Annotated in this window: 57 protein-coding genes, 1 pseudogene and 1 riboswitch (1 of these 59 only partly in view); of the genes and pseudogenes, 27 read left to right on the top strand and 31 right to left on the bottom strand. The window is 71.5% G+C overall.

The annotated features are described in order from the left end of the window. A protein-coding gene (locus ACFV6V_RS25265; protein ID WP_385569052.1) for an EamA family transporter crosses the window boundary here: on the bottom strand, positions 1-500 show its 5' portion. It extends 367 nt beyond the left edge of the window; 500 of the gene's 867 nt are visible here — the first part of the coding sequence; its start codon is at positions 498-500; the stop codon falls past the left edge of the window. Positions 501-594: 94 nt separating this feature from the next. Here ACFV6V_RS25265 and ACFV6V_RS25260 point away from each other — a divergent pair, with 94 nt between their 5' ends. After that, complete coding sequence (locus tag ACFV6V_RS25260; protein ID WP_385569050.1) at positions 595-1,167, top strand: helix-turn-helix domain-containing protein; 573 nt, start codon at positions 595-597, stop codon at positions 1,165-1,167. A gap of 18 nt (positions 1,168-1,185) precedes the next feature. On the opposite strand, the gene ACFV6V_RS25255 is transcribed toward ACFV6V_RS25260, so the two are convergent. Then, on the bottom strand, positions 1,186-1,593 hold the full coding sequence (locus tag ACFV6V_RS25255; RefSeq protein ID WP_385569047.1) for a CoA-binding protein: 408 nt from the start codon (positions 1,591-1,593) through the stop codon (positions 1,186-1,188). Between the two features lie 77 nt (positions 1,594-1,670). Between ACFV6V_RS25255 and ACFV6V_RS25250 the strand changes: the two genes are divergently transcribed. The 3 genes from ACFV6V_RS25250 (at position 1,671) to ACFV6V_RS25240 (ending at position 6,805) form a co-directional block, all read left to right on the top strand. Then, a complete protein-coding gene (locus ACFV6V_RS25250; protein ID WP_385569045.1) occupies positions 1,671-2,297 on the top strand; it encodes a YigZ family protein in 627 nt (208 codons plus the stop codon). Positions 2,298-2,423: 126 nt separating this feature from the next. Beyond that, positions 2,424-3,590 (top strand): exonuclease SbcCD subunit D, encoded by a 1,167-nt coding sequence (locus ACFV6V_RS25245; protein WP_385569042.1) that lies wholly within the window; start codon positions 2,424-2,426, stop codon positions 3,588-3,590. Further along, positions 3,587-6,805: an AAA family ATPase gene (locus ACFV6V_RS25240; RefSeq protein WP_385569040.1), complete on the top strand. Its 3,219-nt coding sequence runs from the start codon at positions 3,587-3,589 to the stop codon at positions 6,803-6,805. The genes ACFV6V_RS25245 and ACFV6V_RS25240 overlap by 4 nt, the downstream gene beginning before the upstream one ends. Here ACFV6V_RS25240 and ACFV6V_RS25235 read toward each other — a convergent pair. Then, positions 6,750-7,241 (bottom strand): Lrp/AsnC family transcriptional regulator, encoded by a 492-nt coding sequence (locus tag ACFV6V_RS25235; protein ID WP_385569038.1) that lies wholly within the window; start codon positions 7,239-7,241, stop codon positions 6,750-6,752. The two genes, ACFV6V_RS25240 and ACFV6V_RS25235, sit on opposite strands and share 56 nt — an antisense overlap. A gap of 94 nt (positions 7,242-7,335) precedes the next feature. Between ACFV6V_RS25235 and ACFV6V_RS25230 the strand changes: the two genes are divergently transcribed. After that, positions 7,336-7,830 (top strand): rhodanese-like domain-containing protein, encoded by a 495-nt coding sequence (locus ACFV6V_RS25230; RefSeq protein ID WP_385569035.1) that lies wholly within the window; start codon positions 7,336-7,338, stop codon positions 7,828-7,830. A gap of 62 nt (positions 7,831-7,892) precedes the next feature. Here ACFV6V_RS25230 and ACFV6V_RS25225 read toward each other — a convergent pair whose 3' ends face one another. Next, positions 7,893-9,671: a DUF885 domain-containing protein gene (locus tag ACFV6V_RS25225; protein ID WP_385569033.1), complete on the bottom strand. Its 1,779-nt coding sequence runs from the start codon at positions 9,669-9,671 to the stop codon at positions 7,893-7,895. A gap of 85 nt (positions 9,672-9,756) precedes the next feature. Then, positions 9,757-10,239, bottom strand: coding sequence for an Lrp/AsnC family transcriptional regulator (locus tag ACFV6V_RS25220; protein WP_361284452.1), 483 nt, complete (start codon positions 10,237-10,239; stop codon positions 9,757-9,759). A gap of 59 nt (positions 10,240-10,298) precedes the next feature. Between ACFV6V_RS25220 and ACFV6V_RS25215 the strand changes: the two genes are divergently transcribed. Then, on the top strand, positions 10,299-11,561 hold the full coding sequence (locus ACFV6V_RS25215; RefSeq protein ID WP_385569030.1) for a trans-sulfuration enzyme family protein: 1,263 nt from the start codon (positions 10,299-10,301) through the stop codon (positions 11,559-11,561). On the opposite strand, the gene ACFV6V_RS25210 is transcribed toward ACFV6V_RS25215, so the two are convergent. Beyond that, positions 11,446-12,930 (bottom strand): GNAT family N-acetyltransferase, encoded by a 1,485-nt coding sequence (locus tag ACFV6V_RS25210; RefSeq protein ID WP_385569027.1) that lies wholly within the window; start codon positions 12,928-12,930, stop codon positions 11,446-11,448. The genes ACFV6V_RS25215 and ACFV6V_RS25210 overlap by 116 nt on opposite strands. Positions 12,931-13,296: 366 nt before the next feature. Beyond that, positions 13,297-14,127 (bottom strand): alpha/beta fold hydrolase, encoded by an 831-nt coding sequence (locus ACFV6V_RS25205; RefSeq protein ID WP_385569023.1) that lies wholly within the window; start codon positions 14,125-14,127, stop codon positions 13,297-13,299. A gap of 169 nt (positions 14,128-14,296) precedes the next feature. On the opposite strand from ACFV6V_RS25205, the gene sigJ reads away from it, so the two are divergent. Next, a complete protein-coding gene (sigJ, locus tag ACFV6V_RS25200; RefSeq protein ID WP_385569076.1) occupies positions 14,297-15,106 on the top strand; it encodes an RNA polymerase sigma factor SigJ in 810 nt (269 codons plus the stop codon). 171 nt (positions 15,107-15,277) lie between these two features. Further along, positions 15,278-15,994 carry a GntR family transcriptional regulator gene (locus ACFV6V_RS25195; RefSeq protein ID WP_385569021.1) on the top strand — a complete coding sequence of 239 codons (717 nt, stop codon included), beginning with the start codon at positions 15,278-15,280 and terminating at the stop codon, positions 15,992-15,994. Between the two features lie 21 nt (positions 15,995-16,015). On the opposite strand, the gene ACFV6V_RS25190 is transcribed toward ACFV6V_RS25195, so the two are convergent. Then, positions 16,016-17,182 (bottom strand): ROK family transcriptional regulator, encoded by a 1,167-nt coding sequence (locus ACFV6V_RS25190; protein WP_385569018.1) that lies wholly within the window; start codon positions 17,180-17,182, stop codon positions 16,016-16,018. 102 nt (positions 17,183-17,284) lie between these two features. Between ACFV6V_RS25190 and ACFV6V_RS25185 the strand changes: the two genes are divergently transcribed. Next, positions 17,285-17,725, top strand: a complete 441-nt coding sequence (locus ACFV6V_RS25185; protein WP_385569015.1) for a hypothetical protein — start codon at positions 17,285-17,287, stop codon at positions 17,723-17,725. A 7-nt stretch (positions 17,726-17,732) separates the two neighbouring features. Here the strand turns inward: ACFV6V_RS25185 and ACFV6V_RS25180 are convergent, their stop codons facing one another. The 4 genes from ACFV6V_RS25180 to ACFV6V_RS25165 form a co-directional block, all read right to left on the bottom strand. Beyond that, complete coding sequence (locus tag ACFV6V_RS25180; RefSeq protein ID WP_385569012.1) at positions 17,733-19,139, bottom strand: pyridoxal phosphate-dependent decarboxylase family protein; 1,407 nt, start codon at positions 19,137-19,139, stop codon at positions 17,733-17,735. Between the two features lie 101 nt (positions 19,140-19,240). Further along, the gene (gene mug, locus ACFV6V_RS25175; protein ID WP_385569073.1) at positions 19,241-19,810 is read right to left on the bottom strand and encodes a G/U mismatch-specific DNA glycosylase; all 570 of its coding nucleotides are present in this window, start codon (positions 19,808-19,810) and stop codon (positions 19,241-19,243) included. Beyond that, positions 19,807-21,240, bottom strand: coding sequence for an adenylosuccinate lyase (gene purB, locus ACFV6V_RS25170; RefSeq protein WP_385569010.1), 1,434 nt, complete (start codon positions 21,238-21,240; stop codon positions 19,807-19,809). The genes mug and purB overlap by 4 nt, the downstream gene beginning before the upstream one ends. Positions 21,241-21,299: 59 nt before the next feature. Next, positions 21,300-22,136, bottom strand: a complete 837-nt coding sequence (locus tag ACFV6V_RS25165) for an SGNH/GDSL hydrolase family protein (RefSeq protein ID WP_385569008.1) — start codon at positions 22,134-22,136, stop codon at positions 21,300-21,302. Positions 22,137-22,242: 106 nt separating this feature from the next. Between ACFV6V_RS25165 and ACFV6V_RS25160 the strand changes: the two genes are divergently transcribed. Further along, positions 22,243-22,500 carry a holin gene (locus tag ACFV6V_RS25160; protein ID WP_385569006.1) on the top strand — a complete coding sequence of 86 codons (258 nt, stop codon included), beginning with the start codon at positions 22,243-22,245 and terminating at the stop codon, positions 22,498-22,500. On the opposite strand, the gene ACFV6V_RS25155 is transcribed toward ACFV6V_RS25160, so the two are convergent. Further along, positions 22,488-23,510: a hemolysin family protein gene (locus ACFV6V_RS25155; protein ID WP_385569003.1), complete on the bottom strand. Its 1,023-nt coding sequence runs from the start codon at positions 23,508-23,510 to the stop codon at positions 22,488-22,490. The genes ACFV6V_RS25160 and ACFV6V_RS25155 overlap by 13 nt on opposite strands. Further along, positions 23,507-24,898 carry a hemolysin family protein gene (locus ACFV6V_RS25150; protein ID WP_385569001.1) on the bottom strand — a complete coding sequence of 464 codons (1,392 nt, stop codon included), beginning with the start codon at positions 24,896-24,898 and terminating at the stop codon, positions 23,507-23,509. Before ACFV6V_RS25150 ends, ACFV6V_RS25155 begins: the two co-directional genes overlap by 4 nt. A 224-nt stretch (positions 24,899-25,122) precedes the next feature. Here ACFV6V_RS25150 and ACFV6V_RS25145 point away from each other — a divergent pair, with 224 nt between their 5' ends. The 3 genes from ACFV6V_RS25145 to ACFV6V_RS25135 are packed head-to-tail and all read left to right on the top strand — an operon-like array spanning position 25,123 to position 25,879. Further along, on the top strand, positions 25,123-25,377 hold the full coding sequence (locus ACFV6V_RS25145; RefSeq protein WP_385568999.1) for a toxin-antitoxin system HicB family antitoxin: 255 nt from the start codon (positions 25,123-25,125) through the stop codon (positions 25,375-25,377). Beyond that, complete coding sequence (locus ACFV6V_RS25140; protein WP_385568997.1) at positions 25,374-25,745, top strand: fic family toxin-antitoxin system, toxin component; 372 nt, start codon at positions 25,374-25,376, stop codon at positions 25,743-25,745. Before ACFV6V_RS25145 ends, ACFV6V_RS25140 begins: the two co-directional genes overlap by 4 nt. Next, positions 25,742-25,879 carry a hypothetical protein gene (locus ACFV6V_RS25135; RefSeq protein WP_385568995.1) on the top strand — a complete coding sequence of 46 codons (138 nt, stop codon included), beginning with the start codon at positions 25,742-25,744 and terminating at the stop codon, positions 25,877-25,879. The genes ACFV6V_RS25140 and ACFV6V_RS25135 overlap by 4 nt, the downstream gene beginning before the upstream one ends. Positions 25,880-25,966: 87 nt before the next feature. Here ACFV6V_RS25135 and ACFV6V_RS25130 read toward each other — a convergent pair whose 3' ends face one another. The 5 genes from ACFV6V_RS25130 to bioB all read right to left on the bottom strand — a co-directional run bounded on the left by ACFV6V_RS25130 (position 25,967) and on the right by bioB (position 30,401). Further along, positions 25,967-26,674, bottom strand: a complete 708-nt coding sequence (locus tag ACFV6V_RS25130; protein ID WP_385568992.1) for a class I SAM-dependent methyltransferase — start codon at positions 26,672-26,674, stop codon at positions 25,967-25,969. A 65-nt stretch (positions 26,675-26,739) separates the two neighbouring features. Continuing rightward, positions 26,740-27,093 carry a VOC family protein gene (locus ACFV6V_RS25125; RefSeq protein ID WP_385568990.1) on the bottom strand — a complete coding sequence of 118 codons (354 nt, stop codon included), beginning with the start codon at positions 27,091-27,093 and terminating at the stop codon, positions 26,740-26,742. Positions 27,094-27,097: 4 nt separating this feature from the next. Then, on the bottom strand, positions 27,098-27,814 hold the full coding sequence (bioD, locus tag ACFV6V_RS25120) for a dethiobiotin synthase (protein ID WP_385568987.1): 717 nt from the start codon (positions 27,812-27,814) through the stop codon (positions 27,098-27,100). A 45-nt stretch (positions 27,815-27,859) separates the two neighbouring features. Then, positions 27,860-29,167, bottom strand: coding sequence for an adenosylmethionine--8-amino-7-oxononanoate transaminase (locus ACFV6V_RS25115; RefSeq protein WP_385568985.1), 1,308 nt, complete (start codon positions 29,165-29,167; stop codon positions 27,860-27,862). Then, a complete protein-coding gene (gene bioB, locus ACFV6V_RS25110) occupies positions 29,160-30,401 on the bottom strand; it encodes a biotin synthase BioB (RefSeq protein WP_385568982.1) in 1,242 nt (413 codons plus the stop codon). Before bioB ends, ACFV6V_RS25115 begins: the two co-directional genes overlap by 8 nt. A 157-nt stretch (positions 30,402-30,558) precedes the next feature. On the opposite strand from bioB, the gene ACFV6V_RS25105 reads away from it, so the two are divergent. After that, on the top strand, positions 30,559-31,704 hold the full coding sequence (locus ACFV6V_RS25105; RefSeq protein ID WP_385569070.1) for an 8-amino-7-oxononanoate synthase: 1,146 nt from the start codon (positions 30,559-30,561) through the stop codon (positions 31,702-31,704). A gap of 4 nt (positions 31,705-31,708) precedes the next feature. Here the strand turns inward: ACFV6V_RS25105 and ACFV6V_RS25100 are convergent, their stop codons facing one another. From ACFV6V_RS25100 to ACFV6V_RS25085, 4 genes are all read right to left on the bottom strand, one after another. Continuing rightward, positions 31,709-32,251 (bottom strand): DUF6328 family protein, encoded by a 543-nt coding sequence (locus ACFV6V_RS25100; protein ID WP_385568979.1) that lies wholly within the window; start codon positions 32,249-32,251, stop codon positions 31,709-31,711. 99 nt (positions 32,252-32,350) lie between these two features. Next, positions 32,351-32,827, bottom strand: coding sequence for a C40 family peptidase (locus ACFV6V_RS25095; protein ID WP_385568977.1), 477 nt, complete (start codon positions 32,825-32,827; stop codon positions 32,351-32,353). A gap of 3 nt (positions 32,828-32,830) precedes the next feature. Next, a riboswitch (cyclic di-AMP (ydaO/yuaA leader) is annotated at positions 32,831-33,012 on the bottom strand. A gap of 314 nt (positions 33,013-33,326) precedes the next feature. Then, positions 33,327-33,635: a hypothetical protein gene (locus tag ACFV6V_RS25090; RefSeq protein WP_385568974.1), complete on the bottom strand. Its 309-nt coding sequence runs from the start codon at positions 33,633-33,635 to the stop codon at positions 33,327-33,329. Between the two features lie 7 nt (positions 33,636-33,642). After that, positions 33,643-34,278 carry an ATP-dependent Clp protease proteolytic subunit gene (locus tag ACFV6V_RS25085; protein WP_385568971.1) on the bottom strand — a complete coding sequence of 212 codons (636 nt, stop codon included), beginning with the start codon at positions 34,276-34,278 and terminating at the stop codon, positions 33,643-33,645. Between the two features lie 56 nt (positions 34,279-34,334). On the opposite strand from ACFV6V_RS25085, the gene ACFV6V_RS25080 reads away from it, so the two are divergent. Further along, complete coding sequence (locus ACFV6V_RS25080; protein ID WP_385568968.1) at positions 34,335-34,628, top strand: type II toxin-antitoxin system Phd/YefM family antitoxin; 294 nt, start codon at positions 34,335-34,337, stop codon at positions 34,626-34,628. Positions 34,629-34,717: 89 nt separating this feature from the next. Here ACFV6V_RS25080 and ACFV6V_RS25075 read toward each other — a convergent pair. Continuing rightward, positions 34,718-35,705: pseudogene (locus ACFV6V_RS25075) on the bottom strand (ABC transporter permease). 123 nt (positions 35,706-35,828) lie between these two features. Between ACFV6V_RS25075 and ACFV6V_RS25070 the strand changes: the two are divergent. The 7 genes from ACFV6V_RS25070 to ACFV6V_RS25040 all read left to right on the top strand — a co-directional run bounded on the left by ACFV6V_RS25070 (position 35,829) and on the right by ACFV6V_RS25040 (position 41,157). After that, positions 35,829-36,449, top strand: a complete 621-nt coding sequence (locus tag ACFV6V_RS25070; RefSeq protein ID WP_385568965.1) for a TetR/AcrR family transcriptional regulator — start codon at positions 35,829-35,831, stop codon at positions 36,447-36,449. 141 nt (positions 36,450-36,590) lie between these two features. Further along, the gene (locus ACFV6V_RS25065) at positions 36,591-36,893 is read left to right on the top strand and encodes an urease subunit gamma (protein WP_385568962.1); all 303 of its coding nucleotides are present in this window, start codon (positions 36,591-36,593) and stop codon (positions 36,891-36,893) included. A gap of 15 nt (positions 36,894-36,908) precedes the next feature. Then, positions 36,909-37,220: an urease subunit beta gene (locus ACFV6V_RS25060; RefSeq protein ID WP_385569068.1), complete on the top strand. Its 312-nt coding sequence runs from the start codon at positions 36,909-36,911 to the stop codon at positions 37,218-37,220. After that, complete coding sequence (locus ACFV6V_RS25055) at positions 37,213-38,997, top strand: urease subunit alpha (RefSeq protein WP_385568960.1); 1,785 nt, start codon at positions 37,213-37,215, stop codon at positions 38,995-38,997. The genes ACFV6V_RS25060 and ACFV6V_RS25055 overlap by 8 nt, the downstream gene beginning before the upstream one ends. Before the next feature lie 20 nt (positions 38,998-39,017). Then, positions 39,018-39,707 carry an urease accessory protein UreF gene (locus ACFV6V_RS25050; RefSeq protein ID WP_385568958.1) on the top strand — a complete coding sequence of 230 codons (690 nt, stop codon included), beginning with the start codon at positions 39,018-39,020 and terminating at the stop codon, positions 39,705-39,707. A 20-nt stretch (positions 39,708-39,727) separates the two neighbouring features. Continuing rightward, positions 39,728-40,417, top strand: a complete 690-nt coding sequence (ureG, locus tag ACFV6V_RS25045) for an urease accessory protein UreG (RefSeq protein WP_385568955.1) — start codon at positions 39,728-39,730, stop codon at positions 40,415-40,417. Then, positions 40,414-41,157: an urease accessory protein UreD gene (locus ACFV6V_RS25040; protein ID WP_385568953.1), complete on the top strand. Its 744-nt coding sequence runs from the start codon at positions 40,414-40,416 to the stop codon at positions 41,155-41,157. The genes ureG and ACFV6V_RS25040 overlap by 4 nt, the downstream gene beginning before the upstream one ends. A 27-nt stretch (positions 41,158-41,184) precedes the next feature. Here the strand turns inward: ACFV6V_RS25040 and ACFV6V_RS25035 are convergent, their stop codons facing one another. Continuing rightward, the gene (locus ACFV6V_RS25035; RefSeq protein WP_385568950.1) at positions 41,185-41,904 is read right to left on the bottom strand and encodes a lysophospholipid acyltransferase family protein; all 720 of its coding nucleotides are present in this window, start codon (positions 41,902-41,904) and stop codon (positions 41,185-41,187) included. Positions 41,905-42,236: 332 nt separating this feature from the next. Here ACFV6V_RS25035 and ACFV6V_RS25030 point away from each other — a divergent pair, with 332 nt between their 5' ends. The 3 genes from ACFV6V_RS25030 to ACFV6V_RS25020 all read left to right on the top strand — a co-directional run bounded on the left by ACFV6V_RS25030 (position 42,237) and on the right by ACFV6V_RS25020 (position 47,174). Beyond that, positions 42,237-44,729 carry a YfhO family protein gene (locus tag ACFV6V_RS25030; protein WP_385568948.1) on the top strand — a complete coding sequence of 831 codons (2,493 nt, stop codon included), beginning with the start codon at positions 42,237-42,239 and terminating at the stop codon, positions 44,727-44,729. A gap of 103 nt (positions 44,730-44,832) precedes the next feature. Beyond that, the gene (locus tag ACFV6V_RS25025) at positions 44,833-45,798 is read left to right on the top strand and encodes a glycosyltransferase family 2 protein (RefSeq protein ID WP_385568946.1); all 966 of its coding nucleotides are present in this window, start codon (positions 44,833-44,835) and stop codon (positions 45,796-45,798) included. A 2-nt stretch (positions 45,799-45,800) separates the two neighbouring features. Next, complete coding sequence (locus ACFV6V_RS25020; protein WP_385568943.1) at positions 45,801-47,174, top strand: polysialyltransferase family glycosyltransferase; 1,374 nt, start codon at positions 45,801-45,803, stop codon at positions 47,172-47,174. Between the two features lie 9 nt (positions 47,175-47,183). Here ACFV6V_RS25020 and ACFV6V_RS25015 read toward each other — a convergent pair whose 3' ends face one another. The 5 genes from ACFV6V_RS25015 to ACFV6V_RS24995 all read right to left on the bottom strand — a co-directional run bounded on the left by ACFV6V_RS25015 (position 47,184) and on the right by ACFV6V_RS24995 (position 51,861). Next, positions 47,184-47,342 (bottom strand): hypothetical protein, encoded by a 159-nt coding sequence (locus ACFV6V_RS25015; RefSeq protein WP_385568941.1) that lies wholly within the window; start codon positions 47,340-47,342, stop codon positions 47,184-47,186. 172 nt (positions 47,343-47,514) lie between these two features. Then, positions 47,515-48,486: a cytochrome c oxidase assembly protein gene (locus tag ACFV6V_RS25010; RefSeq protein WP_385568938.1), complete on the bottom strand. Its 972-nt coding sequence runs from the start codon at positions 48,484-48,486 to the stop codon at positions 47,515-47,517. A gap of 137 nt (positions 48,487-48,623) precedes the next feature. Further along, a complete protein-coding gene (locus ACFV6V_RS25005; RefSeq protein ID WP_385568936.1) occupies positions 48,624-49,649 on the bottom strand; it encodes a 6-phosphofructokinase in 1,026 nt (341 codons plus the stop codon). A 199-nt stretch (positions 49,650-49,848) separates the two neighbouring features. Beyond that, the gene (locus tag ACFV6V_RS25000; RefSeq protein ID WP_385568933.1) at positions 49,849-50,577 is read right to left on the bottom strand and encodes a type 1 glutamine amidotransferase; all 729 of its coding nucleotides are present in this window, start codon (positions 50,575-50,577) and stop codon (positions 49,849-49,851) included. A gap of 36 nt (positions 50,578-50,613) precedes the next feature. Beyond that, complete coding sequence (locus tag ACFV6V_RS24995; RefSeq protein ID WP_361284577.1) at positions 50,614-51,861, bottom strand: MurT ligase domain-containing protein; 1,248 nt, start codon at positions 51,859-51,861, stop codon at positions 50,614-50,616. Between the two features lie 138 nt (positions 51,862-51,999). On the opposite strand from ACFV6V_RS24995, the gene def reads away from it, so the two are divergent. Continuing rightward, positions 52,000-52,566 carry a peptide deformylase gene (def, locus tag ACFV6V_RS24990; RefSeq protein WP_385568930.1) on the top strand — a complete coding sequence of 189 codons (567 nt, stop codon included), beginning with the start codon at positions 52,000-52,002 and terminating at the stop codon, positions 52,564-52,566. A 40-nt stretch (positions 52,567-52,606) separates the two neighbouring features. Here the strand turns inward: def and ACFV6V_RS24985 are convergent, their stop codons facing one another. Continuing rightward, the gene (locus ACFV6V_RS24985; protein WP_385568928.1) at positions 52,607-53,263 is read right to left on the bottom strand and encodes a TetR family transcriptional regulator; all 657 of its coding nucleotides are present in this window, start codon (positions 53,261-53,263) and stop codon (positions 52,607-52,609) included. Between the two features lie 188 nt (positions 53,264-53,451). Here ACFV6V_RS24985 and ACFV6V_RS24980 point away from each other — a divergent pair, with 188 nt between their 5' ends. Beyond that, positions 53,452-54,684: an acyl-CoA dehydrogenase family protein gene (locus tag ACFV6V_RS24980; RefSeq protein ID WP_385568925.1), complete on the top strand. Its 1,233-nt coding sequence runs from the start codon at positions 53,452-53,454 to the stop codon at positions 54,682-54,684. Positions 54,685-54,753 lie beyond the last annotated feature (69 nt).

The following is a 54,753-nucleotide window of genomic DNA, read 5'->3' as shown; positions in this document are numbered from 1 at the left end:
GTCGACGCCTCGGAGATCAGCGCCATCACCGAGCCGAAGCCGAAGGCGGCGAGCAGGGTCAGCAGGATCGACTGGCGCTGCACCGGCGCCCCGCGCAGCTCGGGGCCCCCGGCCAGCAGGACGCCCACCACGGCCACGCCGATGCCCGCGAACTGCATGAGACCGGGTCGTTCCCCGAGCAGCAGCCCCACGGACACCGGTACGACGACCCCGAGTGAGCCGAGCGGCGACACCACGCCCATCGGGCCGAGCGCCAGGGCCCGGTAGAAGCTGAGCATCGCGACCGGCCCGACGACACCGGCGGCCACGGCGTACCAGAGCTCCGGCCCAGCCTCGTGAAGACCCCCGGTGGCGAGCACCACCGCACCGAGCACGACCACTGCGATGGCCTGGGAGACCACGACGACGGTGAGGGCCGGGATGCGCCGGGTCAGCAGACCCCCGCCGAAGTCGGCCAGCCCCCACAGGAGACTGGTGGCCAGGGCGAACAGCGCAGTCATGGGGGAGCCTCGCAGTACAGTGTGATGAACGATGGGGTGCAGCTCAGCGTAGTGCAGCCTGTTGAACTCTATCAATTAAAATATTGGACGGAACGTGTCGGACCTCGACCAGCTCACGCAGTCGCTCGCCCGCAACCTCAAGCGCTGGCGTGGTGAGCGGGGCTTCACCCTCGACGCCCTCGCCGCCCGCTCCGGCGTGAGTCGCGGAATGATCATCCAGATCGAGCAGGCACGGACCAACCCGAGCGTCGGCACCACGGTGAAGCTCGCCGACGCTCTCGGGGTCAGCATCACCACCCTCCTCGACTTCGAGCAGGGCCCACAGGTCCGCCTCGTCCCGCCGGAGCAGGCGGTCCGTATGTGGTCGACCCCGGCCGGCAGTTCCACCACCCTGCTGGTGGGTGCGGACGCCAGGGGGCCCCTGGAGATGTGGGCCTGGACGCTCGTGCCCGGCGACGAGAGCGCATCCGACCCGCATCCGGGCGGAACGGTGGAACTGCTGCATGTCACGGCCGGTGAACTCACCCTCGTCATCGACGGCGAGTCCCATGCCGTACCGGCCGGAACCTCGGCCAGCTTCGAGGCCGGCGTGCCGCACACCTATCGCAACGAAGGCTCCGAGACGGTCGAGATGACCATGACGGTGGCCGTGCCGCCCGCCCGCTGAAGCCGGGGCGGGGCGCCGTCAGCCCAGACGCGGGATCTCGATCGCGGGGCAGCGGTCCATCACCATGTCGAGCCCGGCGTCCCGGGCCCTCACGCAGGCCTCCTCGTCGATCACACCGAGCTGGAACCACACGGCCTTCGCGCCCTTGGCGACCGCCTCGTCGGCGACGGCGCCGGCAAGCCCGCTGTTGACGAAGACATCCACGACGTCGACCGGGAAGGGAATCTCCTCGAGCGAGGCGTAACCGGGTTCCCCGTGCACCGTCTCTGCCTTGGGGTGCACCGGCACCACGCGCTTGCCGAACCGCTGGAGCACCCGGGCGACGCCGTAGGCCGCGCGGGACTCGTTGTTCGATAGGCCGACCACCGCCCAGGTGTCTCCGGACTCCGTGAGGATCTTGCGGACCGTGTCTGCGTCTGCGTACATGCCGGGCACAACCGGCGGGCGGGTCCGCCCATTCCCCGGCTTCCCCCGCGTTCCGCGGCGCCGCATAGGCTGGCCGGATGCAGGAGCAGTACCAGACGGTCGCCCGTGAGGGCGTGCACGAGACCGAGATCAACCGATCGCGCTTCATCTGCGCGCTCGCGCCCGCCGCGACCGAGCAGGAGGCCCAGGACTTCGTCGCACGCATCCGCAGGGAGCACCCCACCGCGACCCACAACTGCTACGCCTATGTCATCGGCGCCGACGCCGCCATCCAGAAGGCGAGCGATGACGGCGAGCCAGGTGGCACGGCGGGAGTGCCGATGCTCCAGATGCTGATGCGCCGTGAGGTCCGCTATGCCGTGGCCGTCGTCACGCGGTACTACGGCGGGGTGAAGCTCGGCGCGGGTGGACTGATCCGCGCCTACGGCGGCGCGGTCGGCGAGGCCCTCGACACCCTGGGCACCGTCACCAGCCGGCGCTTCCGGCTCGCCACCGTCACGGTCGACCACCAGCGGGCGGGCAGGCTGGAGAACGACCTCCGGGCGGCCGGTCGTCTGGTACGGGAGGTGCGCTACGGCGAGGCGGTGACCATCGAGATCGGGCTGCCGGCCGCGGATGTGGACACCTTCAGGGCGTGGCTCGCGGACACCACCGCGGGCAGGGCGGAGCTGCTGCTGGGCGGGGAGGCCTACGGCGAGGCGTGAGGCGGCACCGGTGCCTGGCGTCCGGCCTCGCGGGGTCCGTCAGAGCGGTAGCGTGGTCGCTGCTGATCGTGGTGTCCCGTACGAGCGGGCAAAGGGGAACGGAAACATGCAGGTCGGGGCGGGCTCGTGAGGATTCTGCACACATCGGACTGGCACCTCGGGCGGTCCTTCCACCGTGTGGGCCTGCTGGATGCCCAGGCGGCCTTCCTCGACCACCTGGTGGCCACGGTCCGCGAGCGGGACATCGACGCGGTCCTGGTGGCAGGGGACGTGTACGACCGGGCCGTGCCGCCCCTGGCGGCGGTGGAACTCTTCGACGACGTACTGCACCGGCTGGCGGACGCGGGCGTACCCACAGTCATGATCTCCGGGAACCACGACTCCGCACGGCGGCTCGGCGTCGGTGCCGGGCTGATGGAACGGGCCGGTATCCATCTGCGCACCTCTCCCGGCAGCTGCACCACCCCCGTCGTGCTCGCCGACGCACACGGCGAGGTCGCCTTCTACGGACTGCCGTATCTGGAGCCCTCCCTGGTGCGGGACGAGCTGGGGGCACCCGACGCCGGTCACGAGGCCGTGCTCGGCGCCGCGATGCGCCGGGTACGCGAGGACCTCGCCCAGCGCCCCCGAGGCACCCGCAGCGTGGTGCTCGCACACGCCTTCGTGACCGGAGGCCTGCCGAGCGACAGCGAGCGGGACATCACCGTGGGCGGGGTCGCCGCAGTGCCCGCGGGTGTCTTCGACGGCGTCGACTACGCGGCCCTCGGACATCTGCACGGCTGCCAGACCATCAACGAGCGCGTGCGCTACTCCGGTTCACCGCTCGCTTACTCCTTCTCCGAGACCGACCACCGCAAGACCATGTGGCAGGTCGACCTGGGGCCGGACGGCGGTGTCGCCGCCGAACGCGTCGACTGCCCCGTACCCCGCCCGCTCGCCCGGATCAGCGGACGGCTGGAAGAACTCCTCGTGGACCCCGAGCTGACCCGCCACGAGCAGTCCTGGACCGAGGCGACGCTCACCGACCCCGTACGCCCCGCCGACCCCATGGCCAGGCTCACCGAACGCTTCCCCCACGTCCTCAACCTGGTGTTCTCGCCCGATCGGGCCGAGGAGGACCCGCACGGCAGTTACGCACAGCGGCTGCGCGACCGTGACGACCAGCAGATCGCCGAGGACTTCGTCGCCCATGTGCGGGGTGGGGCGGGGCCCGACGAACGGGAACGCGCGGTGCTGCGCGGGGCCTTCGACGACGTACGGGTCGACGCGGCGGTGCGCGAGGTGTCCGGGTGAGGCTGCACCGACTCGCCGTGACCGCCTTCGGGCCCTTCGGCGCCCGGCAGGACGTCGACTTCGACACGCTCAGTGCGGCCGGTCTCTTCCTGCTGCACGGCCCGACCGGCGCGGGTAAGACCTCCGTACTCGACGCCGTCTGCTACGCGCTCTACGGAGCGGTACCGGGCGACCGGCAGAGCCCCGGCACCTCGCTGCGCAGCGACCACGCCGCATCGGGTACGTCCACGGAAGTGTGCCTGGAACTGACGGTGGCCGGGCGCAGGCTGGAGATCACCAGGCGGCCCGCGCAGACCCGCCCCAAGAAGAAGGGCACCGGCTTCACCACCGAGAAAGCCCAGAGCTGGCTGCGGGAATACGACCACGAGCTCGGCGCGTGGAAGGGGCTCAGCCGCTCCCACCAGGAGATCGGCGAGGAGGTCACCCAGCTCGTCGGAATGAGCAGGGAGCAGTTCTGCCAGGTGGTCCTGCTGCCGCAGGGCGACTTCGCACGCTTTCTGCGGGCCGACGCGGAGGCGCGGGGGAAGCTCCTCGGACGGCTCTTCGACACGCGGCGCTTCGCTGCCGTCGAGGAGCGCCTCGCGGCACTGCGGCGCGGGTCCGAGCAGCAGGTGCGCGAGGGTGACGAGCGGCTGCTGGCCATCGCCCACCGGATGGCACAGGCGGCGGGTGACGCGGCGCGCGGCTGGCCGGCCCCGGACGGCCGCCCGGGGGATGCCGGCCTCGCCGCGTCCGTGCTCGACTGGGCCGCCGTGGCCCGGGCAGGCTCGAGGGAGTCCCTCGCCATCGCCGAGTGCGCGCTGACCGCAGCGGAGAGCCGCCAGCACGTGGCAGGGCGCGCGCTGGACGAGGAGCGCGAGCTCGCACGGCTCCAGGACCGGTACGCGCAGACCCGCAGGCGCCTGGCCGAACTGAAGGCCGCGGAGCCGGAGCGGGACCGGGTCAAGGCCCGGCTCGACGGGGCGCGCAAGGCGGAACTCGTCGGCCCGGCCCTGCGGCTGCGGGGTGACGCGGAGCGGGAGCACCGCTCGGCGAACCACACGTGGGAACGCCTGAGGAGCTCGTTGCCCGTCTCACTCGCCGACGCGGGCGGTGAGCGGCTCACCGCGCTGGAGCGCGAACTGCGCCAGGAACTGGGCGGCTTCGACGCGGCGCGCCGCGCCGAAGCCCGCGGCACCGAACTCCGGCGCGAGCGCACCGAGCTGGATCGGCAGTCCCAGGCGGATGAGGAACTCCTGCGCGACGCGGAGACCTGGCTCGCCGGATGGGAAACGCTGCGCGGCGACCTCCAGGCCCGTATCGACACCGCGCGGGACGCGGCGACCCACGCCGAACACCTCGCGGCCCGGCTCGACCGCGCCCGCCGCCGGACGACCGCCGCCCGTGAACGCGACCGCCTCGCCGGCCGCGCCGCCACGCTCGAGGACACCCTCCGCGCCGCCCGCGACCACGCCAACGGCGTGCGCGAATCCTGGCTCGACCTCAAGGAACGCCGCCTGCGCGGCATCGCGGCGGAACTGGCCACCGCGCTGGCCCCGGGAGCCCCCTGCACCGTGTGCGGCTCCCCGGACCACCCGGCTCCGGCTCGCACCGCGGAACAGCCCATCGACCGCGCGCAGGAAGAGGCGGCGTACGACGCGTACACGAGGGCCGACGCGAAGCGCGCCGACACGGAACGCGCACTCGCCGTCGTCCACGAGTCACTGACCAGCGCCCGACGCGCAGCCAGGGAACCGGCGCTGCTCCCCGAGGGGCGGGGAGCCTTCGGCGAGAGCGGCACGGAAACCGCACCCGGTGCGGAGGGCACGCCCGGGCTTCCGGCCACGACAGCCGGGCCCGAGGGCGGCGTGAACGGGCCCGACGGTGGCGCGTACGAGCCCGACGGCGGCGTGCACGGGCCTGGCGACGCCGGGGAAGAGCCCGACGGCCTGAGTGGACCGGACCCCGATGTGGGCGAGTTGGCCGCTGTCGTCGTCCGGCTCGAGCGCGAGCACCGCGAGGCGCATCTGCTCGCGGCGGGTACGCATGAGGCGCGTGAGGCGCTGACCAGAGCCGAGCGTGAGCACGCGGGGAGGCTTGCCGAGCGTCAGGAGACCGGGCGGCGGGCCGCGGCGCGGACATCGCGCCGGGAAGTGCTCGACCGCGAGCTGACGGTGCTGGACGCCGAGGTGGCCCGCGCCACCGGAGGTGCGGGGAGTGTGACCGAGCGGGCTGCGCTGCTTGAGCGGCGGATCGGACTGCTCGGTGCAGCCGCCGAGGCCGCGCGGGTCGTCGAGGACTCCGCGCGGCGGCTGAAGGAAGCCGATGACCGGCTCTCCGACGCCGCCTTCCGCGCCGGATACCGCACGCCGGAAGAGGCCGCATCCGCGCTGCTGGGCGAGGCCGGGCAGCGCGAGCTGCAGCACCGGCTCGATGCCTGGCAGCAGGAGGCGGCGGCGGTCGCCGACCGGCTCGCCGAGGCCGAGGCCCGGGATGCGGCCGAGCGCGCACCTGCGGACCCGGATGCCGCGCAGCGGGTCCACGGTGCGGCCGAACGGCTTCTGCGCGGAGCGGCGTCGGCGCTCGCGTCGGCCCGGGAACGCTGCGCCGAAGTCGACCGGCTCTCCGCACAGGCAGCCACCGAGGTGCGCCGCCTTGGGCCGCTGCGCGAGGAGTACGACCGCCTCGCCCGCCTCGCCGGGCTCACCGCGGGTACGTCCGCCGAGAACGAGCGCAGGATGCGACTGGAGTCGTATGTCCTCGCGGCCCGCCTCGAGCAGGTTGCCGCCGCAGCCAGCGTCCGGCTGCAGCGGATGTCCGCCGGCCGCTACACCCTGGTCCATTCGGACAGCCGGTCGGGCGGCAAACGCGCCGGCCTCGGACTGCATGTGGTCGACGCCTGGACGGGCCGGGAGCGGGACACCGCCACGCTCTCCGGAGGAGAGACGTTCTTCGCCTCGCTCGCCCTCGCGCTCGGGCTCGCCGACGTGGTGACCGACGAGGCCGGCGGCGTACGCCTGGACACGCTCTTCATCGACGAGGGCTTCGGCAGCCTGGACGACCAGACCCTCGACGAGGTGCTCGACGTCCTCGACTCGCTGCGCGAACGCGACCGCAGTGTCGGGATCGTCAGCCATGTCGCCGACCTGCGTCGCCGCGTCCCCGTGCAGCTGGAGGTCGTCAAAGAGCGGCACGGCTCCCGGGTTCGGCTGCGCACGGCGCCGCTGAGGGGCTGACGGGCCGGCTGGGCAGGGGAGACGAGTACACGACGCTGGTGGTCACCGATCCGAGTGTGCCGATCCTCCCGGTGATCTCCTCGAGGTGCCGCATCGACCGGGCGGCGACCTTGAGGACGAAGCAGTCGTCCCCGGTCACATGGTGTGCTTCGAGCACTTCCGGAGTCGTCTCCAGCAGATCGTGGAACGGCTTGTAGTTCCCGTTCGGATAGCGCAGCCGCACGAACGCGAGGATCGGCAGCCCCACGCGTTGGTGCTCGACCACCGCGGCGTAACCGGAGATCACCCCGGCCTCCTCGAGTCTGCGCACCCGCTCGGTCACCGCGCTCGGTGACATCGAGACGGTCCTGGCCAGCTCCGCGAAACTGGCCCGGCCCCGGGTCTGCAGGGCGGCGAGTATGCGCCAGTCGGTGGCGTCCGGTGAATATCCCGTCATAGCCCAGAGATTGCAGGGGATTCCCCGCCCGATCAACCACGGTGCAGGGGAATTCCGCTTCAAAAGGTGCGATACGGCTCATAGATTCCTGGTCATGACGACTACCCCGCTGATCGCGAACCCCGTCCTGCGCGTACCCCCGGCCACTCCGGCCCTGGCCGCCGCCCACTTCCGGGCCGGTCTGGCCTTCCACACCGATGTCTCCGACGTGGCTGCCGCGCTGTCCGCCGACGGTGGCCCCGGATTCGTCCTGCTCGACTCGCGCTCCACGGAGGCGTGGGACCAGGGCCGTATACCCGGTGCGGTGCATCTGCCCACGGCACTCGTCCCCCTGCAGGCCGAGCGGCTGCTGGAGCGGGGAGTGCCCGTGGTGACGTACTGCTGGGGGCCCGGCTGCAACGGCGCCGCGCGCGCGGCGCTGGCGCTTGCCGAACTCGGCTACCAGGTCAAGGAGATGCTCGGCGGCTTCGAGTACTGGGTACGGGAAGGATTCGCCTATGAATCCGTGGCATCCGTCTCGTCCGGCACGAGCCGCCGTGCCCCCGACCCGCTGACCGCGCCGGTGGAGGCCGGGGACTGCGGTTGCTGAGCGGCACAATGGGCCCCGTCGCGCACAGCCGCGCGGCGGGGCCCTTCGTGCCAGGTGCCCGGTCAGAGCCTGGAAAGTTCGTCGACCAGATCGTCAAGTCCCAGCGAGCCCTGGGACAGCGCCGCCATGTGCCAGGCCTTGGCGTCGAACACCTCACCGCGTGCGGCTCGCGCGGCACGGGCGTTCTCACGGCCCTGGAGCCAGGCGCGCTCGCCGAGTTTGTAGCCGATGGCCTGGCCCGGCACGGAGAGGTAGCGGGTCAGCTCGCTCTCCACGAACTCCGCGGGATGGCCGGCATAGTGGCCGAAGAACTCCTGGGCCAGGGCCGGTGTCCAGGGCTCGCCCGGGTGGAAGGGGGAGTCGGCCGGAATGGCGAGTCCCAGGTGCATACCGATGTCGATGATCACCCGGCACGCCCGCATCATCTGCGCGTTCAGATAGCCGAGTCGCCGCTCCGGGTCGGGGAGGAAGCCGAGCTCGTCCATCAGCCGCTCCGCGTACAGGGCCCAACCCTCGACGTTCGCACTGACCCCGCCGACGGTCGCCTGGTAGCGCGAGAGCTGGTCGGCGACGTGTGCCCACTGGGCGAGCTGGAGGTGGTGGCCCGGTACGCCCTCGTGGTACCACGTCGACACCAGGTCGTACACCGGGAAACGGGTCTTGCCCATGGTCGGCAGCCAGGTCTGGCCAGGGCGCGAGAAGTCCTCCGACGGACCGGTGTAGTACGGGGCCGCCGCGCTGCCCATCGGGGCGATGCGGGACTCCACCTTCCGTACCCGCTCGGCCAGTTCGAAGTGGGTGCCGTCGAGTGCCTCGACCGCCTCGTCCATCAGTTTCTGGAGCCACAGCCGGACTTCTTCGACGCCCTCGATGTGCGTGCCGTGCTCGTCGAGGTGGGAGATGGCCTCCCAGGGGTCCGCGCCGGGAAGGATCTTGTCGGCCTCGGTCCTCATCTCGTCGAGCAGCCGACGGAACTCGGACCAGCCGTACGCGTACGCGTCGTCGAGGTCCAGGTCGATGCCCAGGAAGTAGCGGCTCCAGCGGGCGTACCGCTCGCGGCCCACCGTGTCGGGGGCGCCGGCGATCGCCGGAGCGTAGACATCGCGCATCCAGTCGTGCAGTCCGATGAACGCCGCCGTGGCCACCTGGGCGGCGTCGTCCAGCTCGGCGCGCAGATCGTCCGGGCCCCCCGAGACGAACTCCTCGAACCAGCTCCGTCCGCCTCCGGCCGGCGGCTTCGCGGCGCCGGCCGCCGATCCGTCCCGCTCGGCCGCGCCCTGCGTCGCCCTCGTGTCCGGTGCGTCCGCCGTGCCCGACCACTTCGCGAGCTGGCCGATGACCGCCGCGGTGGCCCGTGGCCCCGCGGGCAGGCCGCGCTCAAGACCGAGGGTGAGTGCGGCCCGGTATCCATCGAGCGCCTCCGGTACGGCTCGCAGCCGCTCGGCAACCGCCGCCCAGTCCGCCTTCGACTCGGTCGCCATCACGGTGAAGACGCTGCGTACCGAGTGGACCGGGGAGCGCAGATTGCTGATCGCCCGCAACCCCTCGCCGGCCTCGTGCACCGCCAGTGAGGCCGTGAGCCGTTCCCGCAGCAGCCGGGCGCAGCGCCGCTCCTGATCCGCGGCCGCGCCGGGCAGACCCTCCGCCAGATCGAGCCGGGCCAGGGTCGCGCGAGCGAGCGCGGCCGTGGCCTCCAGGCCGGCCGGGGAGAAATCGGGGAGCCGGCCCGCGCTCTCCGGAACCCCCAGATAGGTTCCGGCGACCGGGTCGAGATCGATGAGGGCGTCTACATAGGCGTCTGCGATCTGGCGGGGCAGTGCGCTGCTCGGTGTCTCTGGCATGCGTTCATCCTGATGCGCGCGGGCGGTGCCGTCACCGCCGTTGGATCTCAGTCGGCTGACAAACGAGCCTGTCCGCACGCGTCGCTCAGGCCTCGATTCCCGGCGGAAGCAGCGGTCCGCAGTCCCACTGCTGGAATATCAACCGGGTCTCCACACGGGCGACTTCGGGTCGCGAGGTGAACTCGTCCAGCACCAGTCGCTGGAGATCGGCCGTGTCAGCAACGGCCACGTGCACCAGATAGTCGTCCGGGCCCGTCAGATGGAAGAGCGCACGTGTCTCGGGCAGCGCCCGGATCCGGTCGACGAAAGGGGCGATCAGTTCGCGCCGGTGCGGGCGTACCTGAACGGAGAGCAGCGCCTCAAGACCGCGGCCGAGTTTGGCCGGATCTATTCGGAGCTGATGGCCGAGGATCACTCCGCTGCGCCGCAGCCGGGCCACCCGGTCCAGACAGGTCGAGGGTGCGACACCCACTTCGGCCGCCACCTCCCGGTAGGTGGTCCGGGCGTCGTTCTGGAGAACGCGCAGTATGTGGAGATCGACCGGGTCCAGTACGACGGATGAAGCCATGGCCCGAACGTAACACGGAGCGATCCCGCTACTCACCGGTAGTTGTTCACTCTTCGCTCATGGATCACGTCGCCTCGAACGTCCCCACCCCGGGCAGCCGGGCACTCGCCACCGAAGCCGTGCACGCCGGCCGCGAAGACCTCGTGTCGCTCGGCCTGCACGCCGCACCCATCGACCTGTCCACCACCTACCCCTCGCACGACGTGGCGGAAGAGGCGGCGCGGATCGACGCCTTCGCGTCGACCGGCGCCCGGCTCGACGGACCGCCCGTCTACGCCCGGCTGGACAATCCCACCACGGCCCGCTTCGAAACGGCACTCGCCCGCCTCGAAGGCGCGGGCGACGCGGTGGCCTTCGCCAGCGGAATGGCCGCGCTGACCGCGGTACTGCTGGTCAGGGCCTCGATGGGGCTGCGTCACGTGGTCGCCGTCCGGCCGCTGTACGGCTGCAGCGACCATCTGCTGGAGGGCGGCCTGCTCGGCACCGAGGTCACCTGGACCGACCCGGCGGGCGTCGCCGCCGCGATCAGGCCGGACACCGGACTGGTCATGGTCGAGACCCCCGCCAACCCCACGCTCGCCGAGACCGACATCAGGGCGCTCGCCCATGCCTGCGGCTCGGTGCCCCTGCTGGTCGACAGCACCTTCGCCACCCCGGTGCTCCAGCGCCCGGTGGAGCAGGGCGCACGGATCGTGCTGCACAGCGCGACCAAGTACCTCGGCGGACACGGCGATGTGATGGGCGGCGTCGTCGCCTGTGACGAGGAGTTCGCCGCCGCACTGCGCCAGGTGCGGTTCGCCACCGGTGGGGTGCTCCACCCGATGGCGGGCTACCTCCTGCTGAGGGGACTCGCCACGCTTCCGGTGCGGATTCGCGCGGCATCGGTGACGGCCGCCGACCTGGCCAGGCGGCTCTCCGCCGACCCGCGTGTCGCCCGGGTGCACTACCCGGCGGTGGGCGGCGCCATGGTCGCCTTCGAGGTCCATGGAGACGCCCGCGAGGTGATCGCCGGTGTCCGGCTGATCACGCCCGCGGTGAGCCTCGGCAGCGTCGACACCCTGATCCAGCACCCGGCCTCCATCAGCCACCGCATCGTGGCCGAGGGAGACCGGCATGCCGCAGGCGTCAGTGACCGGCTGCTGCGGATGTCGGTCGGTCTCGAGGATGTGGAAGACCTCTGGGCCGACCTGTGCGGGGCGCTGAGCGCTACCCCCGCGCGGTCCGGCCGTGCGGGAGCGGCGACTGCGGTTCGCGGCCAAGCGCCCGCGGCAGCTCGTGGGGAGGCCCGGACGGCAGCGGAGCCGAGTCCAGCCGTGCGCTGATCACCAGGGTGCCCTCCTCGATCTGGAAGTCGAGCGGGAAGCCGAGCCCGCGCATGGCGGCGACCATGCCGGTGTTGGACGCCTGTGTCACGGCGTACACGCTCTCGCATCCCGCGTCGACGGCCATCGCGACAAGACGGCCGAGCAGCTCGGAGCCGATACCGCGGCGCTGCCAGTCGTCCTCGACGAGGAGGGCCACCTCCGTCTCGTCGCCGTCCCAGAGCAGATGGCCCAGGGCGACGAGCCGGCCGGACGCCGTCTCGACGGCGAGGCTCCGGCCGAAGCTCGGGCTGAGCAGATGGTTCAGATAGCGGTCCGCGTCGCCGACCGGGCCGTGGTAACGCAGCGCCAGCGTGCGTGCCGAGCAGCGGTCGTGCATCGCACGGGCCGCGGGGACGTCGCCGCGGTCGGCGCGGCGCACGGTGATCTCGCCCGCCTCCGGCAGGGTCAGTACATCCTGGCCGCGCGGGACACGCGGGCCGAGCCGGGCGTCGAGCTCCACGAGGGCGCGGGCACGGGCGAACTCGGTGGGAGTGAACGGCAGATACGGCCGCTCCACCGTGATGGTGCCACCGTTCGGATCACGCAGCCGCAGCACGGTCTCCTCCAGGACGCCTTCGACGGGAACGGGGTCGCCGTTCGGTCGGCCTCCGAGGGTGACCGCGGGCTGGGCGTGGATGGTGCAGCGGCCGAGCAGCTGGCGGAGGGCGAGCGGGAGTTCGGCGGCGTCGAGGGCCGCGCGGGTCGCGAGGCCGAGCAGCCGGGTCGGGATGTCGACCAGGTCATGGGCGTCGGCCCGCTCGATCCAGGTGCTGCTGCCGCCCGCGGCCGCCACCTCGCGGGTGATCTGCTGGGCCGGGAGCGCGGCGGGGGCGCGCAGCAGGAACTCGTCGACCGTGCCGGCGGCCAGCGGATGGGTCTGGAGGGTGAGGATGTCGACCTGGTGACGGGCGAGCGCGGTGCACAGGGCGGCGAGGCTGCCCGGCCGGTCCTTCACCGTGGTCCGCATGCGCCACAGCGCGGTCCCGTCCGGCCGGCCCGGCTCTCCGGCGGTGCCTGTGTCAGAGATGCCCGTGTCATGGGGTGCGTCGGTGCCGGCGGTGCCGGAGGCTGCCGCTCCGGGACCGCCGGTATACGCGGTCGGAGGCGCATGGCCGTGGCGGCGTGCCCACCAGGCGTGGAACACGGCCGTGGCGATGAGCGCGACAGCCGAGACAGCCAGCAGATACGGGCCGTCGGGGCCGTGGGCGACCGTGTTCGCGACGGCGTCGGCCACGGCGACAGCGGTGAAGAGGGCGGCCAGTTCGACCAGGTCCCGCCGCCAGTGGTGCCGGCGGCGGGGATGCTTCGCGGAAGTCGTGTCAGTCATGCCATCACTGTGGCGGAGCGTTGTTGCGTGATCACGAACGCTTTGTGACTGCCTGGTTAAGTATCCGTTTGGGTACCTATTGGGTGTTCTGGCCGGTTTCCGTGCGAGGGTGATCAGGGACTTCGGTGTTCGCGCCCAGCAGCCGAACCGCACTGGTCCGCCGGGCATGTTGAGCACCCCGCGCGGGGAGTTCGGCGAAACCGGGGCACCGGCTCGCCGGCGCCGCAGCCCTCCACGGGGCCGGCCGCCACCGTCAGGTCGACGATGGCGCGGGGCGGCTCACCGGAAGCGGGCGGCCCGGCGGCGAGCGCCGATCAGGTGGTGGCGACGGGCCGGGGGGCCGGGGTGTACCGCCGCCCCGCCGGCTCAGCGACTGCCGTCGAGGATCACCCGGGCCACCAGCGCGGGGTCGTCGTTCATCGGGACATGACCGCAGCCGGGCAGCCGCACCAGACGGGCGCCGGGGATGGCGTGCTTTGCGCGGACGCCCTGGCGGCGCAGCAGCAGGCGGTCGCGGGTGCCCCAGGCCACCGTCACCGGAATTCCGGGTACGTCGTCGGTGAACAGGACCCCGCGACCGGCGCCCAGGGTCCGGTGGAAGCCGGTGGAGCCACGGAGGGCGAGGGTCTCGGCGACCACCGCCTCGGGTGAGCGGCGGCCCGGGCGGGCGTAGATGGTGCTGGTGAGGGCCGCGCGCCCGGGGGCGCTGCGGGCCAGACCGTCGATCATCGGCCGGGGCAGCGCCAGGGCGGCGCGCCGCATCGTCAGCAGCGTCCCGAACGCGTAGCGGCGTTCGGCCTCCGTCCAGAAGCCGGCCGGGGAGAGCGCGGTCACGGAGCGGACGAGCTTCTCGCGGCCCATTGCCAGGGCGAGCAGCCCGCCGAGTGAGTTGCCCGCGACATGCGGCCGCTCCACGCCGAGTGCCTCGCAGAGCCCGCCGAGCACGGGCACCACGGTGGACAGGTCGTACGCCATGCCCGCGGGCAGCGCGGCGGACGTGCCGAAACCGGGCAGGTCGACGGCGATGACATCGCGCTCCGGTGCGAGCAGCGGGATGACGGGCTCCCAGGCCTGCCAGTGGTGGCCGATGCCGTGGAGCAGTAGCAGGGGCTCACCGGACCCCGTGCGCTCATAAGCCACGGTCAGGGACTGGCGCACACCGGCCGAAACCACGTCGAACGAGACCTTCGAGGCCATGCTGCTGCTCCTTGAACTCGGCGGCCGCGCCCGCTGATACGGTTTGTCAGCACAGGATTACCGCTCAGTAGCCTCCAGTTCAAGGGGAAGCGCGCCGCACGTGCCTGCCGAATCCGCCGCTGATGTCTTCGAGACCCACCGCTCCGTGCTGACCGGCGTTGCCTACCGCATGCTCGGCCGGTTCACCGACGCCGAGGACGTGGTCCAGGACGCCTGGCTGCGCTGGTCCGCCGAGGAGCGCGGGGACGTCCGGGAGCCCCGCGGCTATCTCGTCAGGGTCACCACCCGGCTGGCGATCGACCGGCTACGGCAGGCGCAGTCCCGGCGTGAGACCTATGTCGGGCCCTGGCTGCCCGAGCCCGTCGCGACCGAGTCCGGCGCGTTCTCGCCGGACACCGCCGAGCGCGCCGTGCTCGAGGAGTCCGTCTCGCTGGCGGTGCTGATCGTCCTGGAGTCGCTGTCACCGCTGGAGCGCGCGGTGTTCGTGCTGAGGGAGGCGTTCGGATTCCCGTACGCCGACATCGCGGTCACCCTCGAACGCAGCGAGGCGGCGGTGCGACAGCTTGCCGGGCGGGCCCGTCGCCATGTCGGGGAGCGCAAGCCGCGGTACGACGTCGACGCGGCGCAGCGCCGTGAACTCACCGAGCGGTTCCTGGCCGCGGCGGGCGGCGGTGACCTCGACGCCCTGCTCGGACTGCTCGCCCCCGATGTGCGGCTGGTCAGCGACGGCGGCGGCAGGGCCAAGGCGGCACGGCGCGTCATCGACACGGCCGACAAGGTCGGCCGTTTCCTGTCGGCCGTCGCCACGGGGTCAGCGGCCGGGGTGGAGTACCGCTTCATGCAGGTCAACGGGGCGCCCGGGGTGCTGTTGCTCGTGGGCGGTCAGCCGGACACCCTCGTGCAGATCGAGGTCAGGGACGGCCGGATCCAGTGCGTCTACCTGGTGCGCAACCCCGACAAACTCACGAACTTCCTGTAGACGAAGCCCAGGATCCCCAGCCCCCCGTAAAGGGTGACTCCAGGTCGCCTCGGGCCCAAGGATTGGTCTTGACCAGCCGATGGGGCCGCTCTATGGTCGCAGACATAGTGCAGGAACCTTTAATAAACAAGCCACGGAAAACCACCGGGACAGGCAGGCACGGAGGACAAGGTGGGGACCACGCAGCTGGAAGCGGTGCCGGAGCCGAAGTACCGGCACCTCAAGACCGTGATCGGCGAGGCGCTCGACTCCGAGTTCGCCGTCGGCGAGGTCCTGCCCAACGAGCGTGAGCTCGCCGCCCGCTTCGGTGTCGCCCGTGCCACGCTCCGTCAGGCCCTGGAACAGCTCACGCTGGAAGGGCGGTTGCAGCGTCGTCGGGGCGTGGGTACCACCGTGGCGCCACCCCGCATGGGCGTCGACGTCTCCACATCCCCGCAGGACTGGCCCGGTGGGCCGGGGGACGCCTGGGAGCCCGTCGGCTGTCTGCTCTCCCGGCCACCGGCCGCCGTCGCCATGGCGCTCGGCACCGCCAGCGACGACGAAGTCCACACGGTGCGCCGGATGCTGGTCCGTCACGGTCAGCCCGTGGCTGCCGAACTGCTCTATGTGCCCGGTGATTCCTCCGAGTTCGCGTCCACCGTCGACGCCCCCTCAGGCGCCGCCCTGGCCGGTGAGGTGCTGCACGTACTGCGGCAGCTCCCCCTGGACGGGCAGGACCGCGCCGTGGAGCTCGGCTCGGCCCGCGCCGACGACGCCAAGGAGCTGGACCGGCTGCCCGGTGCGCCCGTACTGGTCGTGACCACGCGCTACGTCAGCGCCGACCGCATCGCCGCGGTCTCCGTCGCCACCTATCGCGCGGACACGTGCCGACTCACCTTCGGCGACTGAAACGGAGTGGCGGCGCGCCGGTCAGCGCCGTTCCGTCACCGTCCCCGCCAGGGCGAACAGCGACTCCTCCACATGGTCCAGCGCCACGCGCAGCGCACCCGTCGCCACCGCCGCCTCGCCCAGCACCGACAGGGCCACACGGGGCGGGCGCAGACAGAAGCGTGACAGCTCGTCGCGCAGCGGATCCAGGACACCCTCCAGCCCGGCCGCCCAGCCACCGACCACGACCAACTCGGGGTCCAGCGCCAGCACCAGAGCCGCCACATCGTGCACCAGGCGCTGGATGAACCGGTCCACCGCCGCGCGGGCACGCTCGTCGCCCCGGCGGGCGTCGGCGAAGACCTCCGCGACGGCCTGCTCGTCCAGCGGGGGCAGGGGCTCACCGGTGGTCGACAGCAGGGCCTCCGGAGTGGCCTCGCGACCCAGCAGATGCAGGGCACCGATCTCCCCGGCCGCGCCGCCGAAGCCCCGGTGCAGCCGTCCGCCGATCAGGGAACCGGCGCCGGGGCTCAGCCCGGCGAGGACGAAGACGATGTCGTCGGAGTCCGTGGCCGAGCCCTTCCAGTGCTCGGCGACCGCCGCGGCGTTGGCGTCGTTCTCCACCAGCACGGGACAGCGGAACGACCGCCGCAGCCGCTCGCCCAGCGCCAGCCCCGTCCAGCCGGGCAGTGCGGTGCACAGCCGTACGGTGCCGTCGGCCTCCACGATCCCCGGGGTGCCCACGCCCACGGCGCGCAGCGAGCTGCGGGCGACACCGGAGCGGCGCAGCACCTGGGCGACAAGCGCGCGCACCTGTTCCAGTCGCTCGTCGGCGGACGCGGTCTGAGCCACCTCCCGCGAGCCGGTGCCCGAGATCCCGCCGTCAAGACCGGACAGCAGCACGGCCACCCGGTGCGGGCCGATCTCCACACCGAGGAGATGCCCCGCCTCCGTCCGGAACCGGAACCGCCGAGCCGGGCGGCCCTGCCGCCTGGTCTGGCCCTTCTCGGGTTCCCCGGGCGCGACCTCGGCGACGAGCCCGTCCCCGATCAGTCCCTCGACCACTCCCTCGACCGTGGGGCGCGACAGCCCGGTGGCGCGGGTCAGATCGGTGAGCGTGGCGGTACCGGCGCCCCGCAGCGCATCCAGCACCACCGCGGAGTTGATGCGCCGCAGCAGCGACGGGTCTCCACCGGTCAGCCGCCCCACGGTGGGTCCTTCCTGGTCGTGCGGGTGTCTGGCGGATCGTACTCGCTGCGGGGACGCCTGACGGCACGCCATATGTCAGTGGCGACGGCTTTACTGGAACACATGACCACCCTCGCTCGGCATCTGGCGACCATCGACCTGCTGCGCTCACGGCCCTTCCCCGTGGCGTCCGGCCGGTCGGACGTGGGCGAGAGCGGCCCCGGCTTCCACACGGCCGAGCTGAGCACGAGTGAGGGGTTCTGGGACGACCGCTCCCGGATGGAGATCGTGGCCGCGCAGTTCGAGGCGGAGCGCGAGGCACTGGCGCTGCTGCTGAGCGAACGGTGGGGGGAGCCGCAGGTGTTCGGTCTGTACTCGCTGTTCGTCCGGTCCGTCGAGGACGGTGAGGAGATACCCGAGCCCTGGCAGGTGCTCGGCAACTCGGTGCCGGATGTGCACCTGTGGCGTGTGGACGGGCTGTGGGTGGCGCTCGGCATCTCGAAGTGGGACACGGAGTTGCCGTACCAGCTGCTGGCCGTGGTCACCGAGACGGATCCTCCCTGACCGGGTTCTACGAGGCTGCCGCAGCCGCGCGGCGGATCGCGTCCAGTGCCCGGGCCACGTCGTCATCCGTCGTGGACCAGTTGCACACCGAGATGCGCATCACCCGGCGGCCATTCCAGGTGGAGCCGCTGATCCAGACCGTGCCGTCCGCGAGCACCCGGTCCAGCACCCGGTCCGTGCGCGCGTCGTCGCCGAAGTCGGCACAGACCTGGGTGAACACCACGTCGTTCAGCACTCGCGCCCCCTCGATGGCAGCGATGCCACGGGCGAACACCGAGGCGTGGCGGCACAATCGCTCGACAAGGGCGGCGACCCCGGACCTGCCGAGCGAACGGAGCACGGCCCAGACGGTGAAGGCCCGGCCCCGCCGGGAGAGTTCGGGGACCTTGTCGAAGGGGTCGCCCCGTTCATGCTGGATGAGGTAGTCGCCGCGCTGGCCCATCGCCGCGCGCAGCGCAGGGGCGTCCCGTACCACGGCGAGACCGCAGTCGTAGGGGACGTTCAGGGTCTTGTGGGCGTCCGTGGCCCAGGAGTCGGCCTGCGCGCAGCCCGCGGTCAGCCTGGCGTACTCGGGGGACGCCGCGGCCCAGAGGCCGAAGGCGCCGTCGATGTGCACCCAGGCGCCCGCGGCGCGGGCGGCCTCGACCGTCTCCTCGAACGGGTCGAAGGCTCCGGTGTGGATCTCCCCGGCCTGGAGCGCGACGATCGTCGGTGGCGCCGATCGCGTGCCCTTGCCTGTGCCTGCGCCCAGGGCGTCCAGCAGCGCGGCGGGGATGATGCGTCCCTGGCTGTCCGCCGCCACCGGACGCGGTGCACCGAGCCCGAGATAGCGGAGCGCCAGGTCGATCGTCATATGGCGGCACTCACCGGCGAGCACCCGGACCGCAGGACCGCCGCTGAGCCCGTCGCGGGCGGTGTTCCAGCCCGCCCGTCTCAGCACCGTGTCGCGTGCCGCGGCGAGACAGGTGAAGTTGGCCATGGTGGCGCCGGTGGTGAAGCCGACGGCACTGCCCGGCGGCAGACCCAGGAGGTCCAGGAGCCATCCTTCGGCGATGTCCTCCACCGCCGTGTGCGCAGGGGAGATCAGGCGCAGCACGGCGTTCTGGTCCCATGCGCTCACCAGCCAGTCGGCGGCCAGGGCGGCTGGTTCGCTCCCGCCGATCACGAAGCCGTAGAAACGGCCGCTGGGGAAGGCCGTGAGTCCGGGCTCGCAGGCGGTGGCCAGCAGCTCGATCACGTCCTCGGGCGGGCTCGGACCGTCCGGCAGCTCGGTGCCGAGCGCGCGGACGACCTCCTCGACGGACGCCCGGGCCGGTATCCGCCGCTCGGACAGGCTCGCGAGCCAGCGAACGGCATGGTCGTACGCCCGGCGCAGGGCCGCCTCTCGCGGGTCCGCCGCCCCTCGCGGGTCCATGCTTCGGACTATGGACCTGGCGCGCGGAGCCCGCAACACAGCCGCCGGGCGATCCTCGCGCGGCGCCGCCTGCCCGGTACGAGGCAGCGTGCCCGGGGAACTCAGGCAGCCTGCTGGGCCACCCCGGCGGCCAGGCGCAGCCGCCGGTACTCCTCGGCCATGGACTGCACGGTCCAGTGGGCGTTGAGGCCGCTGGGGTTGGGCAGCGCCCAGATCCGCGTCCCGCCGATCGTCCGCTCCTGTGGGCCGATGCGCGCGCCGCGCTCCCCGAAGGCCGTGCGGTACGCGGTGATCCCGGCGACGGCGAGCCAGCGGGGCCGCAGCCGCTCCACCTTCTCCGTCAGGATCCTGCCTCCCTCACGGAACTCCTCCGCGTCCAGCTCGTCGGCGCGGGCGGTGGCGCGGGCGGCCACATTGGTGATGCCGAGTCCGTACATCAGCAGCTCGCCCTGCTCGTCCGGACGCAACTGCCGCGGGGTGAAGCCCGCGAGGTGCAGCACCGGCCAGAAGCGGTTGCCCGGGCGGGCGAAGTGATGGCCCGTCGCCGCCGTCAGCAGACCGGGGTTGATCCCGCAGAACAGCACGGCGAGGCCGTCCGCGATCACATCGGGTACGAGGCGATCGCGGGCGGCCTCCAGCTCAGCCGGCGTGAACCGGGGCGTCCGATTCAGAGGATCGACCCGGGGGCGTACCCGGCGGCCTCGGGGTGCTGCTTGGTGATCTCCTCGATACGCGAGACCACCGCCGCGACCTGGTCGCCCGCGGCGCCCGTGAAGGACAGCTTGTCCGCCATGAGGGCATCGAGCCCGGCGCGGTCCAGCGGGATGCGCTCATCGGCTGCGAGCTTGTCCAGCAACTCGTTGCGTTCGGCGCCCTGCTCGCGCATCGCCAGCGCCGAGGCCACGGCGTGCTCCTTGATGACCTCGTGGGCGACCTCCCGGCCGACTCCGGCGCGAACGGCGCCCATCAGGACCTTGGTCGTGGCCAGGAAGGGGAGGTAGCGGTCGAGTTCACGCGCGACGACCGCGGGGAAGGCGCCGAACTCGTCCAGCACCGTCAGGAAGGTCTCCAGCAGTCCGTCGAAGGCGAAGAAGGCGTCCGGGAGCGCCACCCGGCGCACCACGGAACAAGAGACATCGCCCTCGTTCCACTGGTCACCCGCCAGCTCGCCGGTCATCGAGGCGTAGCCCCGCAGGATGACCATCAGTCCGTTGACGCGCTCGCAGGAACGGGTGTTCATCTTGTGCGGCATCGCCGAGGAGCCGACCTGGCCGGGCTTGAAGCCCTCGGTGACCAGCTCGTGCCCCGCCATCAGCCGGATGGTCTTCGCGAGCGAGGACGGCGCCGCGGCGAGCTGCACCAGCGCCGTGACCACGTCGTAGTCCAGGGACCGCGGGTAGACCTGGCCGACAGAGGTGAAGGCCTGTGCGAAGCCCAGGTGAGCGGCGATGCGCTGCTCCAGCTCGGCGAGCTTGGCCGCGTCACCGCCGAGCAGATCGAGCATGTCCTGGGCGGTGCCGACCGGTCCCTTGATACCGCGCAGCGGATAGCGGCCCAGCAGCTCTTCCAGCCGCCCGAAGGCGACGAGGAGTTCGTCGGCGGCTGTCGCGAATCGCTTGCCCAGCGTCGTGGCCTGCGCGGCCACATTGTGCGAGCGGCCGGCCATCACCAGCTCCGCGTACTGACCGGACAGCGCGCCGAGACGGGCGAGCACCGCCACCGTGCGGTCGCGGACCAGCTCCAGCGAGAGCCGGATCTGGAGCTGTTCCACGTTCTCGGTCAGATCACGGGAGGTCATGCCCTTGTGCACGTGCTCATGACCGGCGAGGGCGTTGAACTCCTCGATGCGGGCCTTCACATCGTGCCGTGTGACCTTCTCGCGCTCGGCGATGGAGGCCAGATCGACCTGGTCGAGTACACGCTCGTAGTCGGCGAGCGCGGCCTCGGGCACCTCGATCCCGAGGTCCCGCTGGGCACGCAGCACGGCCAGCCAGAGCCGGCGCTCCAGCTTCACCTTCTGCTCGGGGGACCACAGGTCAGCGAGCTCCGCGGAGGCGTAGCGGCCGGCCAGGACATTGGGGATGCGGGGCTTGGCAGTCACGTGTACGGATTCTACTGGCGGTTTGCGCAGGCCAGCGCCCCGCCCCGATTTGTGGCTTGCTACGAGAGCCCTGCGGTCTCCCCGTCGATCGCAGCGGTCTGCGGGGCGGTGCGCTGAGCGATGAGCGGGGCGGTGTACGGAAGCAGCTCAGGCCGCTTGGCCGGCCTGCCGTCGCCGGAGGAACGCCCGGTGAGCCGCCGTCCGATCCAGGGCACCAGATGCTCCCGGGCGAAGCGCAGATCCGCCGCGCGCCGGGAGGACCATCCCGGGGGCGCGGCCGGGGGCAGCGGAGCCCGCCAGTCCTCCTCGGCGGCCAGCCCCAGTGTCTGCCAGACCGCCTCGGCGACCCGCCGGTGGCCCTCGGCGGTCAGATGCAGTCTGTCCACGTCCCACAACCGCTGGTCCCCGAGGACCGGGGCCCCGTACAGGTCCACCACCAGCGCGCCATGCCGGGCGGCGAGCATGTCGATATGCGTGAACAGCTCCTCCATGCGCGGGCGGAAGCGCTCCATGACCGGGCCGTTGCGCCCCGGGCTGCGCATCAGCACCAGTCGGCCGCAGGAGGGTGCCAGCCGCTCCACCGCCTCGTCGAGCAGCCCCCGCACCCGTCCCATGTCGCACTTCGGGCGCAGGGTGTCGTTGAGTCCGCCGACGAGGGTCACCACGTCCGCGTTCATGCCGGCGGCGCGGTCCACCTGCTCATCGACGATCTGGCCGATGAGCTTCCCGCGGACCGCGAGGTTCGCGTACCGGAAGCCGGGGGTGCGGGACGCGAGCCGTGCCGCGAGGAGATCGGCCCAGCCCCGGTACGAGCCGTCGGGCTGCCCGTCGGACATGCCCTCGGTGAAGGAGTCGCCGATCGCGACAAAGCTGGTGTACGTAGCATTCATCTCCATGGCGGGCCGATCATACCGCGCGGTATGCCCTGGGGGTCCGGGGTGTCCGGCTGACGGCCGGGGACCGGTCGTAGTCGGTTGCTCACGGCTCGGTAATGTCCTGTGCATGACGAACCTGCTGAGTGGCGCCTTCTGGGTCGCCACCGCCGAACGCGCCATCCGCACTTTCGCCCAGTCCCTCGCCGCTGTGCTCGTCGCCAAGGCGACGAGCCTCTTCGACGTCGACTGGCCCGCCGCGCTGGCGACGGCCGGTCTGGCCACCCTGCTCTCCGTGCTCACGGCGATAGGCGCCTCGAAAGTGGGCGGGCGCGGCCCCGGCATCACCGAGACCACGGACCGCGCACCTTCGGCTCAGCGGCCCTGACCCGGCGTGCCGACCAGCTCCCGCAGGATGTCCTCCATCGTGGCCAGTCCGGCCAGCTTGCCGTCCTCGTCGAGCACCGCGGCAAGATGGGTCCGGCTGCGGCGCATCGCGGTCAGCACGTCGTCGAGCGGGGTCACGCCACGTACGCGAGCGATCGGCCGCAGTGCCGTGACCGGGAACGGCATATCGCGGGGAGCCTCGTCCAGAGCGTCCTTCACGTGCAGGTAGCCGAGGATCTGGCGCGTGTCGTCCAGGACCGGGAAGCGGGAGAAGCCCGATTCCGCGGACAGCCGCTCCAGCTCCTCGGGCGTGGTGCCGACCTGTGCGTACACCAGCCGCCCGACCGGCATCACGACCTCGCGCACCGGCCGCCGCCCCAGCTCCAGCGCGTCGTGCAGCCGCTCGGCGGCCCGGTCGTCCAGGAGTCCCGCGTCCCCCGAGTCGCGCACCATCCGGGCCAGCTCGTCGTCCGAGAAGGTCGCGGAGACCTCGTCCCTGACCTCGACCCGCAGCAGCTTGAGCAGGGCGTTGGCGAAGGCGTTGATCGTGAAGATCACTGGACGCAGCGCCCGGGCCAGCGCCACCAGCGGCGGACCGAGGACCAGCGCCGTACGGGTCGGCTCGGCGAGCGCGATGTTCTTGGGCACCATCTCGCCGAGCAGCATGTGCAGATACGTCGCCACCGCCAGCGCGATCACGAACGAGATCGGGTACGCCAGCCCGTGCGGCACTCCGACGGCGTCGAAGACCGGCTCCAGCAGGTGCGCGATCGCCGGCTCGGCGACCACACCCAGCACCAGCGTGCACAGGGTGATGCCGAGCTGAGCCGCGGCCAGCAGGGCCGAGACGTGTTCCAGGCCCCAGATGACGCTCAGCGCCCTCCGGTCGCCCTGCTCGGCCTTCGGCTCGATCTGGCTGCGGCGCACCGAGACCAGTGCGAACTCGGCGCCGACGAAGAAGGCGTTGACGACCAGGGTCAGCAAGGCGATGAAGAGCTGGATCGCGGTCATCGCGCGGACCTCCCGTCGGCGTCGTGGTCAGCCGGCCCGTCGGTGTCGTGGTCGGTGTCGGTCCCGGCGTCATCGTCCGCCGGGAGCAGGGGCGCGTGCAGCAGCACGCGTGCCGCCCGCCGTCCGGACGCGTCCACGACATCGAGCCGCCAGCCCGAGTGCTCGATGGTGTCGCCGACAGCCGGTATCCGGCCGAGGGTGCGGGCGATCAGACCGGCCAGCGTTTCGTACGGACCGTCCGGCACCCGCAGCCCGATGGCCTGGAGCTGATCGGTGCGTGCGGCCCCGTCGGCGGACCACAGGGCCCGGCCGTCCGCGTCCTCGCCCGCGCGGGCCAGGTCGGCGGTCTCGTGCGGATCGTGCTCGTCGCGCACCTCGCCGACGACCTCCTCGACGATGTCCTCCAGGGTGACCACCCCGGCCGTGCCGCCGTACTCGTCGATGACCACGGCCATCGTCCGCTTGGCGGACAGCCGGTCCAGGAGCCGGTCTACGGTCAGCGTCTCGGGCACCAGGACCGGCTCCCGCAGCAGCTCGAGCACCGGGTGCCGGTGCCGCTCGTCGGCTGGTACGGCGAGGACGTCCTTGATGTGGGCGATCCCGATGACCGTGTCGAGGCTGTCCCGGTAGACGGGGAAGCGCGAGAGTCCGGTGGCCCGGGTGGCGTTGGCGACGTCCTCGGCGGTCGCCTGCGCTTCGAGGGCGGTGACCTGGACGCGCGGGGTCATCACGTTCTCGGCCGTCAGCTCGGCGAGGTTGAGGGTGCGGACGAACAGCTCGGCGGTGTCCGCCTCCAGCGCGCCCTCCTTGGCGGAGTGCCGGGCCAGGGCGATGAGCTCCTCGGGGGTGCGCGCCGAGGCGAGCTCCTCCGTCGGCTCGAACCCGAACCGGCGCACCATGCGGTTCGCCATGCTGTTCAGATGGCCGATCAGCGGACGGAACGCGGCGGAGAACACCCGCTGCGGGGTGGCGACGACCTTGGCCACCGCGAGCGGAGCGGAGATCGCCCAGTTCTTGGGGACCAGCTCGCCGACGACCATCAGCACGATCGTCGACAGTGTCGTGCCGATGACCAGTGCGAGAGACGAGGCCACGGACTCGGACACGCCGATCGCCTCGAGCGGACCCGTGATCAGCTTGGCGATCGAGGGCTCAGCGAGCATGCCGACGACCAGATTGGTCACGGTGATGCCGAGCTGGGCCCCGGAGAGCTGGAAGGTGAGCCCGCGGACCGCCTTCAGCGCGCTGGCGGCGCCGCGCTCACCCCGCTCGGCGGCGCGCTCGAGTTCGGGGCGCTCGACCGTCGTGAGCGAGAACTCCGCCGCGACGAACGCTCCGCAGGCGAGGCAGAGCAGCACCGCCACCAGGAGCAGGAGCACTTCGGTCATCGGTTCACCTCCGTCCCATGATCGGCCAGCGGGAGGAGGAACGCTCGGTTTCCGAGGTGATGACTACTACTGGGAGGCTCGCCCATGGGCGGACGCTCACACCTTTCGTTCGAAGGCCGTGTGGTGGCACCTATGGTAAAGGACCGGCAAAGCAGTCGGTGACGCCGCCCGGGCCGATCGAGCCGTGCTTGCCGGTGCTAGCGCTACGGCGCTAGCTTGAGGGTGTGGCGAAGACTCAGCTGAACGTACGCGTGGACGAGAGCACCGCCGAGGCCGCCCGGCGGCGGGCCCAGCAGCGGGGCGTGAGCGTGAACCGCTACATCGAGGAGCTCGTCAAGCAGGACGCGGGGGAGGTGGGGCGCACCTTCGTCGAGGCGGCGGCGGACTTCATGCAGCAGTACGAGGCGGTGTTCACCGAGGAGTTCGGGACGCCGGACACTCCGGGCGGTGCGTCGCAGGGGAGCGAGGGCGGGCGTTGACCCTCTCGATCGACCTCGCCTGGCTCCTCATGGTCGCCGAGTACAAGACCCCGGGAGACCCCCAGGTCACCGACTGGGGCGCGCTCGTGGCCGCCGTAAGCCGGCATGAGGCGGAGATATTCGGTACGCCCGTCTACAGCGACCCCCACACACGGGCCGCGTCCCTGCTCCAGCTTCTGCTGCACGTACCGGCTCTGGAACACTCCAACGCCATGTTCGCCTCCGCCGTGGCCTACGGCTATCTCGTCGCCTGCGGACTGAAGGTGGCCACCACGCCCGAGCAGGTGCGGGACCTCGCCCGGCTGGTCAAAAAGGGCAAGGCGGATGTCCGGGCCATCGCCGCTGAACTGCGGCAATGGAGTGATTGACTCTGCTTTCCGTCCCTGACGGAAAGATCACCGGAAGTCATCCGTCCGCACCCTCGCCCGGCCCCACCGCGCCCGCCGACATCGAGGAGCTGTCCCGGCGTGTCGACGAGCCGAACGCGAAGATGGACCAGTAGCCCACGAAGAACCGGCCGACGCGCTGCGGGCCTTCGCGGATCAGTCGGACAGGCCTCAGGGGTGATCCGGGGACGGAGCGGAGCCGCTCAGGGCTCGTTCCGCTCCGGTCCGTCCGGCCCGTCCGCCGCGAAGGGCCGGCGCGCCACTCCGAGCACCGTGAACGACGAGGGGAGCCGTGGCCCCTTCTCGGGGATGTACAGCGATCGGTAGGCGCCGATCTCGAAGCCGGCCTGTTCCATCGCGGCGAGCGGATCCCTGGCGGTGTGGCAGCCGCCGAACAGCAGGGGCCACACCGTGCGGTCGAGTGCCCGCTGCGCCCCGGCCATGACCCGTCCGGGCGCCCGGCCGTGCTCGAAGAAGCGCAGTTCGCCGCCCGGCCGCAGCACCCGCCTGATCTCGCCGAGCGCCCGGGCGACGTCCCGTACCGAGCAGAGCACCAGGGACACCACGGCCCCGTCGAACGCCTCGCTCTTCACCGGCAGGGCCTCGGCGGCGCCCGGCACCACATCGACCGGCACATCGGCGTGCCGCGCCGCGGCCACCGCCAACTGCCGCAGGACACGTTCGGGTTCGATCGCCACGACCTCGGACACGGCCGCCGGGTAGTGCGGGAAGTTCAGCCCGTTGCCGGCGCCGATCTCGATGATCCGGCCGGAAAGGCCGGACAGCAGCTCACCGCGGTACTCCGCGACCCCGGCTCTGGTGTCGGCGGCGACGCTGATCCGGGCGTAGAAACGGGCGAACAGGGGGTGGTGGACGGCATCCCTGGTGACGTTCGGCGCGCGCAACGGCATCGTGGGCCTCCTCGGACGACCGGTACGGAGATTCTCCCCCCGGACGGCCAGGATCAGCCGGTCCGTCACTCACAAAAGCAGAATTCGTTGCCTTCGGGGTCCCGCAGCACCTGGAACGAGCCCTGCTCGTCGCTGACGATGCCGCCGACGAGCGACGCGCCGAGCCGCACGGCTGCGGCGGACGCGTCCGTGATGCCGTCCGCCTCCAGGTCGAGATGCAGCCGGTTCTTGACCTGCTTGCCCTCCGGTACGCGCTGGAACGCCATGCGCACGAACCCGGGCGGGTCGACATACGCCCAGTCCGGCTCGCGCTCCACCGGCTCACCGCCGAGCATCGTGGCCCAGAACCGGGCCAGTGCCGCCGGCTCGGCGCAGTCGAAGACGATCTCGCTGACCCTCGCGGGCACCAAGCCACCCATCCGGTCAGGCTACCGCCGTGGTGAAGGCGTCCGCGTCCCAGGCGCCACCGAGCACCGGCGCGAGCCAGGACGGCGCGCTACGGCGGAAGGCGTCGGGCTCCCGCGCGCCCGCGCCCGCGGGCACGCAGCCGATCAGCGGCGCGCCCGACGTGACGGGCAGGTCGGCGAGGTTGCAGCGTGCGGCGAGGTCGGGTGCGGTGGGCCAGCTGCCGATGACGACTCCCAGCGGTTCCAGCGATCGCGCCCGTAGCGCCTCGGTGGTGAGCTGTGTCGCGTTCAGCGTCCCGAGCCCGGCGGCCGTGACCACGAGCACCGGTGCGCGCAGCAGCCCGGCGGCGTCGGCGAGCGTTCCGCCCGTGTCGTCGAGGCGTACGAGGAGACCGCCCGCCCCCTCGACGAGCACGAGGTCGTGCTCGGTGGCGAGCTTCTCCGCGGCCTCGGCGACCTCCCGCGGTCCCACCGCCGCAAGGCCCGCCCTGCGCGCGGCCGTGTTCGGAGCCAACGGCTCCGGGAACCGGGCGAGTTCCACCGCCGTCACTCCGTGGCCCGCGAGCCGTGCCGCCTCGTGGGCGTCCCCGGGCTCGCCGGACACCAGCCCGGTCTGCGCGGGCTTGAGCACGGCCACCTTGCGGCCCGTGGCCGCGGCCACGGCGGCCACGGCCGCGGTGACCACGGTCTTGCCGATCTCGGTCCCGGTTCCGCTGACGACGATGACACCCATGCCGTTCCTCGCTCTCGTTCTTCCGCTGCCGCAGACGTGGCTGAGTCAGCCCGCGGCCGCCGCCGCGCACACCGCCCGTGCGATCAGGGCCAGATCCTCGTCGCTCGTGACGAACGGCGGCATGGTGTACAGCAGATCGCGGAAGGGACGGATCCAGACGCCCTCGCGGACGGCCGCCCGGGTCGCCGCCTCCATGTCCACCGGGTGGTCGAGCTGGACGACACCGATGGCCCCGAGCACCCGTACATCCCGTACCGCCGGGAGCGACCGCGCCTCCGCGAGCCCCGTGTGCAGACCCGCCTCGATCCGCTTGACCTCCTGAGCCCAGTCCTGGCTCAGAAGCAGATCGATCGACGCGCAGGCGACCGCGGAAGCCAGCGGGTTGCCCATGAAGGTGGGCCCGTGCGCCAGCACCGGGACCTCTCCCCGGGAGATCCCGTCAGCGACCCTGGCGGTGCACAGCGTCGCCGCCATCGACACGTACCCCCCGGTCAGTGCCTTGCCCAGACACATGACATCGGGGGACACCGCTGCGTGCTCCGCCGCGAAGAGCGCGCCGGTGCGTCCGAAGCCCGTCGCGATCTCGTCGAACACGAGCAGTACGTCATGGGCGTCGCAGGCCTCCCTCAGCACCCGGAGATACTCGGGGGAGTGGAACCGCATCCCCCCCGCGCCCTGCACCACCGGCTCCACGATCACCGCCGCCAGCTCATGCGCATGACGTGCGATGAGCCCGCGCAGATGGTCCGCGTACGCCTCCTCGTAGCCGGAGTCACCGGGGGAGCCGTTCGGAGGGGCGTCCGCGAAGACCTGGTGCGGCAGCACCCCCGACCACAGGTGGTGCATCCCGCCGTCCGGGTCGCACACCGCCATCGGCTGCCAGGTGTCGCCGTGGTACCCGCCGCGCCAGGTCAGCATCCGCTGCTTCTCCGGCCGTCCCACCGAACGCCAGTACTGCAAGCACATCTTCACCGCGACCTCGACCGCGACCGAGCCGGAGTCGCACAGGAAGACGTGCCGCAGGGGTTCCGGAGTGATCTCGACCAGTCGGGCGGCGAGCCGGACGGCGGGCTCGTGGGTGAGCCCGCCGAACATCACATGACTCATCCGGTCGAGCTGGCCGCGCGCCGCCTCGTTGAGCACGGGGTGGTTGTAGCCGTGGATCGCTGACCACCAGGAGGACATGCCGTCGACCAGCTCCCGCCGGCCGTGGGCCGGTTCGGCGAGCCGGAGCCGCACCCCGGACGCCGACTCGACGACCAGGGGGTCCGTACGGCCCGGCATCGGGCCGTACGGATGCCAGACATGCGCCCGGTCCAGTTCGACGAGCCGGCGTACCTCGTCGCTACGCATTCGGCGCGAGGTCCGTCCCGGTGCCACGGCGCCGCACCGCCACCAGATCCGGACGCGCGGCAGAGGTCTCGGGTGCGGATGCGGGTGCGGACGCACCGCCACCGCAGGGCCCGCAGCCACCGCCGTGGGACGAACCGCAGCCGCCGTCACCGTGGGACGAACCGCAGACCCCGCCGTCATCGCCGCCGTGCGACGGCCCGCAGCCGCCGCCCGAAGTCGCGACCGCGTCCGCGCGGTGCTCGGGCAGCGTGGTGGTGTCCGCGCCCTCCACCTCGAAGCCCGCGTCCGCGATCATGTCGAGGTCCGCCTGGCCGGCCTGGCCCTCGCTGGTCAGATAGTCGCCCAGGAAAATCGAGTTGGCGAGATGCAGCGCCAGCGGCTGGAGCGAGCGCAGCTGCACCTCGCGGCCACCGGCGAGCCGTACCTCGACGTCCGGGCAGACGAAACGGACCATGGCGAGGATCCGCAGCGCCCGCTGGGGCGTGAGGTTCCACTCCTTGGCGAGCGGCGTCCCCTCGAACGGGATCAGGAAGTTCACCGGCACCGAGTCCGGGTCGAGCTCGCGCAGTGCGAACACCACGTCGACCAGGTCCCCGTCACTCTCGCCCATGCCGGCGATGAGCCCTGAACAGGCCGAAAGCCCTGCGGCATGCGCCTTCTGGACGGTGTCCACGCGGTCCGCGTAGGTGTGCGTGGTGGTGATGTCCCCGTATGTGCCCTCGGAGGTGTTGAGGTTGTGGTTGTACGCGTCCGCGCCCGCTTCGCGCAGTTGCTCCGCCTGTCCGTCGGACAACAACCCCAGACAGGCGCACACCTCGACGCCCTCGTTCTCCGCCTTGATCGCCTCGATCGTCTTCGAGACCCGGTCGACATCGCGGTCGGTCGGCCCCCGGCCACTCGCCACCAGGCACACCCGCTTCGCACCGCCGGCGACACCCGCGGCGGCGGCCTTCGACGCCTCATCGGGCTTCAGCCAGGTGTACTTGAGGATGTCCGCCTTGGAACCGAGGCGCTGCGAGCAGTACGAGCAGTCCTCGGGGCACAGACCGGACTTCAGGTTCACCAGATAGTTCAGCTTCACCCGCCGTCCGAACCACTGGCGGCGCACCTTGCCGGCCGCGGCCACCACATCGAGCAGATCGTCGTCGGAAGTCGCCAGTACGGCGAGGGCTTCTTCGCGGGTCGGCAGCTCACGCCGCAGGCCCTTGTCCACCAGCGTGTTCAGGAGGTCCATGGCGGAGATCCTCGCCTACCGGACACCTCTCGGCCAAGGAGGAACTGGACAACACACGCGGATTGATGTGTGTGCATGGCCACACTCTGACCTTTGCGGCACGACGCTAGGGTCTGTTCGCTGCCTACAAAAGGACCGCACTGCCATGCCTCAGGCCATGCTCAAGGATCCGTTCGAGTGGATCGACGAAGCGGCGCGGTTGCGCGCGGACGCCGGTCTGGTCCGCGCGCTGCGTCCGCGCGCCGCCGACGACGTCCTGCTCGATCTGGCGAGCAACGACTATCTGGGGCTCACCCGCAGGCCGGAGGTCACCGCGGCGGCAGGCGAAGCGGCCCACCGCTGGGGCGCGGGAGCCACCGGGTCGCGCCTGGTCACCGGGAGCACCGCCCTGCACGCCGAACTCGAAGCGGAGCTGGCCCGGTTCTGCGGCTTCGAGGCGGCGCTGGTGTTCTCCTCCGGTTACGCGGCCAACCTCGCGGCCCTCACCGCGCTCAGCGCGCACGGCTCCCTCATCGTCTCGGACGCGGGCAACCACGCCTCCATCGTCGACGGATGCCGGCTGGCCCGGGCCGAGACGGCCGTCGTCCCGCACGCCGACCCGGAGTCCGTACGCAAGACCCTCGACGCGCACCCAGGGCGGCGGGCGCTCGTCGTCACCGACTCGGTCTTCTCGGTGGACGGCGACGCGGCGCCGCTCGCCGCGCTCGCCGCAGCCTGCCGTGCGCATGGCGCCGCGCTGGTCGTCGACGACGCGCACGGGCTCGGGGTGCTGGGCGACGGGGGCCGGGGCGCGCTACACGCGGCCGGGCTCGCGGGCGCGGCCGATGCCGTCGCGACCATGACTCTCTCCAAGTCCCTGGGCAGTCAGGGTGGCGCGGTGCTCGGCCCCGCGCGGGTCATCGCCCATCTGGTCAACGCCGCGCGGACGTTCATCTTCGACACCGGCCTCGCCCCGGCAGCGGTGGGCGCGGCACTGGCGAGTCTGCGTCTGATCGGGCGTGAGCCGGAATTGGCGGATCGTGCTCGCGCGGTGGCGGCGACGCTCCACGAACGCCTCACGGACGCCGGGCTGACGGCCGCCCGCCCGGACGCCGCGGTCGTCTCCGTACGGGCGCCCTCGCCCGAGTCGGCCGTACGCTGGGCCGCCGACTGCCGTGCCGCAGGGCTGGCCGTCGGCTGCTTCCGGCCGCCGTCCGTGCCCGACGGCATCTCACGGATCAGGCTGACCGCACGCGCCGACCTCACGGACCGGCAGCTCGACGAGGCGATCACCACCATCCTGCGCACCGCGCCGGGCCGCTGAGCTTTCAGGACCGGCGGGGACCCGAGTCCGAACCGGGGTCCGAGTGCGCGTTCGGTCCCCGGCCGGCCCGGTCCGTCTGTCGGCCCCGCCGGTCGAACCTCCGCGCCATGCCCAGGGGCAGGGCTCCCCACAGCATGGTGCAGACGAAAAGCGTGACAGCGGCGGCGACGATCCCCTCGGGCGTACCGTGCACCACGTCGACCACGAGCAGCACCGCCGAAGTCAGCGCCAGGGCGAGGACGGCGAGCCCCGTCCCCGCCAGGCGGGAGGAGACCGAGACGATCTCCTTCTTGGCGCCTTTGCGGAACAGCCCCCGATGCACCGCGGCAGGTGCGGTGAACAGCGCCGCGGCCACCACGGACAGCATCAGCGTCGTCACGTAGGTCCCGCGCTGGAACGAGTCGAGTGAGGGGAACCGGGCCGTGAACGCGAGGGTCAGCAGAAAGGCGAACAGGATCTGGACGCCGGTCTGGATGACCCGCAGCTCTTGCAGGAGCTCGGCGAAATTGCGGTCCGCCCGCTCGGTCTCGGTCTCATCCCGCGCCATACGGGATTCCTCGTTACTCATTTGGTACGAGTAACCCACATTGCGCGGTTCGTGTCCTGTTGTCGGGATGATCTGCTGAATCCGCGGTCCCGCAGCCGGTCACCCCACGCGACCGTACCGGACACCCTTCGACCAGATCTTGCTCAGCTTCACCACCGAGCCGGACTTGGGGGAGTGCCAGATCTTCCCCCCGCCCGCGTAGATCCCGACGTGGTAGACCTGCCCGCCGTGGTGGAAGAACACCAGATCACCCTTTCGGCGGCCGGACGCCGGGACATGGCTCGTGCGGTTGTACTGGGCCTGTGCCGTGCGCGGCAGGCTCCGGCCCGCCTTCCGGTACGAGTAGAGGACCAGGCCCGAGCAGTCGAACCGGCTGGGACCGATGGCGCCGTACCGGTAGGGTGCGCCCTTCTTGGACGCGGCCACGTTCAGGGCCTTGGCGGCGTACGCGGAGGCGGCATGGGCCTCGGGGGTGGCGCCCGGCACGAGCAGGGAACCGCCGACGGCGGCGAGAGTGACAGCGGAGACGGCACCCGTCCGCGTGAACAGGGACGGACTGTATGCATGCGCAGTCATGCGCAACCCTTCGTCAGCCGCCTGTGAAGGATGACCTGTCGGGTTCGGGCTGGCGAAGGTGCCCGGCCGCGTGAGCGGCTTCACCCCAAGATCCGGCCGGGTAGGGCGGCCGGACCGTACTGCCTGGGTCCTCCACTCCTGCCGAAAGCACTCATGTCGACTCAGGCATCCGGCGCGGCGGCAGGACTCGGCGTCCGCCCGGACCGCCCCGCCGTGGTGGCGGGGGCTTGTCGTCCCAGCGATCTTGACGCACGAACTGCCGGATTTCCGACCCGAAACGACGTTTTGTGAAGCTCGTCACCACTGATCCGTTCAGGTGGAGGGCCCCATTCGGCCCAGTTGGGGTGGCGCCGCGGCAAGCGCCGTACCTGCGACGTCGCGCCGCGATCCACCGGATGGCCCATCAGGGAACGCAACTCGCGCGGCACGTAAGCGGAAGAGGCCACTGGTCCGGTTGGCTGACACCCACTCGTACGCGTGCGTGCCGCGGCGGGCGACCTCAACTCGTGCGCTCCGGGGGGACAGTGATCCTGGCCGTACGCCGCTCCCCGCCGAGCACCCGCAAGGCGCGGGCCAGCGTGGGTGCGTGCAGTTCGCTCTCGCCACGCGTGTGCATCAGCGTGAGCGCGTCCCGGAGGGCGCCCGCCTGGGCGGCCAAAGCCTGTGCGGCGCGCAGGGCTCCGTAGGTGTGCGTACCGCGGGCGGGGTTGATCCGTCCCAATTGGTCGACGACTTCGAGATAGCGGTCGATGAACTCGCTTTCGGCGCGCGTCAGTGCGGGCAGCGGCGGGAGTTCGGGCGGCAGCACGGCCCGTTCACCGTGTTCCGGGCGAAGCGGCCGATGCCTTGCGGTTCCTGATGACGTGATCGATCAGACCGAACTCCTTCGCGGACGCGGAGTCGAGGACCGTGTCGCGGTCGAGAGCACCGCGGACGCGCTCCTCGCTCTGTCCGGTATGGCGTACGAGCAGCTTCGCGATCTGCTCGTGCAGCCGCAGCAACTCCCGTGCCTGGATGTCCAGATCGGATGGCTGGCCCTGCATGGGCTCGGGCAGCGCGGGCTGCTGGACCACGACCCGGGCGCCGGGCAGCGCCATGCGCTTGCCGGGGGTGCCGGCGGCGAGGAGCACGGCGGCGGTGGAAGCGGCCTGCCCGAGGCAGGTCGTGGCCACATCGCACCCCACCACCTGCATCGTGTCGTAGATCGAGGTCATCGCGCTGACGGGGCCGCCAGGGGAGTTGATGTACAGGTGGATGTCCTGGTCGGGAGCGGCGTATTCGAGATACAGGAGTTGGGCGACCACATCACCGGCCGAGGTCTCGTCGACGGGCGTACCGAGGAAGACGATGCGCTCACCCAGCAGCTTCGCGTAGGGGTCGAGGGTGCGGACCCCGGTACTGGTCCGCTCGCTGAACTCAGGAAGGACATGGCGGGCGTGAAGGTGGTTCACGGATACCCCCATCCGTAAAAAATGTACAGGACGTACAGGCCGTTATGATGGGGAGCATGGCCTACGAGATTCCGGTGACGCAAGCGCGGGCAGAGCTCGCCGATTTGATCAACCGCGTCGTGTACGGGGGCGAACGGGTGGTCGTCACCCGTCATGGAAAGCCGCTCGTCGCTCTGGTCTCCGCCGCTGACCTGGAGCGACTCAGGGTTCTCGAGGATGCGGAGGCGTCGGCGGACGAGGCGGGGACCGCCTCGGTCTCGACGCTCCACGCGCCCGCACCGTCCGCTACCGGCGAACGGGGCAGGTTCGGTATCGCGGCGGAACACCGCGACCCCGGCGCCCGGTCCTGAGACACGGGAAGACCGCGTGCCCCTGTCCGCTACAGCAGGGGCACGCGGCCGGTACGGGGGCGCTCAAGCACCCTGGTCGTTCAGGCGGTTCAGCCCGCCGCCACGGGCACCGGAACCGCCTCCGGTGCCGAGCCCGGGACCCGTCGGCGTCCGCCGGCCAGGACGGCGGTCAGCCCGAGGAGGGCCCACAGGGTCAGGATGACCGCGGGCCACCCGCCCCCGGCGCCGTCGAAGAAGGTCACCGACCGCAGCAGGGAACCGCCCGCGCCCGGGGGCAGCCACTGGCCGATCAGGCCGGCCGGCTCCGGCAGCAGTTCCGGTGCGGTGCCCACGCCCGAGAACGGGTTGCCGATCAGGACGATCAGCAGGGCGCCGAGGCCGATCCCGGCCCGTCCCGTGATGGCGGCCAGCCCCGCGACGGCCGCGCCCACGGCGACCACGGTGAGCGTGAGCACCCCGGCCTCGGCCCACCAGTCGCCGGTCAGCGCACCGAGCCAGCTGTGGGCGATGGTGGTCGCGCCGAGCCCGGCGAGCGCGGCGGTGCCGGTCAGTGCCGTCGCCGCCTGCCATCCGCGCAGCCCGAGCAGGGCCACCGCGGCTCCGGCCGCGATTCCGGCCAGGGCGAGCGGCAGGATGCTCGATGCCAGGGCGCTGCCCCGCGGGTCGTCGGGGGCCGCGGCCACGATGTCCTCGACGACCGGCTGAGCGCCTTCCGGTGCGCCCATCGCGGCGGATTCCCTGAGCAGCGCCGCCACTACCGGGCTCGCGGCCGACGCCGTCAGCACCTTCGGACCGTCGGTGGTCACCACCATCGCGCCGTATACGGCGCGGCCCTCTATCGCCTCACGGGCGGCGGCCTCGTCGTCGTAGCGGTGGATGTCGAACGCGTCTCCGTGCTGAGCGAACTTCTGCTCGAGCTGGGCCGTGGCGGTGGCCGGGCCCGCGACACCGATGGGCAGATCGGTCGGAGCGAGCCGGGCGGCGGGCCAGGCGAAGGCCCACAGCCAGGGAGACGAGGACGGGAACGAGCACCATCACCGCGATCATGCGGCGATGGGGCGGTGTCGCGGCGGACATGGCGGACATGGAGGGGCCTCGATTCGGAAGTCAAAAAGAAGGATCGTTCGTTTTCTCCGTGAAGCCAATGTGAGGGCGATGTCGGTCCTTGTCAAGAATGAACGTTCGTTTTAAGTTGGGATCATGGCTCGTGTATCCCAGGAACACCTCGACGCCCGCCGCCGGCAGATCCTCGACGGCGCCGCGCGCTGCTTCGCCCGCAACGGCTTCCATGCCACGTCGATGCAGGACGTACTCAGTGAGGTCGGCCTCTCCGCAGGTGCCGTCTACCGGTATTTCCGAGGCAAGGACGAGCTCATCGTCGCCATCGCCGAAGAGGCTTTCGGCGGGGTCCGCGCAGCGTTCCACGAGGCTGCCGACGCCTCACCCGTGCCGACCCCCGACGTTCTGCTGGGTCGCGTGCTGCGCAGGCTCTTCGAGGAGCTGGCCCCGGGGGGAGGGGGGCAGGCATCTGCAGGGCTGATCATCCAGGTGTGGACCGAGACCCTCCGCAATGAGCGCCTCAGTCGAATGCTGGACGGTGCCTTCGCCGACATGCGCGGGGCGTGGGCTCGGCTCGTCGACGCCTACCGGGACAGCGGATTCCTGCACGCCGACGTGCCTTCGGAGGACGTGGCCCAGACCCTGATGGCCACCGCCCAGGGCTTCATCGCCCAGAAGGCCCTGTTCGGTGACGCGGACGTGAAGATGCTGGAGAACGGGCTGCGCGGGTTGATGTCCATGCAGCCGCCAAAGATCAGTTAACGTGCCGGAAAAACTTCCGCCCTAACGTTCAAACTCCTGGTCACGAAACACCACGCCGCCGCCGATGCCTGCTGGTGTGGAGGGCTGCGGCCGGCTGGTGGCCGAACGGGCCCCGACCGGATCGAGTTGTGAGGTGGAAGCGTGCAACTGACCCCGCACGAGCAGGAACGCCTGCTCATCCATGTCGCCGCAGACGTCGCGGACAAGCGCAGGGCCCGCGGGGTGAAGCTCAACCACCCCGAATCGGTGGCCCTGATCACCTCGCACATCCTCGAAGGCGCGCGGGACGGCCGCACCGTCGCGGAACTCATGGCCTCCGGTCGCAAGGTGCTCACCCGGGACGACGTCATGCCGGGCATCCCCGAGATGATCCACGACGTCCAGGTGGAGGCGACCTTCCCGGACGGCACCAAACTCGTCACCGTCCATGACCCGATCGTCTGACCGGGGGTGCCGACGATGATTCCCGGGGAGATCCTCTACGCCGACGAGCCGGTCGTCCTCAACGAAGGGCGCGATGTGGCCCGGCTTACCGTGCTCAACGCCGCCGACCGGCCCGTCCAGGTCGGCTCTCACTACCACTTCGCCGAGGCCAACCCCGGCCTCCGCTTCGACCGGGCCGCCGCGTACGGTCGACGGCTGCACATCGCCGCGGGCACCGCGGTGCGCTTCGAGCCCGGCATTCCCGTCGAGGTCGCACTGGTGCCGATCGCCGGTCTGCGCGTGGTGCCCGGCCTGCGCGGCGAGACCGGAGGTCCGCTCGATGACTGAGCACACTGAGCACGCGGAGCACGCTGCGAACACCGAGCACACCGAGCACGCCGGGGCCACCGTGCTGTCGCGCGCCCGGTACGCGGATCTCTTCGGGCCCACCACCGGGGACCGCATCAGGCTCGCCGACACCGCACTGCTGGTCGAGATCGAGGAGGACCGCTCCGGCGGCCCGGGCCGCGCCGGGGACGAGGCCGTCTTCGGCGGCGGCAAGGTGATCCGGGAGTCCATGGGTCAGTCCCGTACCACCCGCGCCGAGGGGGCGCCGGACACCGTCATCACCGGAGTGGTGATCATCGACCACTGGGGGATCGTCAAGGCCGACATCGGTGTCCGCGACGGCCGTATCACCGGCATCGGCAAGGCCGGCAACCCCGACACGATGGACGGCGTCCACCCGGACCTGGTCATCGGGCCAGAGACCGAGATCATCGCGGGCAACGGGAAGATCGTCACCGCCGGGGCCATCGACGCCCATGTGCACTTCATCTCGCCGACCCTGGTCGACCAGGCGCTGTCCTCCGGGATCACCACACTGGTCGGCGGGGGCACCGGGCCCGCCGAGGGCAGCAAAGCCACCACGGTCACCCCCGGTTCCTGGCATCTCGCCCGGATGTTCGAGGCTCTGGAGAACAGCCCCGTCAATATCGGGCTGCTCGGCAAGGGCAACACCGTCTCGCGCGAGGCGATGCGCGCCCAACTGCGCGGCGGTGCCATCGGCTTCAAGATCCATGAGGACTGGGGGTCCACGCCTGCCGCCATCGACACCTGCCTCGGGGTCTGCGACGAGTCGGGCGCCCAACTCGCCATCCACACGGACACCCTGAACGAGGCAGGGTTCGTCGGCGACACCCTCGCGGCCATCGCGGGCCGCACCATCCACGCCTACCACACCGAGGGCGCGGGCGGCGGGCACGCTCCGGACATCATCACGGTCGTCTCCGAGCCGTATGTGCTGCCCAGCTCCACCAACCCGACCCGGCCGCACACCGTCAACACCATCGAGGAACACCTCGACATGCTGATGGTCTGCCACCACCTCAACCCGGCGGTCCCCGAGGACCTGGCGTTCGCCGAGTCACGGATCCGGCCCTCCACCATCGCCGCCGAGGACGTCCTCCACGACCTCGGCGCGATCTCCATCATCTCCTCGGACTCCCAGGCCATGGGCCGCATAGGCGAGGTGATCCTGCGGACCTGGCAGACCGCGCACGTGATGAAGCTGCGCCGAGGCGCGCTGCCCGGCGACGGCCGCGCCGACAATCTCCGGGCCCGTCGCTATGTCGCCAAATACACCATCAATCCGGCTGTGGCGCAGGGCATGGACCACGAGATCGGTTCGGTCGAGCCGGGCAAGCTCGCCGATCTGGTGCTCTGGGAGCCCGCCTTCTTCGGCGTCAAGCCACAGCTCGTCATCAAGGGCGGTCAGATCGCCTACGCCCAGATGGGAGACGCCAACGCGTCGATTCCCACGCCACAGCCGGTGCTGCCCCGCCCCATGTTCGGCGCCACCGGACGAGCCCCGGCGACCAACTCCGTCAACTTCACCACCGAGCAGGCGATCGAGGACGACCTTCCGGGGCGTCTCGGCCTGGGCAAGCGCTTCACCCCGATCCGCAGCACCCGCCGGGTGACCAAGGCGGACATGCGGGAGAACGATGCCCTGCCGCGCGTCGAGGTCGACGCCGACACCTTCACGGTGACGATCGACGGCGAAACCGTCGAACCGGCACCTGCAGAGGAACTGCCCATGTCCCAGCGGTACTTCCTGTTCTGATGCCCCCGCAGACGCGCGCAGTGAACGACCGCCCAGGCTCCGCCGAGTCCTCCCGCGCCGCCCTGCTCATCCTCGCGGACGGCCGTTTCCCCGCGGGCGGACACGCCCACTCCGGTGGTGTGGAGGCGGCCGTCAAGGCCGGCCGGATCCGGGACGCCGCCGGGCTCGGCGCCTTCTGCCACGGCAGGCTGCACACCTCGGGGCTGACCGCCGCCGCACTCGCCGCGGCCGCGGCGGCCGGTCTCGACGCGCTCGCCCTGGACGCCGCCGCCGACGCCCGCACGGCCTCACCGGCACTGCGCACCACCGCCCGCAGACTCGGACGCCAGCTGATGCGGGCGGCCCGGGCCGTCTGGCCGTCGCCCGAACTCGACGCACTCGCCGCCGCACGTCCCAAGGGCGCACACCAGCCGGTGGTGCTCGGACTCACCGCCCGCGCCGCGGGACTGACCGAACGCGACGCCGCGTACTGCGCCGTGTACGAGACGGTCAGCGGATCCGCGTCGGCCGCCGTACGCCTGCTCGGCCTGGATCCCTTCGAGGCCACCGGCGTACTCGCCAGCCTCGCACCCGCCATGGACCAGGTCGCAGACCGCGCCACGGCCGCCGCCCGGAAGGGGATCGACGAGCTGCCCGCGGCCTCGGCGCCCCTGCTCGACATCACCGCCGAGCAGCACGCGGCCTGGCCCGTACGCCTCTTCGCCTCTTAGCACCCAAAGGAGCCGCCCCCATGCACCTCGACCACGACCATGACCACATCGGCCCGTCGGCCGTGAGCGCCGACGCCCTGCGTCCCGACGGCACCCTGCGTGCCCTGCGGATCGGCCTCGGCGGGCCCGTCGGCTCCGGCAAGACCGCCACCGTCGCCGCCCTCTGCCGCGCCCTGCGTGACCAGTTCTCCATCGCGGTCGTCACCAACGACATCTACACACGCGAGGACGCCGAGTTCCTGCGGCGCAACGCGGTGCTGCCGCCCGAGCGGATCCAGGCCGTCGAGACCGGGGCCTGCCCGCACACCGCCATCCGCGACGACATCTCCGCCAACCTCGAGGCGGTGGAGGACCTGGAGGACGGCGTCGGCCCCCTGGACCTGATCCTCGTCGAGTCCGGTGGCGACAACCTCACGGCCACCTTCTCGAAGGGCCTGGTCGACGCCCAGGTCTTCGTCATCGACGTGGCCGGCGGCGACGACATTCCCCGCAAGGGTGGCCCCGGTGTCACCACCGCCGATCTCCTCGTGGTCAACAAGACCGACCTGGCCCCCTACGTCGGCTCCGACCTTGGACGGATGGCCCGTGACGCCAAGGAGCAGCGCGGCGAACTCCCCGTCGCCTTCACCTCACTGACCGGTGAGGACGGCGTCGGCCCCGTCGCTGACTGGGTGCGTGCGCGGCTCTCCGCCTGGACCGCCGCCGCGTGAGCGTCCACGCCACCGCGCGGATCGTCGCGACCCGCGACGGCGGGCTGCCCGTACTCGAGAGCGCGGGGCCGCTCGCACTGCGCCGCACCCGGGCCGATGGAGCGCACACCCGCGTCACCGTCGTCGGGGCGATGAGCGCACCGCTCGGCGGCGACCGGCTCGCCATCGAGGTGGACGTCCGTGAAGGGGCCCGGCTGTACGTCGACTCCGCCGCGGCGACCGTCGCCCTGCCCGGCCCCGCGCCCGCACCGGCTGACTACGGCATCACGCTGAACGTGGCCGACGACGCCGAACTGCGCTGGCTGCCCGAGCCGCTGATCAGCGCCCGGGGGAGCGAGCTGCGGATGCGCACCCGGGTGCGGCTCGCCCCCACCGCGCGCCTGGTGCTGCGCGAGGAGCAGATCCTCGGACGCCACGCGGAGGAGACCGGAAGCCTCACCACCCGGCTCACCGTGCACCGCGCCGAGTGCCCTCTGCTCGACCAGGAACTGGCCTACGGGCCGGCCGCCCCCGATGGCTGGGACGGCCCGGCCGTGCTCGGTGGACATCGCGCGGTCGGGCAACTCCTCATCGTGGACCCAGAGTTCGAGAAGCACCCGGTACAGCCGCGGCGACTCGGGGAGACCGCGGTGCTCACCCCGCTCGCGGGACCCGCCGTGCTCGTCACCGCCGTGGCGCCGGACGCCCTCGCGCTGCGCCGGATGCTCGACGCCGTGCTCAGTGGCAACGGCAGCGGTTGACCGCCCTGCTCGCCGGGGGAGCGCTGCTCAGCGCCGCAACCGGGGGAACCGCCTGCCCTGCTTCTGTGCGGCGGCCTCCTCGGCCTTCACGGTGGCCGCGTACTCGTCCACGTACTCCTGTCGCGACAGGGCGAGGATCTCGTACATGATCTCGTCGGTCACGGCCCGCAGCACCGACTTCTCGTCCTCCAGGCCCTCATAGCGCGAGAAGTCCAGCGGCTCCCCGAAACGGATGGTCACCCGCTTGATCTTCGGCAGCTTCTGCCCCGGCGGCTGGACCTCGAACGTGCCGACCATCGCACACGGGACCACCGGCACCCGCGCCCTGAGCGCCATCACCGCGACCCCGACCTTGCCCTTGTACAGCCGCCCGTCGTGCGAGCGGGTTCCCTCGGGGTAGATGCCCAGCAACTCGCCGCGCCCCAGCACCCCGAGCCCCTCGCGGATGGCCGCCTGACCGGCTTCCTTGCCCGACCGGTCCACCGGGATCTGTCCCGCGCTGCGGAAGAACGCCGCCGTCAGCCTGCCTTTGACCCCCGGACCCGTGAAGTACTCGGCTTTGGCGAGGAAGGTGATACGGCGTCGGATGATGGCCGGCATCAGGAAATGGTCCGAGAACGACAGGTGGTTGCCTGCGACGATCGCCGCCCCGTCGGCAGGAATATGCTCAAGGCCCTCGATCCTGGGCCGGAACAGCAGCCGCAGCAGCGGGCCCAGGACGACATATTTGAGCACGTAGTAGAACACGGGGCGCTCCCAACTGTGACCGGTCGGCTCCGGGGCGCCTCGCGCAACGGCCCGACGTCCCGTCCCTGAGCCGACGAGGTCCCCCGAGTGATGACACTCCTCGTGGGCGCGGTACCCCGAATTCACCTCCGGTATGTCCCGGATCCTCCTGGTGATCGGAGACGGGTCGCCCGGCTCGGCCCTAATGGCCGGATCGACCCGGCCCCGTGCCACCCCCCAGCGCCAGCCGACCCGGAGGACGAGTGCCCCCTGCAACCGATACCGTGCCTCCCCGGGGCGAAGCGCACACGCGGAGCTCGGAGGGGCGACCGAGATCCGGGGGTGTCGCAGCCGTGCGCGGACGCGGCACCGCACGGGCGGTGGCCGGTGCCGCGCTGCTCTCCGGTGTGGTGTTCTGCCTGAGTGGGCTGCTGGCCGGCAGCCGGCCGTTCGGCCAGGTCACCCGCAACACCGTGGACCTCGGCCAGCAGTACCTGTCGTACCACGCCTACTGGCGCGGCCTGCTGCTCGGCGACGCCGACGGCGATCTGTTCCTCAACTGGAGCTCGGGCTACGGCTCCAACTTCCTCGGAGACTTCGGCACCTACCTCAGCAGCCCGTTCGCCCTGCTGGTCGTGCTGTTCCCGGCGGACCGCATCGAGCTGGCCCTCTATGTCATCACCGCCGCCAAGATCAGCGCGACAGGTGCCGCGATGGCCGCCCTGCTGCTGAAGCTCCGCGGCGACGGACCGCGGCCGGTCGCAGCCGTGCTCGGCGCGGCGTACGCGGTCAGCGGCTGGACCTTCAACTACGGCGCCACCGTGCCGATGTGGCTGGACGGCCTGCTCGCGTTCCCCCTGCTGTGCCTCGTCGGCGAATGGGCGCGCGGCGGGCGCCGGCCGGTGCTCGGGCCGCTGGTCGTGGCGCTCGCCTGGATCGCCAACTTCTACACCGCGTACATGGCCACCATCGGGGCGGCCATCGTGCTCGCCGTCCGGGTGCTCACCTCCGATGAGCCGGGCCGTGAACGGCTCGCCGGACTCCTGCGCGCCGCGCGCACGGTGCTCGTCGGCGTCGGCCTTGCCGCCCCGGTGGTCACGGTGGTCCACGCCGCCACCCGCGTCGCCGACCCCACACCCGAGGTGGCCTTCGCACCCGTTCCCTGGACCGAGGTGCTGGTCAGGCTGCTGCCGGCGACGGCGAGCGTGGCGACCCCCGCCCTCTACATCGGCACCCCGGCCCTGCTGCTGGCGCTGACCCTGCCGTTCAACCGTGCCCTGGCCCCACGCGTCCGAGCGGTCTGGGCCTGTGCGATCTGCCTCGTGACGCTGTCGCTCCAGTGGGAGCCCACCCATCTGCTGTGGCACGCGGGAGCATCACCCAACGGCATCCCCTACCGGCAGACCTTCGTCCTCTGCGGACTGCTGCTCATCGCTGCCTGGCTGTCCACGGCGCAGGGCCTGCCCCGGGCGCCCGCGCTGCTCGGGGCCTGTGGGGCGCTCGCCCTCGTGGTGGTCCTGACCCGGGCGAGCGCCGCCACCGACCGGTGGACCTACCCCGCCCTCACCGCCGCGGTGGTGCTCGCGGCGACGGCTGCCGCCGCCGTCCTGCTCGACCCCCGCCGCGCTGCCGCCTGCCGGGCGCTGCCCGTCCTGGCCGTCGCCCTCCTCGTCGCCGCACAGGCGGGCGAGGCCGCGGTCACGGGTGCGCGTATCGAGAAGCAACAGCTGCGGGAGGTCTCCTGGGCGCCGCGGATCGGCCCCTGGCACCAGGCCGTGGCACAGGAGACCGCGCGCCGGGCGGACTGGCCGCGGTACCGGACCGAACCCGGCGAGGTCCCGGGTGGCAATGACGTCCTGCTGGTGGGCGGTCAGGGCGCCGAGTACTACAGCAGCCTGACGGCGGACGGCTACTCCCGCACCCTGTCGTCCCTGGGCTTCGGCTATTACGCGAAGGGACGGCACCCGGTCGGCCTGGACAATCCCGTGACCGACGCGATCTTCTCCGTCGGCGCCCGCGTGCACTCGACCCCCACGGCCCCGGTGCGTGTGGACGAACCCCCCACGGCCGCCGTCACCTCCACACGCAGCCCGGTACCGCCCCTGGTCACCGTACGACCCGGGCTCCGGCTACCGGAGCGCGGCGCACGGCTCGGGGACTCCGCCTTCGCCAACCAGGAACTGCTGCTCGGCGCCGCTGTGTACGCCATGCCACGCGACCTCACACGGAGCGACGGGGCCGGGGCAGCCACCCTCAGCGCCAGCTGCCCCGCGGGCAGCCAGGCCTACTTCTGGGCACCTGAGTACCAGGGCACGGCCGCACTCGAAGGGCAGCGGCCGGTCGAGTTCCACGGGAAACCCCCTGCCGTACGAGCCGCCATGCAGTCACTCGGCGCCGTCCCCGCATCCGGCGCGCTGCGGATCGAGCTCCGGCCCCGGAATCCCGGCAAGGCCGCGCCCCGACTGCCCGGACAACCGATCGGCTGCCTCGACCGGAAGCGCCTCGACGCGGCCGTACGGAAACTGACGGAAACCGGAGCCACCGCCGTACACACCACGGGGCACGGCCTCACCGCCGAACTGCCACCCGGCAGCACCGGGACCGCCGTCGTCGCCGTACCGCGGATCTCCGGCTGGACCTGCGCCGCGGGCCGTGCCGAACCCGTGGCCGCGCGCGGTCATCTGGGGCTGCTCGCCGTCCCCCTCGACGGCAGGGCGACTTCGGTCGGCTGCGCCTTCCGGCCCCCGGGGCTGCGGCTGGGCGGTGCGATCGGCGTCGCGTCCCTGGCGGTGCTCGCCGCCATCGCGCGACCGCGCAGACGAAGAGCCGACACGGGTTTCTCCTGAGGACGAAAAAAGTTCACCTGGAGTGCAAATCCGCATCGCCTGACCGGACATCAGGGGTGGATACGGTGCGGCGAAGAACCGCGCCCGAGTGTGGGGATTCCGTGTGCCGAAACTGTCCGTCGTCGTGCCGCTCCACAATGTCGGCGTTTATGCCTCCGACACCATGCGCAGCCTCGCGCGCAACGCGGACCCGGAATTCGAGTTCCTGCTCGTCGACGACTGCTCGACCGACGCCACACCGGATGTGCTCGACCACTGGAGCAAGCGGATTCCGGGCGCCAGGGTGATCCGCCACGAAGCGAACAAAGGCGTGGCCCAGGCCCGCAACACCGGAATCGACGCCGCCACCGGCGACTACCTCACCTTCCTCGACGGAGACGACTGGTACGCCCCCGGCCATCTACGCGCCATGGTGTCCGGAATCGAGGAGCTGGGCTGTGACTTCGCGCGGACCGACCATGTGCTGGCCACCGGAAGGACCCGGCAGATCCGCCATGCCCCGGCTCGGCAGCACCACGTGGTGATGGATCCACGGGACGGAATCGCGCCCGCCGACATGGTGACGATGGTGGACTATCCCTTCGTCCCGTTCGGGATCTACAGCGGTCGACTCTTCGAGAACGGCCGATCGCGATTCGAGACCAGACTCCGCACCGCGGAAGACCGACTGTGGATCTGGCGGCTCCACCTCACGGCGCGGACGTACGCGGCCCTGCCCCTGCACGGAGCGTTCTACCGGCGCGGTGTCACGACATCCCTGACGCAGATCACCGACCACCGCCAGCTCGACTTCATCCCCTCCTACGACCTGCTGCTCCGGGAAGTCGCCGCGGACCCCGAATCCGACCGGTTCATGCCCAAGGCGGTGCGGACCTACTGCGCGATGATCGCCTTCCATACGAACAAGTCGGACCGGTACGAGGCCGCCGTCGCCAAGCGCCTGCGGCACAACGTCGCCGACGCGCTGCGGCGGATGCCGCAGCAGGTGCTCGACCAGACCCTGGCGACGATGGACACGAAGCGGAGCACGCTGCTGCGGCGCCTGCGCGACACGGGAAGGACCGCCTGACCATGGGCACGCGGGAGCACACGCGGACGCAGATCTTCCAGGTGTCGACGCTCTACGGCGCGGCCACCCTTGCCGCGGCGATCGACATCGGCCGGTTCGGAAGGCCCGGCCGGTCCAGTCGGTCCGGCGCCGCACCCGGGAACATCCGGCGGGTCCTCCTGGTCTCGAACAACGCCGAGATCCCGGAGACCGCTCTGCGGCTCGACACCATGGCCGGCTACGAACGGATCGCCGGCCGCTTCGACACGATGATCGAATGGAACCACACCATCCGCCCCAACCATCCCGCCACCTGGGGTCCGCGCCCGGACGAGACCCCGCTGTGGCAGCGGGCACTGCGCACCGCCTGGGGGCTCGGCAGGGGTCCGGTCGAGCTGATCGTCGAATCCATCCAGGTCAACCCCGCCAAGGCGCTGGCCGCCATCTTCGCCGACAGCCCCGTACAGGTCTACGCCGACGGGCTGATGAGTTACGGCCCCACCCGCTCCGAGCTCCCGCAGTCCATCGCCTGCCGAATCCAGCGGCTGCTGCACCTCGATCTCGTCCCCGGGCTGCGCCCGCTGCTGCTGTCCGAGTACAGCGTCCCGGCCGAGCTCGTACCCGACGGCGCCTTCCGCGCGGTGCTCGCGGAGATCGCCGTGTGCGCCGCCGACGACCCCCAGGTGACGAAGGCGGTCGAGGCCGCGCCTACCGCCCTGATGCTGGGTCAGTACCTCGCCGCCCTGGGCATCCTCACGGCGGACGAGGAGGAGCACCTGCACACCCGGATGCTGCGGGGCGCGGCGGCGGCCGGACACCGGTCGGTGCTCTTCAAACCGCACCCGACCGCGCCCGCCCGCTACTCACTGGCGCTGAGCGAGGCCGCGGCGGCGGCCGGGGTGCAGCTGACCGTCCTGCACGGTCGGCTGCTCGCCGAGACCCTCTACGAGCGCTGCCGCCCCGGCCTGGTCGTCGGCTGCTTCTCCACGGCGCTGCTCACCGCATCCGCCTACTACGGCATCCCCATCGCACGGGTGGGCACCTCGACGGTCCTGGAGCGGCTGGCGCCGTACGCGAACAGCAACCGGATTCCGCTGGTCATCGTGGACCACCTGGTGCCCGACCTGGAATCCGGTGCAGCCCCCGCGGTGCCCGGAGCCGCGCCGTCCACCCTGGGGCCGTTGGTGCGGGCGGTCGGCTACGGTATGCAGCCGAACCTCCACCCCTTGTTGCGAGACGAGACCGCCGCGCTGCTCACCGCTGCCACCGGCGACGGCGGCGGCACCTCCCGCTACTTCCCGCGCGACCGGCTGACCGAGCTGGGGCTGCCCGGTGGCACGGCGCCGTCCCCGGCCTCCCGGCTGCGCAGGAGCCTGGTGCGCGACAGGCGCGGCTGACGGATGGCCCTAGGTCGGCTTGGACGCCAGCATCCCGAGGGTGACCAGACCGAGCACGACCCAGGCGAACCACAGCCAGCCGTTGCTGCCGAGCGCGACCGTGTAGCCCGTGATGACCACCAGGCTGATGACGGTGAGCACACCCATCGTCTTCGTGGATCCGGACATACGCGTCCTCCTCCGGGCCGGCGCTGTGGCCGTGCAGCCATCGTGACCCCTGGAACGGGCACCGCGCCACTCTCCGGCGCGGTGATCCGCCGGTGCGGTCTGCTGGATCCGATCCGATCCGATCCGATCCGGACGGGACCGATCCGGACCGGACCGGACCGGACCGCGGAGCTCAGCGCCCCCGAGCCTGGAGCGAGGCGAGATAAGCGTTGTACGCCTCCAGCTCCTTGTCGCCGTCCCGGTCGGCGGCGCGGTCCGTGCGTACCGCCTGACGCTGCTCGGAGCGGTACCACTGGTACACCAGCGCGATCAGCACCAGCACGGACGGGATCTCGCTGAACGCCCAGGCGATCCCGCCCGCCGCGTTCTGGTCGGAGATCGCGCTGATCGCGAGGCTCGCCGGGGGATCGGTGTACGTCCGTACCATCGGCTCGCTCGCCATCATCAGCGCGATACCGAAGAACGCGTGGAACGGCATGCCCGCGAACAGCTCCAGCATCCGCATCACATAGCCGGGACGGTTCGGCCCCGGGTCGATGCCCATGATCGGCCAGAAGAAGATCAGACCGACCGCGAGGAAGTGGACCATCATCGCGATGTGCCCGGCCCTGGAACCCATCAAGAAGTCGAACAGCGGGGTGAAGTACAGCCCGTACAGGCTCGCGATGAACATGGGGATCGTGAACGCCGGGTGCGTGACGATCCGCATGTAGCGGCTGTGCAGCAACGCCAGCAGCAGCTCGCGTGGCCCCTTGGCTCCCCGCCGGGCCACTGGCAGGGCACGCAGCGCCAGAGTGACCGGGGCGCCGAGCAGCAGCAGGATCGGCGAGAGCATGCTGATCACCATGTGCTGCACCATGTGCACGCTGAACATCACCATGCCGTAGTCGTTCAGCTTGGTGCACATCACCAGGGCGATGCTCAGCACGCCGATGGCGAACGCGACCGTGCGGCCCACCGGCCAGGCGTCACCGCGGCGCATCAGCCGGACGACGCCCCAGCCGTACAGCCCGAGGGCGAGCAGGCAGCCGATCAGGAAGACCGGATCGGCGGACAGCTCCAGCCCACGTCCCAGCGTGAACGGCGGGAGGTCCATCGGCATACCGTGCTCGCCATGGCCGCCGCCGTGCCCGCTGTGATCCATCTGTGTACTCCTGGAGCGTCCCGATTCGCGCTTGTTGTCCGCACCAGACTAGAACCGCCCCCGGCCGCAGCTGCGGCCGGGGGCGGTTCTGTGGATATCCGTGCTCACGCGGGCCGGTCAGCCGGGCGGCAGCCGCGTCACAGGACGCACTCGGCCTCGGCGTAGCGTTCGTCCGGCACCGTCTTGAGCGTCTCGACGGCCCGCGCGAGCGGCACCATCGTGATGTCCGTGCCGCGCAGGGCCGTCATCATCCCGAACTCGCCGCGGTGCGCCGCCTCCACGGCGTGCCAGCCGAAGCGGGTGGCCAGGACCCGGTCGTACGCGGTCGGCGTGCCACCGCGCTGCACATGCCCGAGGATCACCGCCCGGGCCTCCTTGCCGAGCCGGTCCTCCAGCTCGACGGAGAGCTGCCTGGCCACACCCGCGAAGCGCTCGTGGCCGTACACGTCCTTGCCGCCCTCGTCGAACTCCATGGAGCCGGCGCGCGGCTTGGCGCCTTCGGCGACCACGACGATCGCGAACCGCTTGCCCGCCTCGAAGCGCTCACCGACCCGCTTCGTCAGCTCGTCGATGTCGAAGGGGCGCTCGGGAACCACGATCGCGTGCGCACCCGCCGCCATTCCGGAGTGCAGGGCGATCCAGCCGGTGTGCCGGCCCATGACCTCGACGATCAGCACCCGCTGGTGCGACTCGGCCGTGGTCTTGAGCCGGTCCAGGGCCTCGGTCGCGACGCCGACGGCCGTGTCGAAGCCGAATGTCACGTCGGTGGAGGCGATGTCGTTGTCGATGGTCTTCGGCACGCCCACGATCGGCAGCCCCGCCTCGGAGAGCAGGTTGGCGGCCTTCAGCGTGCCCTCGCCGCCGATCGGGATGATCGCGTCGAGGCCGAGCTCGGCGACATGGCCCTTGGCGCGCTCGACACCGTCGACCAGGTGCGCGGGCTGGACGCGCGATGAGCCGAGTATGGTTCCGCCGCGCGCGAGGATGCCGGCCACCGAGTCGAGGTCGAGCTTGCGGTAGTCGGCCTCCAGCAGGCCCTTCCAGCCGTCCTGGAAACCGATGACCTCGTCGCCGTGGTCGACGACCGCGCGGTGCACGACGGAACGGATCACCGCGTTCAGACCGGGGCAGTCGCCGCCGGAGGTGAGGACACCAATGCGCATAGCCCGAACACCTTTGCAACGTGGGCTGACTCCCGGACCACGTCGTCCGGTGGGATCTCCGCCACCCTACCGGCGCGGGACCCCTTGAGCCGAACCGGAAGTCCGCCCAGTGGACACCGGCGCAGATGTGCGAACGGCCCGGCGAATGAGCGCCGGGCCGTTCGTTTCCATTCGTGACGAGTGCCGCTCAGAGGAGCGCTCAGGAGGGCTGGGTCGCGGCGAGAATCCGCTCGCTGCGCAGTGCCTCGTACCAGCGGTCGTCGGTCGGCGGCAGCGCGTTCACATCGAGCGCCAGCTTCAGCAGCAGATCCGCGATCTGCGGATTGCGGGCCATCACCGGACCGTGCATGTACGTGCCGAAGACGGTGTCGTTGTACGCGCCCTCGGTCCCGTCTCCGGTGCCGTTGCCCTTGCCGAGCACGGTGCGGGCGAACGGCCGGGCCGTGGGGCCGAGATGGGTGATGCCCTGGTGGTTCTCGAACCCGGTGAGCTGGGGCAGGCCGAGCCGAGGGTCGATGTCACCCAGGACGTCACCGACGCAGCGCTCGCCCTCGCCGCGGGTCGATACGACATCGAGCAGGCCGAGACCGGGCTCGCGCTGGCCCAGGTCGTTGATGAACTCGTGGCCCAGGATCTGGTAGCCGGCGCAGACCGAGAAGATGATCGCACCGTTGGCGGCGGCACGGCTGAGCCCGCCGTCGCGGCGCAGCCGCTCCGCCGCGAGCCGCTGCGGCCGGTCCTCGCCACCGCCGATCAGATAGATGTCGCCGGAGGTCGGTACCGGCTGGTCGCTGCGGACGTCCACGCGTGTGACGTCGAGTCCGCGCTGCCGGGCGCGACGCTCCACGACCAGGGCGTTGCCCTGGTCCCCGTACGTGCTGAGCAGGTCCGGGTAGACCCACACCAGGCGCAGGCTGCTGTCGCTCATGCTCGTGTTCCTCTGCATCCTCTGCGATGTCCGCGGTCAGTTGCCGACGCGGCGGCGGACGTCCTGGAAGGCGGTGTAGTTGGCGATGAGCTCGATCCGTCCGGGCGGTGCGGCCTGCACGGCGGCGTCGAGGGTGTCGCAGACCCGGAAGTCCAGTCCGGCGACCTCGAGGCGTACGGCCAGGTCGAGTCTGCGGTCGCCGATCACGAAGATCGGGTGACCGGCGAGCCGGGTGTAGTCGACGTCCCACAGCCAGGAGGTGTCGGTGCCGTCGGCGCCGCGGGCGTTGACGGAGAGGATCACCGGGGTCGGCGGCGGGTCGATCAGCGAGAAGGTTTCCAGCCAGCCGGCCGGGTTCTTCGCCAGCAGCAGCCGTACGTCACGGCCCAGGAAGGAGACCACGTCGTAGCGGCCGGCGACGGCCTGCACCTGGTACATGCGCTCAAGGGCGATCTGCGGTGGCACACCGAAGACGGCCGCCACGGCCGCGGAAGTGGCGGCGTTGGCCTTGTTGGCGCGGCCGGGGAGCTGGAGGTGGATCGGCCAGGCGGAGCCGTGCGGGTCGAGGACGTGGTCGCCGCGCAGCGCCCAGCTCACGGCGGGGCGGCGGAAGCCGCACTCGCCGCAGAACCAGTCGTCGCCGGGGCGCTGCATCACACCGCCGCACGAGGGGCAGGACCAGGCGTCGTCCTTCCACTCCTGACCGGCGGCCACCCAGACCACGGTGGGGGAGGAGGAGGCGGCCCACACGACGAGCGGGTCGTCGGCGTTGGCGATGACCACGGCCTTGCTGCCGGACAGGCCCTCACGCCACTTCTCGGCCAGCATCCGCGTCTCGGCGGCGCGGTCGAGCTGGTCCCGGGACAGGTTGAGCAGGGCGATCGCCTTGGGGGTGGTGTCCCGGGCGACACCCGCCAGGTACTTCTCGTCGACCTCGATCACGGCGTACCTGGCGTCGGAGCCACCGGCGAGCGCGGAGGTGATGCCCGCGGGCATGTTCGCGCCCAGCGCGTTGGAGACCACCGGTCCGCTGGCGCGCAACGCCTCGGCGATCAGCCGGGTGGTCGTGGTCTTGCCGTTCGTCGCCGACACCAGGATGACGTCGAGGTGCTGGGCCAGTCGGCTCAGCAGATCCGGGTCGAGCTTGAGCGCCACCCGGCCGCCGATCACCGATCCGCTGCCGCGTCCCGCTGCGCGCGACACCGCCGCTGCGGCCTTGCCCGCCGTCACGGCCAGTTTGGCACGCGGCGACAGTGGCTCTGCGTTGCCAGGGTGTCCTGCCATCGTCCTAGATCCTCCTTGCGTCGGTCGGACATCAGCCTATCGAGATCCGGCCGACGGCCCGCACCCCGGCTCCACGGCGAAACCAGGAGGTCACCGGGGGAGAGGGTCCAGGGCGGTGCGGAACGTAGGCTTGCCGTCATGCCAAAGCGTTCGATCCCCGGCAGTTCCGGACTCCTGCGAGCCATGAGCCTGCTCGGGGAACCAGTGCTGCACACCCCGTGCGAACCCGTCACGGACTTCGGTGCGTCGCTCGCGTCGCTCGTCGAGGACATGTTCGCCACGATGTACGCGGCCCAGGGCGTCGGCCTCGCGGCCAATCAAGTCGGCGTGCCCCTGCGGGTGTTCGTCTTCGACTGCCCGGACGACGAGGACGTCCGCCACCTCGGCCATGTGGTGAATCCGCGACTCGTCACGGCCGACGGGGTGACGGTGCGCGGCCCCGAGGGCTGTCTCTCGCTGCCCGGTGTCGAGGCGGGCACACCTCGCTTCGACCACGCCGTCGTCGAGGGCGTCACGATGGACGGGGATCCCGTGCGGGTGGAGGGCACGGGCTTTTTCGCCCGCTGCCTCCAGCACGAGTGCGATCACCTCGAGGGCGGCATCTACCTGGACCATGTGACGGGTCTGCGCCGCAGCCGTGCCCTGAGGGCGGTGCGGCGGGCGCCGTGGGCACGGGGCCGGGCGCTTCCCGGGAGCCTGGGGTAGTCCGCCAGGAGACCGGACAGGTCCCCTGGCGGAGCGGGACTCAGAGCCCGGTACCCGCGCCGCGGTCCTCCACCTCGGCGAGCCGGCCCCAGAGAAGGTCGACCAGGCTGGTCACGAGCTGGGTGCGGGAGCAGGGTCGTTCGCCGAGCCACCAGTCGCCGGCGCCGTGCATCATGCCGACGATCCCGTGTCCCCAGACCCTGGCCAGCTCGCTGCCGCCGGGCCCGAGGTCCACGCGGTCCTCGATGAGCTTGCCCAGCTCCTCGCCGAGGCGGCGCAGCAGAGGTGCGGAGTGGCGGCCGATGTCGAAGCCGCGCGCGGACTGCTCGGCGGGGCTGGAGTCCTCGGCCGGGTGCATCAGGAAGCGGTAGACCTGTGGCCTGGCCTCGATCGTCGCGAGATAGGTGTCGATGGTGTTCTCGACCCGTCCGCGCCGGTCCGCGGGCGCGTCGGCCGCGGCGCGCAGGGCCTCCAGCAGGGCGTCGGTGTGACGCTTGGCGAGGGCCCGGTAGAGGCCGCTCTTGTCGCCGAAGTGACGGTAGAGGATCGGCTTGGTGATCCCGGCCTCCGCCGCGATCGCGTTCATCGAGGCCTGTGGCCCGTCCCGGAGCACCACCCGGTCGGCGGCTTCGAGCAGCTCACGCCGCCGCTGTTCCGCCGACCGCTGCTGATCGGCCTGCTGAGTGGTGCTGTCCATAGTGGTTCTCCCCGCCCGTGCGTATTCCGTGAGGCCTGCGCAAAGTAACACTCCGCAGGGATCCACCGTCGACGCGCAGGTTCCGGTTGACAGCGCTTACCCGGCGGTAACAGACTGTGGTTACCGCTAGTAACGTCGCTTGCGGCACGGCTGGCAGCACGCGGGCCGGTGCACATCAGGAGGGGACTATGAGCGAGTTCGCGCTCGATCTCAACGACGAGCAGAAGCAGGTCCGTGACTGGTTGCACGGCTTCGCCCGGGATGTGATCCGCCCGGCGGCCGCCGAGTGGGACGAGCGTGAGGAAACCCCCTGGCCGGTCATCCAGGAGGCCGCCAAGGTGGGCATCTACTCCCTGGACTTCTACGCCCAGCAGTACTTCGACCCCACCGGCCTCGGCGTCCCCATGGCCATGGAGGAGCTCTTCTGGGGAGACGCGGGTATCGCCCTGTCCATCGTCGGCACCGGACTCGCCGCCGTCGGCGTGCTCGCCAACGGCACCGAGGAGCAGATCGGCACCTGGATCCCGCAGATGTACGGGGACGTGGACGACGTCAAGCTCGCCGCCTTCTGCTCCTCCGAACCCGACGCCGGATCGGACGTGGGCTCGATGCGCACCCGCGCCGTCTACGACGAGGCCAAGGACGAGTGGGTGCTGGACGGCACCAAGACCTGGGCGACCAACGGCGGAATCGCCAACGTCCATGTCGTCGTCGCCGTCGTCGACCCGGAGCTCGGCAGCAAGGGCCACGCCTCCTTCATCATCCCCCCGAACACCCCAGGACTGTCCCAGGGCCAGAAGTTCAAGAAGCACGGCATCCGCGCCTCCCACACCGCCGAGGTCGTCCTGGAGAACGTCCGCGTCCCAGGCAACTGCCTGCTCGGCGGCAAGGAGAAGCTCGACGAGCGCCTCGCCCGCGCCCACGAGCGGGCCAGGGCGGGCAACGCCGGCGAGAGGGTCAAGAACGCCGCCATGGCCACCTTCGAGGCCTCCCGCCCGGCCGTCGGCGCCATGGCCGTCGGCACGGCACGGGCCGCGTACGACTACGCGCTCGACTACGCGAAGAACCGCGAGCAGTTCGGCCGCCCGATCATCGACAACCAGGGCGTCGCCTTCCAGCTCGCCGATATGCGCACCCAGATCGACGCCGCCCGGCTGCTGGTCTGGCGCGCCTCCTGGATGGCGGTGAGCGGCAAGCCCTTCACGGCGGCCGAGGGCTCGATGTCCAAGCTCTTCGCCAGCGAGGTCGCCAAGAAGGTCACCGCCCAGGCCGTCCAGATCCTCGGCGGCAACGGCTTCACCCGCGAGTACCCGGTGGAGCGCATGCACCGCGACAGCGCGATCTACACCATCTTCGAGGGCACCAGCGAGATCCAGCGCCTGGTGATCGCCCGCACCCTCGCGGGCATGCCCATCCGATAGGACGACAGCGGACAGGTCGCCATACGCGAGGTGCGGGGTTCGGGCGCAGCCCGGACCCCCACCAACGCA

The sequence above is a fragment of the Streptomyces sp. NPDC059828 genome (assembly GCF_042731955.1).
In the GTDB taxonomy this organism is placed as follows: domain Bacteria; phylum Actinomycetota; class Actinomycetes; order Streptomycetales; family Streptomycetaceae; genus Streptomyces.
The sequence above is the reverse complement of the archived record's forward strand: the minus strand, read 5'-3'. Positions and strand labels throughout refer to the sequence as shown.

Coding starts and splice junctions, on each gene's coding strand:
- ACFV6V_RS25255 (WP_385569047.1), bottom strand. CDS start 1,593: ATGTACGCAGACGCAGACACGGTCCGCAAGATCCTCACGGAGTCCGGA.
- ACFV6V_RS25250 (WP_385569045.1), top strand. CDS start 1,671: ATGCAGGAGCAGTACCAGACGGTCGCCCGTGAGGGCGTGCACGAGACC.
- ACFV6V_RS25235 (WP_385569038.1), bottom strand. CDS start 7,241: ATGACGGGATATTCACCGGACGCCACCGACTGGCGCATACTCGCCGCC.
- ACFV6V_RS25230 (WP_385569035.1), top strand. CDS start 7,336: ATGACGACTACCCCGCTGATCGCGAACCCCGTCCTGCGCGTACCCCCG.
- ACFV6V_RS25225 (WP_385569033.1), bottom strand. CDS start 9,671: ATGCCAGAGACACCGAGCAGCGCACTGCCCCGCCAGATCGCAGACGCC.
- ACFV6V_RS25220 (WP_361284452.1), bottom strand. CDS start 10,239: ATGGCTTCATCCGTCGTACTGGACCCGGTCGATCTCCACATACTGCGC.
- ACFV6V_RS25215 (WP_385569030.1), top strand. CDS start 10,299: ATGGATCACGTCGCCTCGAACGTCCCCACCCCGGGCAGCCGGGCACTC.
- ACFV6V_RS25210 (WP_385569027.1), bottom strand. CDS start 12,930: ATGACTGACACGACTTCCGCGAAGCATCCCCGCCGCCGGCACCACTGG.
- ACFV6V_RS25205 (WP_385569023.1), bottom strand. CDS start 14,127: ATGGCCTCGAAGGTCTCGTTCGACGTGGTTTCGGCCGGTGTGCGCCAG.
- sigJ (WP_385569076.1), top strand. CDS start 14,297: ATGCTCGGCCGGTTCACCGACGCCGAGGACGTGGTCCAGGACGCCTGG.
- ACFV6V_RS25185 (WP_385569015.1), top strand. CDS start 17,285: ATGACCACCCTCGCTCGGCATCTGGCGACCATCGACCTGCTGCGCTCA.
- ACFV6V_RS25180 (WP_385569012.1), bottom strand. CDS start 19,139: ATGGACCCGCGAGGGGCGGCGGACCCGCGAGAGGCGGCCCTGCGCCGG.
- ACFV6V_RS25165 (WP_385569008.1), bottom strand. CDS start 22,136: ATGGAGATGAATGCTACGTACACCAGCTTTGTCGCGATCGGCGACTCC.
- ACFV6V_RS25160 (WP_385569006.1), top strand. CDS start 22,243: ATGACGAACCTGCTGAGTGGCGCCTTCTGGGTCGCCACCGCCGAACGC.
- ACFV6V_RS25155 (WP_385569003.1), bottom strand. CDS start 23,510: ATGACCGCGATCCAGCTCTTCATCGCCTTGCTGACCCTGGTCGTCAAC.
- ACFV6V_RS25150 (WP_385569001.1), bottom strand. CDS start 24,898: ATGACCGAAGTGCTCCTGCTCCTGGTGGCGGTGCTGCTCTGCCTCGCC.
- ACFV6V_RS25130 (WP_385568992.1), bottom strand. CDS start 26,674: ATGCCGTTGCGCGCGCCGAACGTCACCAGGGATGCCGTCCACCACCCC.
- ACFV6V_RS25125 (WP_385568990.1), bottom strand. CDS start 27,093: ATGGGTGGCTTGGTGCCCGCGAGGGTCAGCGAGATCGTCTTCGACTGC.
- bioD (WP_385568987.1), bottom strand. CDS start 27,814: ATGGGTGTCATCGTCGTCAGCGGAACCGGGACCGAGATCGGCAAGACC.
- ACFV6V_RS25115 (WP_385568985.1), bottom strand. CDS start 29,167: ATGCGTAGCGACGAGGTACGCCGGCTCGTCGAACTGGACCGGGCGCAT.
- bioB (WP_385568982.1), bottom strand. CDS start 30,401: ATGGACCTCCTGAACACGCTGGTGGACAAGGGCCTGCGGCGTGAGCTG.
- ACFV6V_RS25105 (WP_385569070.1), top strand. CDS start 30,559: ATGCTCAAGGATCCGTTCGAGTGGATCGACGAAGCGGCGCGGTTGCGC.
- ACFV6V_RS25100 (WP_385568979.1), bottom strand. CDS start 32,251: ATGGCGCGGGATGAGACCGAGACCGAGCGGGCGGACCGCAATTTCGCC.
- ACFV6V_RS25095 (WP_385568977.1), bottom strand. CDS start 32,827: ATGACTGCGCATGCATACAGTCCGTCCCTGTTCACGCGGACGGGTGCC.
- ACFV6V_RS25080 (WP_385568968.1), top strand. CDS start 34,335: ATGGCCTACGAGATTCCGGTGACGCAAGCGCGGGCAGAGCTCGCCGAT.
- ACFV6V_RS25070 (WP_385568965.1), top strand. CDS start 35,829: ATGGCTCGTGTATCCCAGGAACACCTCGACGCCCGCCGCCGGCAGATC.
- ACFV6V_RS25060 (WP_385569068.1), top strand. CDS start 36,909: ATGATTCCCGGGGAGATCCTCTACGCCGACGAGCCGGTCGTCCTCAAC.
- ACFV6V_RS25055 (WP_385568960.1), top strand. CDS start 37,213: ATGACTGAGCACACTGAGCACGCGGAGCACGCTGCGAACACCGAGCAC.
- ureG (WP_385568955.1), top strand. CDS start 39,728: ATGCACCTCGACCACGACCATGACCACATCGGCCCGTCGGCCGTGAGC.
- ACFV6V_RS25020 (WP_385568943.1), top strand. CDS start 45,801: ATGGGCACGCGGGAGCACACGCGGACGCAGATCTTCCAGGTGTCGACG.
- ACFV6V_RS25015 (WP_385568941.1), bottom strand. CDS start 47,342: ATGTCCGGATCCACGAAGACGATGGGTGTGCTCACCGTCATCAGCCTG.
- ACFV6V_RS25010 (WP_385568938.1), bottom strand. CDS start 48,486: ATGGATCACAGCGGGCACGGCGGCGGCCATGGCGAGCACGGTATGCCG.
- ACFV6V_RS25005 (WP_385568936.1), bottom strand. CDS start 49,649: ATGCGCATTGGTGTCCTCACCTCCGGCGGCGACTGCCCCGGTCTGAAC.
- ACFV6V_RS25000 (WP_385568933.1), bottom strand. CDS start 50,577: ATGAGCGACAGCAGCCTGCGCCTGGTGTGGGTCTACCCGGACCTGCTC.
- ACFV6V_RS24995 (WP_361284577.1), bottom strand. CDS start 51,861: ATGGCAGGACACCCTGGCAACGCAGAGCCACTGTCGCCGCGTGCCAAA.
- def (WP_385568930.1), top strand. CDS start 52,000: ATGCCAAAGCGTTCGATCCCCGGCAGTTCCGGACTCCTGCGAGCCATG.
- ACFV6V_RS24985 (WP_385568928.1), bottom strand. CDS start 53,263: ATGGACAGCACCACTCAGCAGGCCGATCAGCAGCGGTCGGCGGAACAG.
- ACFV6V_RS24980 (WP_385568925.1), top strand. CDS start 53,452: ATGAGCGAGTTCGCGCTCGATCTCAACGACGAGCAGAAGCAGGTCCGT.